We start from the raw sequence: 41,963 nt of genomic DNA on the forward strand, positions 1-41,963 counted from the left end.
GTTGTCAGATGGAGGGGCTATAGGGCCGCTGGGTTGTTTGGTCAATTTTACCGGGGGGTTGTCGTCGGTGGCCCTGACCTCAATTGGTTTGGCGGAATTGCCGACGATTAATTCAGGGACTATAGGGACGGTTTTTACCGGATCGGCAGCGGCGAGCATCACACGCTCGACGTAACTCGTTGACCCTGGCTTGTCTGGCTTAAAGCCGCGGCTGAAATTGCCCGAGTAGTAGCAGGAAATAGCAGCCTGTAAGGCCACTTGAGGATCAGGGCGGGTTTTTGAGGCCCTGACATAGCAGTCCTCAAGGATTTTCGAGCCGACGCGCAGACTGGTGCACGGATCGAACGCCTGATCGTAGGTCACATTGTATTTTGGGAGGTTGTAGCGGTTGACTTGTGCAGCACCGAGGGAGAAATTCCACCCGGCATTCGCAAGCGCTTGCGCAGTGGCTACAGCTTCTTCGCGGTTAGTCGGTTGACGGACAAGGTATCCGTCAACCACGCCAATTCCATAAGGGTTAGCCAGCGACTCGACAGTGACGACTGACGCCATCGTCTGCGGTGCTACGGTTGGCGCGCATTGCTGCGCCAAGGTCAAGAAATCCAGCATGGTTAGGTCTCCTTGTCTTATTTAGACGGAAACCATAATACCATATCTTGGTTATCTCCTAACCCCTTATTTGGTAGTCCGCTTCCGTGCGTTTTCTTGCGTTTCTGGCTGTTCTTGCTCGACCCCAAATTGTCGATCTGTAGGCGCTTTGTGATCACCTGGAGCGGGTACTTCTTGGTTCCTATGAAGCTCGAAACTGTCCGTGGGATACGCTTCTTTCAAATGATCGTTCAGCCTTTTCAGATCTTTGAACAGTTTCGGCTGTGTACGTTCGCGCCGAGTGGTCAAATACCACTCCTTACTTCCCGCCCATTTGAGCTGGGCGATGACAAAAAATCCTTCCGGCGTCTCCATGACCTTGAGTTTCTTCAAGGTCTGTTGCTGCACAGCTAGATCCAAGTCACCTTCCAAAATGCTGTTGGCGGGACTACATGGGGATAGCTTCATGTGAGTCCTGTCGGGTGCGGTCATGATCGTCCTATTTTATAGCCAAAACGCTATATTTTGGTAGGCGTTAATTAGTTAATTAGGCAAAACCTTTTAACTCATGTCCCTATTCGTACTCTGGCGTACCAAAAGTGGATATTTTGGATCCATGTTGAGGTGCGTCAGCGACCTTCAATCCAGTCGCCAAAGAGTAGCAAATTGGCGACTGTATTTCGACGTTAAATTGACACTCTGTCGCCATATCAAAATCGACAATATCCATCCAAAAACAGCGTTAACTCGGTAGTACGCTTACTTTTTTTTACAAAATTGACCCAAAGTTGGCGACAGCAAAGAGAGATGGCCACCGTCCAAATGTCGCCAATTTCAAACCGTGCTTATGGCGACAAAAACCCCGGCGCCGGCGCCGAGATTTGTCGCCATGGATTGGCGACTGAAATTGCCGATCGATCTTCCCGGGTTGTCACCAAAGACAGGCCAGCAAAGCCAACCACAGCAGATCCAGAGCAACAGCCTAAAAGCGGGCGTTCGTTCCTCACTATCAAGCCGGGCTACGCCCGTCTGCGCAGCGTGCCGCTGCAATAGGCCTGTGTTCATGTCCGTGTCCGACTTGAGGCCGTATGCCTCGCAGAGTCCCTTGCACCTGCCCTTGAAGGTAGATCAACCGGGGCACGTCACAAGGGTTCGGCTACGCCCGGAAACTTCCCCCGTTCAGACTCGCTGCGCTCCCTTAGCTGCGGCCTCAGCTTCCGCCCTTGCAACGCACTTTTCCCGGCCGATCCACCTACGGGCTACGGCGCAAGGCACTCAGCGAAGCAAGGTTCACAACCAAAGGCGGAAACCGACATGAATCACCCACAAACAAATCAAAATCCGGCGAAAGCATCTAGCAAAGCAATGGTAAAGCGACCAGCAAAGCAACGCTTTATTCCTGCCAATGCCGAGGCGCGGGAATTTCCAGCGGCGGCGGTCGTTGCCTACTGCTACCAAAATGCGCAGGGATTCGTTTATCTGGCCTACAAGGGGCGACAGTCGAAGGCGGCGCGGCATGAGGGGTATCAGACAGAGGCGGCGCGGGATGAATACTTGGCGCAGTACGTCAGCCAGCAGCTCAGCAACGAAGACTACAAGCGCAGCCGTCAGACGGCCTTGCATGGTCTGGTGCCCGGCGACATCGTGTGCAGCACCTGGGGCTGTGAGCAAACCAACGTGACGTTCTTCCAAGTTCTACGGGTGCCATCCGCTCGTTCTGCCGTCGTGCGACAGATCGAAGCCGAGTTGGTCGAGGGCGATCCGCATAGCATGACCGGCAAGAAAACCCCCATGCCGGGTATTTTTGCGGCCCGCTCCGAAGAGCTGACACGCCGGGCAATCGAGTTGCACGCGCTGACTGGTTTCCAAAGCTGGCACGGCAGTATGCGCAAATGGGACGGCAAGCCCTGCGCCGTCACGTCCTACGCCTGATCGACAGACACCCCCCCCGGCCGCGTGCCGGGTTTTTTGCGTCTGGTGACTGGCGGTGCAGATCCTGGGCGAATGTGTGTCACCAGTTAGACATGCGCTTAAACAACAAACCTAACCCTAGCCCTATGCAATACAAGGCCGCTACGACTGGAACGCAAAGAAGCAGATAGGCCGCAGGCCAAGAGAGCCCGTGGAGGCTTTCACGAAAGCCCATGGTATCCAAAGCCGAAATTTGCAGTGCGATAGGCAGCTGCAAAAGCACAAACCGCGACTTTGAATCGCCGCTGGATAAGGCCATTGCTACGCATGCGATGGCAGGCAGCAGATACATCAGGCAGAAAACAGTCCCTAAACGGCTTAGTCGCATGGCTTTTCCTTAGTCAGCGGATTGGAGCGCGGACAGTACAGGGTCGGCCAGATAGACGGCCAGCCCTGCCAAATGGCGGCCAAAGTGTTTTTACAAAGAAATTACCAAATTTTGTAGAAAACGCTTACCAAGATGATATACTTTGGTCACGCCAAACGAATGCTTTGGTAATCCAAAGGAGTCAGCAGCATGAACCAGAACACCGCAGCAGCAAAGGCCCCGCGCAAATCGAACGTCGAAATCATCACCGACTTGATGGAGTTTTCCAAATTCGGCGCGCTGGCACAGGTTTTCGTCATGGATGCCTTGAGCAAGCAGGCCCACCACGTCGTCAACGCATCGCCCGAAGAGCTGGCCGCAATGGGCGGCGGGATCATCCCTCCGAACGTTTGGCTGGGCGTGGCTAAAGAGATATCCGAAAAGCTGGAAGCTAACTCGGCCTTTTAAGGTTGCGGGGCTTGGCGACGTTAAGCGCTGCCAGGCCCTGACCTTTTGTCACCATTACCGGAGTTAACCGCCATGGATACCTACAAACAGATTCACGACTTCACGGCCGTAGGTGCGGCCCGTTTCACGGAATTTCTCAGCATTCAGGCCCGGCCAGATGTTAGCCCGGCGGTCTGCCGTCTGGAGTGCTTGGGCGTCATTGAAGACAACTTGAACAGCAACGCGGGCGGTCCGCTAGCTTGGGAGTTGGGCGCACTGGAGAGCAGCGACGGGAAGCGTCACACCTTTGCGGCCGTGGAAGACGACCTGATTATTGAAGTGGTGCGCCCTGATGAGTAAGCCCATGCGAACCATGACCCTCGAAGAAATACGCACCACGTTTCACAGCGGAGGCCTCACCGCCGCGCAGATAGTTGCCCATGGTCGCCGTTTCCACCTGACCGCCGATACCCGGACAGGCGAGCGCGTCATTTTGGTGAAGTACACCGGCCGCACTCCCCGGCCCATTGCTGACCCGACCACCGCTATCAAAATGCTTTACGACATCGGTTTTAAAGTTGTGACTGTTGAAATGACCGACTGGCAGCCGGAACAGTCCGAACTTAAGTTGAGCGAACAATAATAGGGAGTCAACAAAATGAAATATCAACACTTGATAGGCTGTTTGTTGGTAGTGCTGTTGTCCGGTTGTGCAAATGGCCCTTATTACTACGGCGGCACCGGATACCGGGCTTATAACATCGGCGGCTTGCCGGTTAACGGTTCAATGGGTGTAAACCTCAGCAAAACCGGCTTGATGTTCAATCCCAATGTGATGTTCCGCCCGATCTTCCGCGACTGGCGTTAACAATAAGTAAGTGTAAGATGTCATCCGCTGCCATCGGCATAACCATTTTTATCGTCACAAACAGGAAAACGTCATGCGGTTTATCAAGATTGCAAACGTCATAGCCCTAGCGGCTGGCTTGGTTTTGGGCGATTTAGTGTTGGCTGGATTTGGTGCTGTCGGGTTGGCTTTTTGCTTTCTGAACGCAGTAATCGAAACTGACAACAACCCAACTTTTCAAGCGTAACCAGCTGTATCAGAACCCGGCCGCGTGCCGGGTTTTTTGCGTCTGGTGACTGGCGGTGCAGATCCTGGGCGAATGTGTGTCGCCAGTGTGGCCGTTCCCCTGCCCGGCTCTGAGCCGTTTTCCCTGCGCACGTTCCCCATGGCTACCCGTGCCGGTCGGAAGCCGCGTCAGGTGCGCTACCGGAGGCCGCAGCTAAGGGAGCGTAGCGAGTCTGAACGGGTGAGGATAGCGGCGCAGCGGACACTTGATGCGGGTGTAGGCCACTTACCTTCCGCAAGGGTTTGTAGGGTGCGCTCTTCACCCTGCAAACCTGCTGCCGGTCGAGGCTGGGCGTCCAGAGGGCAAAGCCCTTTGGGGCAAGCCGGAGGCGCGCAGTAACCGAGCTAAGTACCTGACGCGCGTTGCTTGTCCCCCACAAACAAAAGCCCCGACAAGTCGAGGCGTTTTTTGCGGGTTGCCTACAAAAAATAGTTTCGGACGGCCTGCAAGTGTTCGGGCGCGACAGCAAAGGGTGCCGACTGCATCCCCATTAGTTTCATCATTGCGACGATTCTATGCCGACCATCCATCAGCACAGGGCTACCCTCTTTGTTTAGCGTCATTTCCGGGTATTCAATCCGACCAGCGCTCAGCATCTTTTTAACGCGGTGCCATCTAAGCGGGTTGAGTTCAAACCTCATTTCGTCATCGAGCGTGGAAAGTGCCTCATTTAATGGCAGTTCGATAAACTCAAAATCCACGTTGGCCGGTGCCGGATAAAACTCTAATTCCGTTGCAGGAGGAAAGTCGAATAAACCACAAGGCGGGATGTTCTCGATATTCTTCCAGTCGTACCAATCATTCCCCTCGGACAAATCAGTATTTGCCCAGAATCGGCGGAAAAAAAACAGCGACACGTTGTCCGGCTTTGGGGGCATAGGCATTTTCATATTCAATCCTTGGACTTGGCGAATTTGTAGTAGGTGCTACGGCTGATCTTTAATGCCGCGCAAATTTGTGACGGTGATTGATCCGTCATCGACAGTGTTTTAATGGCATTGATGATTTCGGGTGTTGCACCTGGGCGACCGCCCGTTCTCCCTCGCGCGCGGGCTGATGAAAGTCCGGCCTGAGTCCGTTCAATCATCAAGCGTCGTTCAAACTGTGCAATAGAGCCGAAGACGTGGAATATCAATTCCCCGGCCGCGCTGCTGGTATCGATCCGCTCTGTCAAACTCTCGAAACCGATGCCGAGGGCTTCAAGTTCGCTGACGAGCTTCACCAGCTCGTGCAGCGAGCGGCCGAGGCGGTCAAGTCGCCAGACCACAAGTAGATCCCCCGGCCGGGCGAACGCCAAAGCTTCCTTTAGTCCCGGTCTGTCCACTTTGGCCCCGCTCATGACATCAGTGAACAGGCGTTCACACCCGGCCGCAGTCAGGGCGTCTTTTTGCAAGTCTAGGTTCTGATCGTCCGTCGAAATTCTGGCATAGCCAATTTTCATTCGATGTTGTCCGTTAACTCGTTGGTGCGGAGAGTATACAGACTCTGTTTTGCGGACGAGTAAAAGAACAATTACCATTGGGCAATGGAGCTTTTCTTGCGAAAGGTTGACAGCATCCGTAAATCGTTCGTTTTACGAACACAGCAAGGAGAAAAAACGCGATGGCTAAGCAAACACCGATAATCCAGCCTCGGCTGGCAGTCGATTGCCTTATGTCGGGGCTACTGATCCTGAAAGCCTATAAGCCGGACATGGAAATTTACCCTTGTCATCGTTCTGGACGAGCCGTTCAAATTCAAGAGGTCGAATTTGAAAAACTTGCTAGTGCTGACCGGTCGCAATTGCTTGAGTTGGGTTGGTGGAACAACGATGCGTTGGTCTGGTGTTTTTAATCCGTGACGCCGCGCTTGCGGCGCTTATAGGGCGCTACCTTGTCGCGTCTGCGCCGTTTCAATACAGCCCCCGGCGTCACCCCTGCCCTATCGGCAATTTCAGCATCACTGAGTTTGCCCAGCACCGCCGCGAAGCTATCGAGCGGCGACGTTATTTTGCTCTTCCAAGAAGATACGCCCAAGTCTGTACGGCGTGAGGTGATAGCGTTTTTCGACACCCCAGCCAAATCCGCCACGGCTTGGTCAGGGATCGTGCCCAACAGATGATCGAAGTCAGCAATACACGACGTTGTAGCAAAGGCTGGAATTTCCAGCTTCACCCGGCGCTTGCGGATCGTGGAAACCGCCACATCTGCAAACTCTGCGATAACCTTATCTGACATTTTGCCCAGCAGGACGTCGTATCCACCCCACCCGGCCACTGTCCTTTTCTGCATTAATCGTCCCTCGATGGTGACAGCCGGTGCCGATGGCCACCTGATTTTTGTCGCCATTTAGTGCTTACATACATTGCACATACAATGTATGTGCGCGTAAAATGGTGCCCATGGAGCGTTACCACTCCAATCAGACAGAGGGCATGATTATGTCGAAAGAAATTCAATACACAATCCGCGTCGAACCAGCTCTTAAAGACGATTTCTTGCAAGCCGCTAACCGCCATCACACGAAAGGCGCTCAGGTACTGCGTGAGTTCATGCGTGGCTATGTTGCCAATGCTACCCCGGAGGCTTTGCCTCAGATCAGCGAAGACGAGCAGCGGGCCCGCCAAAAAGCGGTCGGCTTTGCCACGGCATCCGTGGGGCTGGAGGGCTTCGTATTATCCGAGAACGACCGAGAATTGGCGGATCGCTATGTTAGCGGCGAGTTGGACATTGAAGCGTTCATAGCGAGCGCAATCGAACAATCGACAGAGCATTAATCGTATGGCTCAGGACGGGCGCGAAGAACTGGAAGGCCGGATTACGTGGGCGCGTATCGTTGAACTGGAAGCAAAGCCAGTTCAGGGAAAATTCGACCTCGACCACCTCAAGGAAGTTAACCGGCGTATTTTTCAAGACATGCCAAAGGCTGGCTTTGACAAGTACACGCCGGGCGAATTTCGCCCCCCTGCCCGGCCGGGCGGAGATTGGGTGAAAAATCGGCCAATCGATCTAGAAGGCGTCAAAGGGACGATTTATGTCCGTTACTCAGACATGGACGAAAAAAGCCGTGAAGAGCTAGCTAGCACGCTGGAAAACGTCGATCCCGAAAAACTCAAAGGCATGAAGACCGAAGAGTTTACTAAGCACCTGGGCGAACTCTATACGAAGTTGGATTACATCCATCCGTTCATCGATGGCAACAGCCGCACCTTGCGCACGTTCACCAAACAACTTGCAGAGGCTTCGGGTTACGACGTTGATTGGAAACGCTTCAACGAGTCCACCAAGACCCGCAACGAACTGTATGTTGCTCGGGATATGGGCGTTAACGGAATCGCCCTAGAGCGGGGTATCAACAACCCCAAAGCCGCTGAGAATATCGCCAAGGTTCAAGAAATTTTGACGAGTCGTTTTCAGCCTTTACCCGAATTACTGAAAAGCGCAGTACGACCAAGCAGGGCCGTAGCCTTTGAACAGTTGCCGCAAGACAAGGCATTGGAAAAATTCCCTGAGCTTTCCACCGCTTTTAAGGCGATGGATTCTGCGCGGCTGTTCGCGGCCGAGAAGATGCCCGGCGATGCCGAAAAACAGCAACGGGCACTTGGCCTGGTCACTCAGCATTTACAGAAAAAGTTGGACGCAGGCGAGACGCGCCAGTTAGGGCAGTACGCGAGCCACAGGGAGCAGGGCCAAAGCAAGGCAGCGCCTGTTGTGGAGAAAGCCCGACCGGAAATCACCAAGCCGATAGACCGAGGCACTGACTACGAGCGTTAAATCGCGGGCAAAAAAAACCGCCAGATGGGCAAATCTGACGGTTTCGCCATCTAACCACTTAAGGGACGGGTTTCGATGACTGATCTACAGAATACCACAACAGGGGCAGCCGCTAAAAAAGCGCCCATTTTTACGTTCGATGAATCAGCCTACGTGGCCGAGTTGATCGAGGCCGGGGTTAGTCCAATGATGGCCGTCGAGGTTGCGGCCAACACTGCCAGAATCAGGCGTGAAGTGTTTGAGGCTGCGCAGATCGAGCAGCCGCGCGAGGCTGTAGAAACGATTCCACCTCGACCCCAACAGCCCAAGCCTCACCCCCTATCCGACGGCAATGGCACAACAAGCGCAAACGTAGTGCCAGCCAAGCCAGTGACGGACCCGGTATCCGCCGCGCGTGCTGCGGCACTGGCCGTTGAGAATGCGAAAAAGGAACAAGAAGAACGCGAGCTGGAAAACGACATCTTCAATACCTGTTTCTTTAAGGCGGAAGCCCCGGTACCCAAAAAATCCAAGGCCGCGAAAGACACACCCGTAACCCGGCCGATTGCCGTCTACGACTACCGCACTGGTGAACTCCCACAGCGGGTGCGTGAGCTGATTGAAACCCACCTTACGATTGAGGCAGAAGACGCCAAGAGCGCGGGCACGCTTGGCTTTATGACGCGATCCCTCGCTATTGCCACCCTGCCCCATCGCCGGATAGACGACTTCCGGTTTGTGCGCAAAAACGGCGACTTCACGCTAACCATGATGACCGCACATCCCGAGGGCCTGCCCTTCGGCACGATCCCGCGATTGCTCCTTACGTGGGTTTGCACCGAGATTGCCCAAAAGAAAGAGCGCGTATTGCACCTGGGCGACAACCTCGCCGCTTACCTTCAAGAGCTGGGCCTTAACAACTCTGGCGGCAAGCGCGGTGACATCACCCGACTGAAACACGCCATGACCACCTTGTTCAGCTCCATTATTTCTTGCCATTACGACGGCCGCGAAAATTTCGCCCTGAATAACGTGATGCTGGCCGATGACATTAATTGCTGGTGGACACCGCAGACCGAAGATGACGCCGGTAAATGGCAATCTACCGTCTCGCTCTCCGAGAAGTTTTTTAACGAGTGCGTCGAGCATAAATTGCCGTTCGACATGCGCGCCATTAAACCGCTGCGTTCGTCGCCGCTGGCTCTTGATATTTACATGTGGCTAACGCATCGCATGAGCTACTTGTCGCGGCGCACAACCATTCCGTGGATTGCATTAGCTGGGCAGTTTGGAGCGGGCTACGCCTCCAATGAGCAGGGCCTACGAGATTTTAAGCGGGCATTCTTGCGCGAGCTCAAGCATGTCCTGATCGTTTACCCAGCCGCGCGGTGTTCAGACAGCAAAAACGGGCTTGTACTTTACCCAAGCCCGACACATATCGCTCCGGCCGCCACGCCGAAGCAACCACAACTGCCATTTTAAGGTTTACGCATGGACGCTACTTTCAAGCTATCCCGCCGAGAAAAAATCACCTACAGCCTTATCGCTGTCTTTTTGATTGGCGGCTGGCTTCAACAGAAATACGAGAAACATCGGATGCAGACCGACTACGAAAATCACTGCGCAGAAATTGCCAAAAATCCGAACCAGATGCCGTGTATTACTCCGACCCCGCCAGACATCCCTATGCCTGCCAATGGCTAGGGTTCCGGCCGCTATGCACTGGTGACAATCACGCGCACCAGGTCACGCGCATTTGTCGCCATTCGCCAGACATGACAAGGCCCGCTTGCACGGGCCTTGTTTGATGTTTCGCGTCGGTCGGTGGACTAGGGCCTGACCTCGGCGGGATTTCCAACCCCCACGCCCTTTTTTAAAGCTGAATGGCTCAAGTCCACATCCATTCCAGCTCTAGACGGCTCGCATAGTGTCCGCCTGCTTTAGTGGCATATTTACGATAGCCCACCCCTGAAAAATCGCCACATGCTCTCAGTCCAGCGAAGGCATGGTGACAGTGATCCGTCCTGCAGGACGTTTCTCTGTCACCACCCCGGCCAATTGGTGACGGCTTGCAGACTTGGCCATGTCTTGGCCGTCACCACTTATAGCGCTCATTGGTGACTGAAACCCCGGCGCCGGCGCCGTGAATTGTCGCCATGGATTGGCGACTGAAATTGCCGATCGATCTTCCCAGGTTGTCACCATAGACAGGCCCAGCCAAAGCACAAGCCAGCAGATCCAGAGCAACAGCCTAAAAGCGGGCGTTCGTTCCTCACTATCAAGCCGGGCTGCGCCCGTCTGCGCAGCGTGCCGCTGCAATAGGCCTGTGTTCATGTCCGTGTCCGACTTGAGGCCGTATGCCTCGCAGAGTCCCTTGCACCTGCCCTTGAAGGTAGATCAACCGGGGCACGTCACAAGGGTTCGGCTACGCCCGGAAACTTCCCCCGTTCAGACTCGCTGCGCTCCCTTAGCTGCGGCCTCAGCTTCCGCCCTTGCAACGCACTTTTCCCGGCCGATCCACCTACGGGCTACGGCGCAAGGCACTCAGCGAAGCAAGGTTCACAACCAAAGGCGGAAACCGACATGAATCACCCACAAACAAATCAAAATCCGGCGAAAGCATCTAGCAAAGCATGGTTGAACAGCGAAAAGCTCAGCAAAGAAGAGCTGCAACAAAAGGCGCTGACTAATGCTTTGACCAGTGAGAGCGTGGCGAACTTTCAGGCGATTTATGACGGTTTCGAAGCTAAAGGCATTGAGGCTAAAGACATCTTGCCGCGAGTAAACGTGTTCACCTTTAAAGCGTGGAAAGCACTAGGCCGGGTTGTGATGCGCGGCGAGCAAGGCGTAAAGATTGTGACCGTTATCCCGTGCGAGAAAAAAGACCCGGAAACAGGCGAAAAAAAGCCGGTAAAAAAGATCAAAACTACAACGGTTTTTCACCTCTCGCAGACTCAGCCGCTGGACGCCGAGCCAGTCGAGCCGAACGAACAAGCGGACGCCGTGACCGTCGAGCCTGCCGCCGAGGAAGTCGCCGCACCAGAAGCCGAGGCCACCCAGGCACCGCGTGAGCTGAACGCATACGAAGCCAAACAAGCCGCACGGCGTGAGCGTTACGAGGATCGGGCGGCCAGCGCGCAATCACTCAGCCAAACCACCTACAAGCGCGCGCGTGACATGGCGTCGGTGATTCCTTTCGGCCAACCGATCCTAGTCGGCCATCACAGCGAACGCCGCGACCGTAACTATCGGGGCAAAATTGAAAACACGTTTGGCAAGTCATTCGCGTTGATGGATAAAGCCGACCATTACGCAAAAAAAGCGGAGTCCGTAGGGACTGGCGGAATTTCCAGCGATGACCCGGACGCCGTGGCGAAGCTGCGCGTTCAACTGGACAACGCAGAGCGCACGCAGGAAGCAATGAAAGCAGCGAACAAGGCCATTCGCAGCAATAAGACCCCGGATAGTCAGAAAGCCGCTCTAGTGGCCTTGGGGTTCTCCGAAGTACGCGCGGCCCAGGTACTGGAAAAAGACTTCGCCGGGCGTGTTGGTTTTGCCAGCTATTCGCTGACCAACAACAACGCGAACATAAAACGGATTCAAGGCCGCATTGCCGAGCTGGAGAAGCAGAAACAGCGGGTTGATGTCGAGCAGGCGGGGAACGGGTTCACCTATCGCGAAGACACCGCAGAGAATCGCGTGATGTTCTTGTTCGACGGGAAGCCGGACGAGGCCACCCGCAAGCTGCTGAAAGGCCACAGTTTCAACTGGAGCCCGAGCCGCGACGGTAAGCCGTGGGTTCGTAAGCTAACCGCCGAAGGAATTTGGCACGCACAGCAGGTAATGGCCGCATTAAGTCTTACCAATATTGGTGACTAGCTAGTACCAAGATGGTATACTTTGGTCATGTCGCTGGACCAAGCGCTAGCCGGATTTTCCGGTTAGTGCCCCGACTAGGAGTAACCCGCTATGAAGTTTTTCGATGACCTCATTGTGACCCTTGCAAAGAAGATTAATCGCGGCGTTATGGCCGCAGGGGCGGGCCTTGCATATGTCCAATTTGTAGCACTTGTGTTCTTGCTTGTGATCTTTGGGAGTGTCGCTCTTTCGGCACTTCTTGCGCAGGTATGAAACCCCGTTTGGAGTCGTAGTGATGGCTAAAAAGGCAAAGCATACGGGCGAACTCGCTGCACTCACGGCGAACATGCCTCAGCTCATTGACGAGCTGGAAAGCAAGATGGCCGCGGTTGACGCTCAAATGGCCGAACTTGAAAAGGCCGGGGTGATTTATGCGACCGAGCATTGGCGCAAGGATGCAGACGGCGAGCCGAAATATTTTTATCTGCTGTATCCGAAGAAGCCCGACGAAGCCCGCCGCCGCGATTACATCGGCAGCGACGCGGCGAAGATCGAGGATGCCCGCGCCGGTATGCGCAGGGCGCAAGAGTTCGACGGACTGGCTGCGAAGCTAGCGACCATGCGTAACCAGGTCTATCAGGCGACACAGGCCCTACGAGACGCGACCCGCTTTCTCAGTCGCTAAACCCCTGCCTACGTCACGAATGGAGTCGTTATGTTCACGCCAGAAACTACAGATACTTTTGCCCCCCGTGCGCTTAGCGCGGCCGTGGCGGCGCTCGATGCGATCACCGCAGGCCAAGGGCAGCACGAATCGTTGACCGACGATTTGTTGGCCGGGGCTTTGGCCCTTGAGTGGCTGGCCCGCAGAGGCTTGAACAACGCCTATGCCGTCGAGGCCGTCAAAGGTTTACGCCGCATGGTTTGCAGCCCGGCAACGGCCGAAAGCATAGAGGCCAGTCATTTAGCTGAGATCGTCCGCGACGTTCTCGGCAGGGGCTAACAGCTCCGCAACAGGCAAAAAAATGCCGGTGCGCTCTTCGACCTTCGCACCGGCCCAACACAACGAAACCCGCAAAGGATGCTCGCTATGTCTGATGTCCAGTATACCGCTGTCAGGAACACCCCGCTTATGAACGTGCGTAGCCTCACCCCGTATCTGTTACACCAGTTCCTTGATACCTGCACGGCACGTACAAAGCAGGCGATTTTGTCCAGCATTGCGGCATAGGAAAACATCCGAAAACCCTCTACCTGAAACCAATCAACCCGGCCGCGTGCCGGGTTTTTTGCGTCTGGTGACTGGCGGTGCAGATCCTGGGCGAATGTGTGTCGCCAGTGTGGCCGCTCCCCTGCCCGGCTCTGAGCCGTTTTCCCTGCGCACGTTCCCCATGGCTACCCGTGCCGGTCGGAAGCCGCGTCAGGTGCGCTACCGGAGGCCGCAGCTAAGGGAGCGTAGCGAGTCTGAACGGGTGAGGATGGCGGCGCAGCGGACACTTGATGCGGGTGTAGGCCACTTACCTTCCGCAAGGGTTTGTAGGGTGCGCTCTTCACCCTGCAAACCTGCTGCCGGTCGAGGCTGGGCGTCCAGAGGGCAAAGCCCTTTGGGGCAAGCCGGAGGCGCGCAGGCTGTGTGTATAACCCTGTGAACAGCCGAAGTTATCCACGCTGAAATTGTCTTGCGTTGTATCTCGTTGATTTATAAGGGCTATCGGCTGATTCGAAAAGTTATCCACGCTGAAATTGTCTTGCGGCTTCACGCTGAAATTGTCGTGCGGTCGCGCTGAAACGGTCTTATGTACAGCACCGACAAATCGGCTGAAACCCCCGTGGAACGGGGCTTCCAGAGGGGCCGTCGATGCGCCCCCCTGTAGGCCTTTGCTTTTAGTTTTTAAAAGAAAACCTAATAAAAAAAAGATCTTCCTAGTAGCTAAGGGCCAAAAGCAGTGGAAAACCGCAAAAACGACGGTGGCCGCAACGCCGCCGAAGCAAAAAGCGCCTGCCCTCCGGTCGTCCCTCCCTGCGCCCCGCCGCTACGCGCCGGCCTACGGCGGGCAAGCCCGCCTAATGATGCTGGCCGCACGCGGCCGTTTCTTACCTTGAGTGGTGTCCTCCAGATCTAAACCGACACAACGACGCCAGAAAAGGCCAGAGCAAAACCAAAGCAGAGCAAAACATTATTGCTGCACTACGTGCGGGCTTTTTTTGAAGAGCGCGAACGCTCGAGTTCTGCGTAAGTGTTGGTCTAAGTGGCCCAGCCGACAAGTCGGCTGCCCTCGCGCCAAGGCGCGACCCTACGGGCACTAAGACCCGGACAAATCGTCCCCGGACGGCAAGCCGCCCGCCGACTCAGCCGGGATCGCTTGCGATCCAACCCGAGACAATTCCGGTGCCTGGCAATCCGCAAATAGTAATCAAAGTAAGGGGTGGGCTGACTTCCTTATTCGTTCAGGAAGGCCCTCAGGAGGCCCGTGGCGGGCTTATTTGGAAAAAGGTAAGGGTAGGCCCTACCTAAAGGACCTGCGCGCGCACTGTGCGTGTTTCTGGCAACTTCTGGATAACAACACGTTTGCCGTTATTAGTAATGTTGGTTAACGGCCTGTAAGTCCATTAAATCATGGGTCTAATCGGTTTTTTAAAGCTTTTTGTTTGTTGTCATTTGTTGTCAGCGGTTATTTTCGTGGTATAGTTCATCTGCGGTCGGCTTCCCGGTCGCGCAAACTCAAGGAGAGTGAACATGCAAGCGAACGTCTTCGGCGGCAAGCTCGCCAAAGCTGCAACCGTCAGCGGCACCGGTAACAAGGCAGTCACCCGGTTTACCCTTATCACGAACGAGTACGCCGGTAAGGACAGTGAGACACAGGAAGCGCGGGAGCGCGTTGTGTCCCTCCAGTTCACCGCTTTTGGCGCTAAAGGCGAAACCATTGCCCGTACTTGCTGCAAGGGCGATCAGTTGTTTATCAACTATCGCGTGGAGAACAACAACTATGAGAAGGCAGGCGAAACGATCTACTCCTACAACTTCGTTGTGGAGTCTTTCGAGTACGGGGCACCTGGGCGCGAAAAACGCGAACAGCTCGCAAGCCGGGAAGGTCAGTAACCAATGACCTCCCCCATCCAGAAACTGGACGCCGCGCAATTTGACAAAGTGGCGTCAAAATGCCGGTGGTCGGCGCCTTCGTTGGGGGTTGCTCGCGCTTTGTTGGTTGATGGAAAGTCGCTGCCCGAGGCGGCAGCGGCTTTCAACATGAAAACCAAACAAGCGAGCGTCTACCGGGCGCGATTCATCGCAAAAGCCGAAGCCTACAGCTTGGAAGAGTTCATGCAGCGCGAAACTCCCAAGCTTGCCAGTTCGGTACTAGAGCCCTTTTCCTCTCAATTGCAGACCCTTCGGGACGGGGGTTACACGATTGAACAAATCGTCGGCTATTTGAAGGAAAAAGGCGTTAACACCTCCGCGACTACGGTTCGCAATTTCTTGAAGGACAACAGGGCATGAAAACATATGTACTTGCTAACCAGAAAGGCGGCGTCGGGAAATCCGCAATCGCGGTACAGCTCGCCTTCTTTCTCACGTTACTGAAAGGTCTGCGCGTGCTGTTCCTCGACCTCGATCATCAGCGCAACAGCTCAAAGGCTATTCGTACCAGTGGCCTTGCCACCATTTCGCAGATCCCCGCAAGCCGTGTGCTGACCCAGCGTGTCAGTGGCGTGGAAGAAGAAAAATTCGTGTTGCTTGCTGCTGACAATATCGAATTACTGCGCATGGAGCGGCAGGAGACTATGCACAACACGTTCGCGAACAACCTGCACTCGTTCCTCCAGGCCGTGGACGGTGATTTCGATATCTGCATCATCGACACCAACCCGAACCCGGATATTCGTCAACTTTCCGCGCTGGTCGTTTCTGACTTCGTGTTGTCACCGATCCAGCTCAACCAAGAAGCAATCGACGGCATTGGCGACCTGCTGAACCACGAAAATATCGGGATCAAGAAGATTCAAGCCACTCTGAATCCGAAGCTTCAACTCATCGGCATTCTGCCGAATCTCGTTGAACCTACACCTTTTCAGCGCGAAAACTTTCGCGATCTTTCGGCCGCTTATGCCAAATTGCTGATCCCGATGGAAACCGGGTTTGCTGCAATCAAAAAATCAACCGCAGTGCCGGAAGCACAAGCGGCGGGCTTGCCTATCTGGAAGCTGGGCAAGACCAGCGGGCGCGATGCTTGGACACAGATCAAACCCGTATTCGAAAAAATCGCATCGTTTGCAGGAGTTTAAATAATGGCGCTCGACCTTTCAGCACTTGAGGAAAAACCTGTAGTTCCGATGGCTACCGCAGCCATGGAAGCAGCACCAAGCGGTAAGCCGCTGATGCTCGATCAAGACGACGTGATCGAAGATCCGAACCAGCCGCGAACCGAATTTCCGAAAGAAAAAATGGACGAAATGACGGACGCGATAAAGCGGCGTGGGGTTCGTCAACCGCTGTCTGTCCGTCGCCATCCGACGTTGCCGGGCAAATGGATTATTAACGATGGCGCATGTCGCAAGCGTTGTTCCTTGGCTGCTGGACTGAAACAAATCCCAGCGTTTGAGGACGAAACCTTTGATGATTACGATCAGGTAAACGCGAACGAAGTTCAGAACCACCTGAAACCGATGGAACTCGCCATGTTCGTTCAGCGGAAGCTGACCGAAGGGGAAAAGAAGGCTGATATTGCCCGCAAACTTTCCAAGCGTCCGGAAGCTATCACCGAGCTGCTGGCATTGATCGAGGCCCCGGCGTGCATCGAGGCGGCATATCGGTCGGGTCGTTGCGTTTCGCCTAAAACGCTCTACGAGCTGCGCAAACTACACAACAACTGGCCCGAGCAAGTCGAAGCATGGTGCGAGTTGCAGACTGAGGAAGTGACCCGGAAAGGGGTCGCAGAATTGAGCGACGAATTGAAGGGCGTCAAGAAAACTAACGCGTTCACGAAACCTACGGATCAGCCGGGCGGCGATGATAAGACCCCCCCTACCCCACCCAATGGCGGTGAAGGTGGCGACGATGATTCCTTTGTTCATGAACAAGGAAATGGCAAATCGGGCGGCGGTGCAGGCGATGGCGCTGGAGGCGGTGAAAACGACAAAGACGGTAAGCAACCCAAGACCCCCGAAGTTGACCTGGGCGAGTTGACGAGCTGGCCGCGTGGTAAAGCTGTCTCCGATCCTGACAGCATGAAAAAGCCGCTGCTGCTGATTGAATTTGAAGGGCGAACCGGTGCCGTGCTGCTAAATCGTCGTCCAACCACCCCCGGCCTGATTCGTGTCCGCTGGGAAGACGGCGGCGGCGATGCCGAAGTAGACGCCACCCAATGCAAAATTCACATGCTTACTGAACAGGAGAAGTAAGGTGCGCCCGGTGATGAAATCCCGCGCGACGGCTGGTGTAGCCGCCGCGCTATTTCTCGCAGCTGTCGGCGTGGGCCGGGCGCACGCTGAAACATGCGACCTGACATTCAGTAATGGCGTGCGGCTGGCGGGTATCCCGGTAGCCGCAACCGTGGAGCAACAGAGCAAGGGCCTATCCGATATTGACGACATCGGGAGTGGCCTTTTTTTCGTCTGGCCCAATTCCGAGCCGCGCGCGTTCTGGATGCAAAACACACGGGTTCCGCTGACCGTTGGTTTTATCGCGGAGGACGGCACTTTGTTTGGCATTGAAGACATGGCAGTCAAACGAAACTCATATCACCTTTCCATGCGTCCGGCTAAAGCCGCGCTGGAAGTTGGACGAGGTAAATTTGCCGAGCTGGGATTACCCGAAGGCGTTCGGCTTTTGAAGCAAGAATGCCAGCCATCCCTATAACGGGACGATAAACCTACCGACACGGAACCCGGCCAAGCGCCGGGTTTTTTGTGACTGGTGACTGGCGGTGCAGATCCTGGGCGAACGCGTGTCACCACCAATTTTCCAACCGCGTTATGTCCGTGTATGCGTGCCGGTCGGAAGCCGCGTCAGGTGCGCTACCGGAGGCCGCAGCTAAGGGAGCGCAGCGAGTCTGAACGGGCGAGGATAGCGGCGCAGCGGACACTTGATGCGGGTGTAGGCCATTTACCTTCCGCAAGGGTTTGTAGGGTGCGCTCTTCACCCTGCAAACCTGCTGCCGGTCGAGGCTGGGAGTCCAGAGGGCAAAGCCCTTTGGGGCAAGCCAAAGGCGCGCAGCATCCCCCAAAAAAGCGAAAAATCCTCAACCGTGTACAAATTCCATTTGTGCAATTTTCAAAACCGCGTTCTATCCCCCCAAAGCTCAAAAATCCTTGTTCATGAACAAGAGTTGAAGCGAATGAAGATCTAGTGCAGGATAGGCTAACCGCCGGGTAAATAGGCGCCTATTTGGCTTCTATTGGCTGACGCTATGTGTTGTTGTGGGGTTTGTGGAGGTTGTATGGAAAAGAAGAACACGCACCTGAACATCTATCTCGGTTCGCTTCGCGAGCCGTGGTTGGCGTATTGCGAATCCCTAGGAAAAAAGCCGGGTGCGGCTGTAAAGGAAGCGATTGAGGCCCAGCTTGCAAAGGCCAACACTCCCAAATTAAAAACCTACAGCCAGCAACTGGAGTCACCGACAAAGGAGCCGAAAAAACGATTTGAAATTCTTCTGACCGAATCTGAACGGCAGGCGATTCGCGAGCGAGCAGACGCCGAGCGTTGTTCAATGCGTCGATGGATCATCGACGCTTGCCGTGCGGGGTTAACTGGCGAGCCACAATTCGGCATGAGTGAAATCGACGCATTAGGTGAATCGAACTATCAGCTTTTGGCCTTGGGCCGAAACTTGAATCAGATAGCCCGACGTTTGAACGAAGGCAATTACGAACCCGTGACGGTCGAAAGGATCGCAGCTTTAAGCGCCTTGGTTGATAAGCACACCGACAAGGTGAATACCGCAATTCGTGCCAGCCTTGAACGGTGGAACATCGAATGAGTAAGTCACCGGACGGCGTTATCAAGGACTGGGGCGAGCGCGCGTTTTATCCAACGCTTAAGGGCAAGAAGGGTAAAAACGTGCGTAGCGGGGGAAGTACCAAAGTGGCGACGAAAGCCAGCGGACCAGCTACCCGAGAGAAGGTAGCTTTGACCGTGAAGAAGACGCCCGAAGTGATGGTTAAGGTGTCGGGCGGTGGCAAGAACATGCAACACATCAAAGCCCACATGGACTACATATCTCGCAATGGAGACGTAGATATTGAGGACGAAAACGGCGACGTTCACTTAGGGAAGGATGCGGTGCGAGATATTGCCGACTCTTGGGAGAAAGGCAAAATCGGAATACCCCGCGAAGGCGAGAAACGTAAAGAGGCTTTCAACATCATTTTGTCCATGCCTCCAGGCACCGACCGACAGGCAGTGAAAGATGCCGCGCGGGATTTTGCCAAAGACCAATTTGGCAACCATCAGTACATTTTTGCCGCGCACGATGACGAGAAACACCCCCATGTTCACCTTGCAGTCAAGGCGGTTGACCATGACGGCGTTAGGCTAAATCCGCGAAAAGGTGACTTGCAGCATTGGCGAGAGATTTTCGCGGAAAAGCTAAGGACGCACGGAATAGAGGCCAACGCCACACCCCGGAAAGCCCGTGGGGTTGTGCGTAAGGCCGAGCATCAGGCGATAAAGCATATCGACAAGGGCTATAGCGCTGGAAAGCGCAAAGCCCCGGCGCGCGTCACAGAGGCTCAAAAGGCCGAGGCGGCACAGGAGATTTCTACCGGGAAGAAGCGTGCCAACCCGGCGCAAGACAATATCAGCGTGGTGCGGAAAACTGTTCAAAAAAGCTATGGTGACGTTGCCCGCGTCTTGGCTGCTGGTGACGTTGAAGACAAACAACTGGCGCTCGAAATCGTCCAGTTCGTAAAACAGATGCCGCCAGTGGTCACAAAGCATCAGCAGCTTGTCGCCAGCTTGCGCGACCGCCCGGCTCAAGAGCTGGTGAATGAAAAACCGAAAGGCAAAGAGCCTGACGTGTCCAAAGATCGTTAACGCACCTAAGCGAAATCAAGCCCAAAAAAAAGCCCGGTATAAGCCGGGCTTTTTCGTCAGAACACTTTCATTCTTCGGCGTTATCGTCGTCTTCTGGTGCCATGCCGATGGCTTCCAGCGCTTTATCCATTTGTTCAGGCGTGGCTTGAACATCGCCTTGCGGGCACATCTCTAAAAACTCTTTACGTTTCGCAGTTGTTTTCCAAGCCTTCTTAAATTTGATGCTCAAATATTTTTTGACTGAGGGCGAGCATTCATCTGGTCGTTTACCGGTTGAAAGGCACATGACGGCCTCACAAGCTAGTTTCTTGTCTCCGGTAAACATCGTCTCTTCCGCATGTACTTGCGCGGAGGCAAGGAATGTCAGGCCGAGAAGGGCAGCTATAGCGCGCGTTTTCATGGCTGGATGCTCTCCACAGCTCGCTCTAGTCGTACTTCGCCGTCGCTTGGGACTTTCATCAGGTGGCGCAGTCTGCGACCCAATTCGCGGTTGTAAGCGGCTGTAAATACAGAAGGCGTGAAGAACGACCGGATAACCATCAGACCGGCACTCAACATCACCGAGTAAATCAGCGCGAGCATAAGGCCATGGCGGAATTTCTCCGGTTGGGTGGCTGCAAGTTCCATCACCTGGGCGAACGTGCTCGGGTCTGCTAGTGCCGCGAAGATCATCCCCCAAACAATCAAAAGTGGCGGGACGGTAAACACAGCCGAAAGCTGGCGCATAGGACGCAAAAAGTCGAGGGCAGTTGCAACCCACACACGCGGATCGCGACGTACAAAACGTTTCATCATTTCGAATGTATTGTCGGGAATTTCCCCGACCTCAACATCAGAAACAAAAATCTTCCATGTATTCATATGCCACCCCGGAACACTTCGATGTCTACCCGGCGATTGAGTGCCCGGCCGATATTGGTTTCGTTGTCGCTAACGTAGTCACCGGCCGAAACGTAGTTGATGGAAATCATCGACGCGGGTACGCCCTGCGAAATCAGAAAGCGTTGAGCGGACAATGCGCGCTGCATGGCGATTTTGGCGTCTGCATCACTCGGGGTTCTGGCATCAGTCCGGCCGCGAATCTCAACCCGGCCAGCTTTGCCAAGAAGAGGCATCAGCTCCGCTATTTGGTAGCCAGACGGCCGAAAGTGGGTGTCGTTATAAGGGAAATTAACCGTGACAGTGCGGGACGATGGGGCAGGGGGGACGACCTTTAATGCGACTGGCGCGACTGGTCGCTGTTTCAGTTTTTGTTGGGCTTGTTCCAACTCCAAACGCAGAGCAAGGTTTTCTGCTGTTTGTGGCGAGTTGATGCCTTCGCGGTTCGATCCGTCAACAGTCGGGGGTTTGGGTGGCGATGAACATGCAGCCAAAGCCGCAAGGCTCGCCATAACTACCAATCTGCGCATTTTGTAGCTCCGTAATAGAAAACTTTGGTGAACCAAGAGTATATATCTTGGCTGCGCGCCTGCAATTCATTTGTAAGCGCTGAAATTGTCTTGAAATCCCTTAGAACCCTTATGCACTGGTGACTAGCCGTCCGTGGCCAGGTCGTAAGCCTGTCACCAATTTGACTGACAAACCAAATTGGTGACAGGTTGCGTGTTCCTGGGCGTCGATCTGGTCGCCAGTCGGGGTAGGGCAGGGCGACGGCGCGCATGGTGACAGATCTTTGCGCCGGCAGACTACGCGCAGTCCGCCAATTTGCTTTGGTGACTGCGAACTGTCCTCGATCGCCCCGGGTTGTCACCAACCGGGGCACAGCCTGCGCGCCTCCGGCTTGCCCCAAAGGGCTTTGCCCTCTGGACGCCCAGCCTCGACCGGCAGCAGGTTTGCAGGGGGAAGAGCAACCCCCTACAAACCCTCGCGGAAGGTAAGTGGCCTACACCCGCATCAAGTGTCCGCTACGCCGCCATTCTCCCCCGTTCGCACTCGCTGCGCTCCCTTGCGCTGCGGCCTCGCATGGCGCACCTGACACGGCTTCCGACCGGCGAAACCTCGACCAAAACCACGCGGTAAGACGCCGGGCGACGAGCGGGCGGAGTGGGATATTCACAGTTAGTAATAGTAGTAGTAAGATAACTACTACTATTACTACAGATTGAAGCGGAGTCAGGGAAATGGCCTTATCTCAAGACATCAAAGAACGGATTTTCGCGGCTGCTGATGCCCTGCACGCCGATAGCTCTACCGGCGAATTCCCCAGCGTCGAGGCCGTCAGGCAAGCGAGCCGGTCGGGCATGAACAACGTCGTCGAGGCGATGAAGGAGTGGCGCCAGAACCAACGCAAGCAGGTTCAGGCCGTGCGTGAGCCGCTGCCCGTCGAGCTGCATAGCGTTGTTCAGGCCATGGGCCAGAGTCTTTGGGAGACGGCGCAGCAACTGGCGAACGAATCGCTTGATGCGGCCAAGGTTGCCTTTGAAACCGAAAAAAGCGACCTGATCCAACTGTCAGCCGAACAGTCAGAATCGTTTGAAGCGCAGGGCCGGGAACTGGAATCAGCCAACGAGCGAATCGACGCATTGAATCAGCAGCTCATGGAAGCTGCCGCCGATGCCCGGCAGATGACGCAGAAGCTGGAAGAACTGCGCAATGCCTTGACGGCCTCCGAGCAGAAAGCAGCCCTTGCCGAGCAACGGGCCGAAGATGTCGAGCGCCGCGCTACCGATCTACGCGCCGAACTCGACCACGCACACACCGAGGCCGATGCCGTCGCAGTGGCTGCTAAAGCTTTGGCTCAGCAAGTGGCTCAGCAACTGGACGAGGCCCGTACAGCTCGCGCAGACGCTGAGCAGAAAACAGCCCTTGCCCAGCAAAAAGCCGAAGAATCCGAGCGCCGGGCTACCGATCTGCGCACCGAACTCGACCACGCACACACCGTGCGCGACAAGGCCCAGGCACTGCGCGATCAGGCAACCGTCGAAAACACGAAGTTGGCCGACCGCTTGAGCGAAAGTCAAAAACAGGTTGTAGAGTTGCAAGCAGCGTTGGCCGGAGAAAAGGCCAAGGCCGAAGCGGCGGAACAGTCCTTTGGGGATCAGCGTAAGCGTGCGGCCGATGAAGTCCACCACAGCGCGGAGCGTATGACCAAGGCAGAGACGGCGCGCGATAAAGCCCGTGAAGAGGCAGCAACAGCCAGAGAGGACGCGGCAACATTGCGTGGCGAGCTGGAGGCGACGAAGACGCAAAACGCCGGTTTACTTGCCGCTTTGAAGCCGACCGCGAAGCAGCCAACCGCGAAGCAGCCGAAGCCCGGCAAGGACTAATGGCGACAGATCCGCAACCTGGCTCAGCTGCTCCCGTCACCAAATCCGAACGCCAGAAACGCGAAACGCCTTGTAGGACAAGGCGTTTCTTTCAGTTCAAGACAGTTTCAGCGTGACTTTACCGTTCTTGGGTTTGCTCCCGGCCGGTGACAGTGCCAGCCCCTCGGACGTAATCAACTTTGGTCATAGAGCCGACTGGCGGCGGCTCTTTGTACAGCGACTTGTCGTGACGTACCAAGGTTGGCTTTCCCTTCGCTACTGCTGCGGCTTGGAGCTGGTAGACGTGTTTGTCGGTAACGTGCATCACGTTGCCTTCAAACGTCTTAGTCGCGGCTGTTCTGGCTGGCCGTTCTGCACCTGTCAAATCGTACAGACCTTTAGGCAGGCCGTTACGCGATCCCGCGTGACTGGAAATCCACTCCCCATTGGTGAACTTGTCATGCAGGCGTGATTCATTGGCGACAAGCAACATTTCGTGGCCTTCGGGCTTCGCGGCACGATGCGAGTTGTTGTCCACGTTGGTTTTCATTACGTCAGCCATTAGCTTGATTCCCTATCAGTTTTAGCGAGTACGTTCGGAGTTGCGTTCAACGACTGGCCCTGTCCGGTCTTGCTGCGGGCCCTGAGCGTCTTTGTCATAGACCTTGACCGTTGGGATTTTGCCCTGTTGCGCTCGTTCAACCAGCCGCGCGTCAATCGCTTTACGGAGTTGTTCGCGCTGGACTGGATCTTTGACCTTGGCGTCAATGACCTTGGCCGCTACAGCCTCAACGATTTTGTGTTTATCGGATTTCTCGACTTTCCACTCATTGCGTGGGGTGTCGATCATTTCCCGGCCGATGATTTTCCCGCTGTCATCACGCTTTAACGCCTCGACCTCGACAATTTTATTGCCCTTGTATTCGACGTTGATTTCGTCACCGACCTTGGGTTTGCCTTCTGCCATGGCCCGCTTTAGGTCGATGCCCCATACGGTTTTTTCACCTTCATTGGTGTTGAGCTTGACGTAGTAATTCATTTTTTCGTCAGGGTCGTGGTTGTACTTGGCCGGGCCGTGCTCCAGCAACTGGCCGCTGTAAGCACGCAGCGCGCCCGAGGCGGTTTGTTCTGGTGTTGGCTTGCCATTACCGGCGTTTTGCTCTGGCGCGGGCGTAGTGGATTCTTTGGCCGGGCTTGTTGCTGCGCGTTCAGCCGCAAGCGGGGCTTGCTCCTGGGCGCGGGTCTGCGGTTTACGTGGTGCAGCTCGTTCACGGTCTACGTCGCGCTCTACGGTGTTGTTAAGCGTGCGATCCCGGCGAGACTCAAGCAATTTCAGATCTTGTTCAGACGGCTTGAAGCCGCGAACCTCAAGGCCGCGCAGACTCGCTTCCATCCAGACTTCTTTTTGAAAGTCGGGATGTCCTGACACCTTGATCGTCTTCCAGCCCTTGGCTTCTGCCATCGTTGCCATAGCTTTGGCGACACGTTCGTCATTGGAGGCCGACACCATCCGTTCGCCTTTGTCCTTGAACGCAAGCTTGCCCGGCTGATCCTTGAAATGGAATTTCGGGCCGGATACGCGGAACTGGTGGTGAACCTGTTCCATCAGCTCAATCTGGCGGTTTTTCTCCCGTTCGGTTGATTGCTGGCTGTCGTAGTCCGTGGTCGCGCCTGTACGCTCGCCCAGCGCGTTGTCGTCCTTCTGTTCAAGGGCTTGTTCCGACAGGTTTTCAACGTCGATGCGCTTACCTTCTGCCCGCTGACCAAGTTTTTCTTGATCGAGCGCCAGTTGATCCCGGTCGCGCTGACGGTTGAACGCTGCACGGGCTAAAGCCTCCTGAACGTTTACCTGTTCAAGCTCGGGCACATGCTCGATGGTGTTTTGCTCTTCTGGCAAATCAATTTCACGGTCGGCGCTATTCAGAGCCGCTTCGTCATGTTCCAAATTTACCGTTTCAAGCACCGAATTTCTGTCAGCTTCGTAATTGAACGCTTCAATCTCCGACTCTTTTAAGCGCCGGTCTTTTTCTTCGGGCGTCAATCCGTATTCGTTCTGGAGCGATTCGCCTTTCAGCGACCCTTTGACCTCTTCGTTTTCCGAAATGGCCTTGGCGTTCTTTTCCCCGACCACATCACCCAGGGCGGCGGCGTCCAGATCCTTGATGCGCGCGACTGACTTTGTGCCCATATGGAACGAGACGTTGTAGCTAACCTCACCCTCGCGGGCTACACGTTCGTATCGCAACGAGGTAGCGGGTTTATCGTCAATCTGCATGATGCCAAACGCTGGGCCACGCGCGGCCGCGTCTGGGGCTTGCAGGTCGTCTCTGCCGGTGTTTTGAGTTGTTTCCGTAGCCATGATAAACCCCTTACCTTTCGATGCTGTTATCAGCTTTGGCCTGTTGCGGCTGCGGCTGTTTGGTAGTTTGTTTGGCTTCCGGCTGCTGGAAAGCCTCCTGCGTGACGTTGCCTAAATGCTTTAGAAACGCCTCGCGCTGATTGGCATTTTTGATGTTCTGTTTTGCGTACTCAGCAGCCTTAGCCATGATGGACTCGGGGTTCATCGCGTCTTTTGCCGGTGCCGATTCCTTGGCGGGAGTGTCGAGGGGTTTTTCCTGCGCAGTACGGGACTTGTCGGCCCAAGGAAAGACTTTGGCTTTGCCGCCGTTGTAGTGAACCTGCACGCTGAATCCGCCCATGTTCTTTTTTGCGTCCAGCATCGACAACGTAGAGCCTTGCAGCTCGACGTTATCTTTCGTGTGGACGACGGCGTACAACCGATCTTTACCGACCGCTTGCACAAGGTATTTATCATTGTTCAGAACTACAGGGCCGTAGTAGCTGCCGTTTTCTTTGGCAGTGGATACAGACGCCGTGACTTGCCGACCGGAACTGTCCATTAGACGGTTTCCTTCGGCATCAGTAGGGTTTAGGCGGTTAATAGCATATTCCCGAACTTCCTTCGGGACATCTTCTATCTTAGTGAGGTATTGGCCTACAACTTTATTGCGGCTTCCTGTTTTTGGAGAGGCCGGATTACCGGCGCTTGTCTCGTTCATCGTAAAACTCCCTTTACGTTAAATATGCGACTCTCGGTAAAGTCGCTCTTGGGCATCACCCGCATTAATCGCCAGTCGTTAAACTGGCGATTAAATATTAAATCAAACTGTATTTTTCGCGTTATTAAGTGGCTTGTCAAGAACACTTAAATCAATAAGGTGCTTTTCGTCTGAATCTTCGGGGTTAATGAAAGTTGGAACTTCCATTTCTTCCGTTGCGATCATATCGGCATAGTCGCTCATTTGATCCATGTCTATTTCATCTGGCAACTCGAAACTTTCAGCCATGGCTGCAAGTTGTTCATCAGATAATTCGTCGGCGGCTTCAAAAGCTTTTTCAAAGTCTTGTTCAAAGTCTTGTTCATGAACAAGACTTTGAACGTCATCGGCGGAAACTTCTTCGACTGGCGGCTGTGTTTTAATTTCTACCGCTTCGCTGACAACTACAACTTGTTCAACAACCGTCACGGCTTGTTCATCACCGCCATACAAACCCGTCTCTCTAGCAGCCTCAGCCTCAAGCTGGGCCATTTCTTCGGCGCTTGGCGGCATACTGCTACCGTCTGCGTCGATGTCGTCGCCTTCGTCCTGCTGCTCGCCTTCGTCACCATCGCTCCCGGCGTCCAGCGCGTCGAAAAAGTCATTTACAAAATCTTCGATTTGGTCAGGTTCAAGTGCAGTTCCGGCCGCTGCTACAGGCACCGCAATTTTTGATGTATCTACCGCAAGGGCGCGCAGGTCGATACCTTTAACTATGTCTTCGACTGTAGCGGTACGCACCTTGGCGCGAACGATAGCGTCGTGCAGATCCAAATCAATCAACGGTACATAGGACGAGAGTTCACCGCCGCCCCAGGTCGCTTCCAGTAGCTTGCGGGAAGGTTTCGCCTTACCCGAGAAACCCCATTTCCGCAGCCGTTGACGCATTGGTGTTTGGTCGATAGCCGCGAGGGTAGGGGAAACACTTTTAAGGCGATCAAGGAAAACGTGGTCGCTGTGATAGGCAATCTTTTCGCACATAATCGGTTTGGTGTTTTCCAAACTAACGATTTGCCGACGCTGGCTCATTTCCTTGAGTTCTTGCGGCCACATTAGCGGTCTTTTTTGATCCGATTCCGACTCACTGTGCCCACCAGTATTTTTGCCACCACGTTGACGGCTAATACCTTTGCCCTTGAATGTGTAGTGACCCAGCATTTCCGAGTATTCGTTAGCGTCACTTTGTTTGCGTGGCGTATAAAGAATCTGGCAAGCGTGGTTAGTTATCAATGTTGCAGCACCGGCTTTGCCGTAACCTTTTCGCGGCTCTTCTTCAAGTTGTGAGGGTGACTGAATAATCGAAACCAAACGCAAGCCGTAACCGGCCATAAACGAGTTCGATTTGTCGATAATGCCGATTCGGCCCGGCGCGACAAATTCGTCCATCATCAACATGACCTGAAATTGTATTTCAGGTGTGGCGTGCAGTAGTTCATCAGTGTTCAGATTGATAAGTTGGGAGAAAAACAAGTTAATAATCAGTTCGGCTTCTGCAAGTTTGTTTGCTGGAATACCGACATAAATAGTCATGCGTTTTTTTCGGATGTTCCGAAGGTCAAAATCGTTCTCACTGGTTGCCGCGTCAATCAGCGGACTTACCCAAAGCGTCAAAGGGGTATTAAACGAAGCAAGGATACTCGACAGCGTGTTGTCGGATGTCGATGTAAAGCGGTTCAGGGCGTCTACACATTCCATCGACAGCGGCGGCAGGCCGGTGCCGTCCCACTCAGTGATGGGCACCAGTACGGCGGTCGGCTCGCCTTCATCGTCCATTTCTTCTTCGACCCGATAATTACGCTCAGTAATCAGGCCCTGAATGTATTCCTTGATGGGACGGCCCTTGCCGGAGGACTGACGCAGCATTTCCCCGAAGGTTCTCGGCAGGCTAGGGGTTTCGCACAGGTACAGGACGAGGCCGAGGAAGAGGTTTCGGGCCGCGTCATCGAAAAACGTGTCTTTGCCACCACCCGGATAAAGGACATAGCCGATAGCCAGAATGTCAGTGACCCGCAACCGCGGATTGTCGCTGACATAGCCCAGCGGGTTATACCGGTGCGAATGCCCGGTAGTCGAAAAGGGGTTGAACAGAAAGACTTCTTGCCCGTGTGCGGCCCTGAATTTCGACGTGATCTTGAAGTTTTCAAGTTTCACGTCCAGGCACACGGCCGAGTCACTGAAATTGAGCATGTTGGGCACAACATTACCAACCCCTTTACCTGAACGGGTCGGTGCTGCCAGCAATACAAACTGCATCCCCGGAAACATCAGAAAGCGCTTTTTCCACTTACCAATGATGATGCCGGTGTTACCGAAAAGCCCGGCCTCTGCGACTTCGGCGTCATTGGCAAAACGTGCCTCACCGTAGAGCGTGATGGCGTTGCGCATCGCTCCGATGATTGCGGCAATGACGATCCCATACGACACGACGGCCGCGACGATTGCCGACACCTTGAGGCGTTTGGCAATTACCGGGTCATCTTGATACGACTGCCAGTATGTCCACCACGTCATAAAATCGGTCTTGCCGATGGGGTTTGCCTTGCTGAAAACGAAAAACAAGGCCCCGGACAACCACACAAGCCCAACCGTTGCGATGGCAAAGGCAATGAGCGCGAGCAGCCATTTAGCCCACTTAGGCATATTCATTGTTCAGTCCCTTTTGATGGTTGGTGACAACAAACGTCACCAGGTCGCGTGGATTTGTCGCCAGTAGCGACCCTAGAGGTTTGGTGACACTGAATCGTTCTGCAGAAGGTTTTGCTGTCACCACGTATGCCGTGGAATGGCGACCGAAGCCGTCGATGGCCATGTCCTCGATGTCACCAGTCGAAGCACTACACGAATCGGTCGGAAGCCGTGTCAGGTGCGCCATGCGAGGCCGCAGCGCAAGGGAGCGCAGCGAGTGCGAACGGGGGAGAATGGCGGCGTAGCGGACACTTGATGCGGGTGTAGGCCACTTACCTTCCGCGAGGGTTTGTAGGGGGTTGCTCTTCCCCCTGCAAACCTGCTGCCGGTCGAGGCTGGGCGTCCAGAGGGCAAAGCCCTTTGGGGCAAGCCGGAGGCGCGCAGGCTGTGCCCGGTTGGTGACAACCCGGGCCGATCGAGGACAGTCCATTGTCGCCATTTGCTCATGCCTCCACTTGCTGCAAACGCTCTTCCAGCGAATCTATTTTGTTCTGCATGCGAATGAGCATTTGCGCAATTTCCGCACTGTCTACGCCGCCTTGTGAGCTGCGTTCGCGCTTTTTCATTGGGTCATACCACATCTCGGTAATGTGGCGACCGTGGAAGCCGTCAGTGTCGTTGTGGACATGCACGACGACATCGACCACCAGATACAACAGCTTGCGAATCACTTCGTAAGGAAGCATTCGGCCCTGACGGTTTTGCAGGATCATCAGAGCCATACGCTCAAAGGTCAGCTCTGCCGAACCAGCGTGCACGCTGGTGATACCACCGCCATGACCAGAGGCCCCGACGTTAATAAAATCGAAGGTTTCCCCGCCGCGCAGCTCGGCAAGCAGAATCCGCTTCGGCTTCATCCGCAGGCAACTTTTGAGCAACGACGCCGGGGTAACAATCGCGTTCTCTTCTTCCTTCGCTTCGCTTGGGTAGAACAGATGGACGTGGTTCGGATGGTTGGGCAGGAACAGCTCGGCCACGTCTTCAATCGTAATGATGCGGTCGGTTGATGGGATTTCTTCCATCAGCCCTTTCATGAACGTCGTTTTGCCGCTGCCGGTTTCACCAGCAATAACGATGATTTTTTCCTGCTTTACTGCCGTGCGCAAAAACTCAAGGTACTTACCATCATCCTTGAGCTGCATCAGCATTTTTTCCCCGCTACTCAGACCCTGAGTAATCGGCCGGATATTCTCGAAAAAGCCCTGCTTTTCGTAGTCTTCCAGCTTGCGGATTTCAAAGCTCGGCTTACGGATGGTGACCGAGATAGTCCCATGCTCACAGGCAGGCGGCATAACGATTTGAACCCGTTCACCGCCCGGCAAAATGGCCGATAGAATCGGCCGCGTGCTGGAAATTTCATTTTTGCAAAACTTGGCGACAGCAGTTGCCAATGACTCTAGATGTTTGTACGTCAGCGCCTCGACGACATGCCGTTCGATTACTTGGCCGCGTTCAAACCAAACCTCTCCTGGCCGATTGATGTAAATCTCGAGAATCCCCGGATCGTCCATCCACGGCTTGACCAACGCAAGCAAATGCAGGACGGATGTTGCGCGGGAAAGGACGGCAGCGCCGCCCAAATAATCATTCGGCTGTAACATCGTAGACACCCGAAAAATCCAGATCCCGAGCAATGTAAATGCCCACTTGCTCACCCTGATTTTTGTAGAGGGTAGGCGGGATGTTGATTGTGTTTTTCAGCGCCTCGGTAGCCATGTTTTGCGAGGCGTCACCGGTGCTGTTGAAGTTGAATTGCGAGTCGCCGCTGCCGCTGGTGCTTTGAGTGAGGCCGCGCGCCACGTCGTCAACCAAACTCAACGCGAAGGCACCGCCGAAACGCTGCCAGAAGTGGTTATCAACGTAACCCGGAAGACCTGCACCACCCAGCGGATCAGTGCCCGGCGATCCAAGGTTGATGACGACACCGTTCGGCGTTTTGATGCGATCCCATAGAACGAAAATGCGGGCCATACCTTGGCGCATGTTCGCCTTGTATTCACCCGTTACCTCAGATCCGCGTTCGACCAACAGCAAATGGCCGTTATCGCTGTAAATGTCGCGGGTGACGGTACACGCAGTCATACCGGCAACGGTCGAATCCAAACGGGTTTTAAGTGCGCAGTCGATAAATGCGCCTTTGGCAATCAGGAAATTACGGTCGCCCAGCATGGACGCCGAACTACCGGGCGTGCTGGTCGCGGTCAACATCGACCCCAAGCTACCTTTGCCGCCTTCTTCGCTGCCGCCACCGTTGGTACCGGCGTTTTCATTGCCTCGGGTAACGGGTGAAGCCGCGCCAGTACCTCGGCTTTTGCTACCGGAGCGATCAACCATTAGGTCAGACCCTGCCTTGTCCAGCACTTGCGGCGGTTTATCGTTAGCCGATCCATTACCGCGACCACCGCCCGGCAGTGCTGGTCTTTGCCCCTCAGCCACATACGGGCCATTAGGCGCAGGAACTGTTGGTTGTGTTTGTCCTGGGAGAACAGGAGCAACTGGCGCGCTCGGCGCTGGAGGCGCAACGAACGTGCGAGCCGGAACGCTGCTACCCATGATGTCGCGCTGAACTGGCGCAGCATCTTCGGCTTTGTTTTTGTTCCATTTCCAGTACACAAGACCACCACCGACGGCGGCGAGAAGAAGCAACGCAAGGACGATAACTCCCCGACCCATCGTAGACGGGCCATGTTCATTAACGCTTGGCATACCCCGTTCGCCGTTCAGCGAATTCAATTGTTCATCCGGTGCGTTTGGTTGATTAATTTGATTGTTCATTTGCCATGCTCCGACGAAAGAAGTACCCGTCTAACACCGGGCACGGTGCTGCCATCTACTGCCGGAATGCCGTCGCGGTCGTAGCTGTCGTTGTAGACACCGACAACAGCATTCCCAAGGCGTAGAACGACCTCTTTCGAGACTCGTTGAATGACCAGCGTGTCAGGCTTGGCTGGGTCGATATGGCTGTTTACGATGCTTTCTGTTTTGTCTGCCGCAACCAGAAACGCGGTCGGGAAATCCCGATTATTCGGGAAGGTCAGATAGGTGAAGCGACCGTCATCGTAGGCGGTAGTCGGTGCGATACCTTCGGAGTTATCGCCAATCTGCATCGAGTAGTTCCAGTTACGCGGCGCTGGCTTAGCATCGAATTTCGCTTGGGCTTTCTGTTTATCCGCGAGCTTCATTGCCCGTGCGGCTTCATCGGCCGGATAGCGATATTCAACCCTGTAGGCGACCCCTTTGGCTTTGGGTTCCCGCAAAAACAAGTCAATGTCATACATTCGAAGGTTGGTTTTAACCATCAGGTTCGTGTCCCATGTAACCGGAGCCGGGATCATATTAGGCTGACCACTTTCACCCTTGATGGACTTAGCCTTGATGTACAGCATGTTTCCGCTGTCCGTAAACTCCCAACCTTGGGTAAAACCCGATCCCACATCGATAATCGTTTCATTTGGAGCGAAGACTACTCGGGAACCCCGACCGACAACTGTTTGAACGGTTACAACGTCTCCGGGGTTGTAGTTGACGTATTGGATACGGTTGTCGAAGCGCGACGCTTGCGGTACGTCGGCTGCGAACACAGATGCGCTGGACAGTGCCAGGGCGACGGCAAGAGCGAGATTTTTCATCGTGAAATCCCCATTTCAGGGTCAGCCCGCCAGCTAAGAACTTGGAAGCCGTTCGGGTTAATCAGTCGTTCGCTCTCTTTCATACGGCTTGCGCCGCGATACTCGTAACCAATCGTCGCAACAAAACGTTCGACGACAGCTTGCGAGGCGTCTTGATCTACCCGTTTCGTTGTCTTCACATAACGCACGGTGCCGCTGCCGTTTCCGCTGGGGATAACGCTCAAGATTTTTACAGTCGCTTCAACCGACTTGCCGTATGTCTTTTCGAGTGAATCATTGCCAGCGAAAAGCGCGGCATAAGCAGCACCGACAGTAGGAGACGACAACAGACCTACCTTGTCGTAATCACTCTGTAAGACGTTCCACTGGTAGGTTTCCCGAGCGATGACAAATTGGGCAAGCCAATACTTGTCCATCACGTCTTCGCCGGTAACTTTTTTGTCAGTCATGACCGTAACGATGTCGGGAACACCGGTCGCGTTGTCTACCCGGACGACGTAAGGGACAACGGTTTTGAGGGGCAACATTAGCGCGATGCCAACACCTTGCAATGCGGCAATCCCGACAGCAATCCCGGCAATGATCCAAGCGACTTTTTTGGATTTCTCATTTTCGACCGTGCGGCCTGATTCCCAGTCGTTGTTTTCATCGTGAAGCGCTTGCGACTTCGATCTCTGTTCCCCGCGCATGGTTACTCTCCTTGAACTGCGTTGACTGGTGCTGCAAGCACAGGCTTTTCCTGAGATTGCTTGTTAATTTGGATGCGCGGTTTGCCTTCCAGTGAAGGCACGACGGCTTTGTGGCTCGCGCAACCACAGAGGGTTGCGAGCAATAGAAATGCGAGTGCGCGTTTCATGCTTGATGTCCTGTGTTGGTCTGAAATTGAGGGTTGCCAGATTATACAACTGTTGACGCCAAAATACCCTATTTTGGTATTGCGAAAACGAAAAAAAACCGCCCTGTTTTCCCCAAAACAGAGCGGTCGAACGGTACGGTTATTCCTTAACGCTACCGCCTTTGGCCGAACCCCAATTTTTCCCCATGTTCTGCATGACGTGCTGCCGGTACGCCGGGTTCCACGCTGTGTTACCCGCTGCAAGGTGATTCAATCGGCCAGCAGTGACCATTTGACCCGATTGCATGTCGCGGCGCGTGGATTGACGGTTAAGACCTTTGGTGAACGGCGTAGCCGCGCCTTGGGCAATCTGCCTCAAGGTGATACCGGCGCTCGATATGCCCCCGGCCAAGGCGCCCCCGGCTTGATACGCCTGCTGCATCATGTAGAGGATTACCAATGCCAGCACGACGATTTCCAACATCGTCGCAATGGGGTAGTCATCAGGATTGCCCAATACGTCTTGAACCAGCACGCCGAACATCTTCACGCCGAAGGTCAGTACCGTACTCAGCAAGGCAACTTGCATGATGTACGTCATCACCTGGGCGAACCAGCGGTCAAACCATTGCGAGGTGAACTGTCCAAACAGCAACATCAGAATGAAGATAGGCCCAATACCAAGCATGATTGAAAGCATCGCCTTGGAGACGATAATCATGGCCCCGGCCGGAACGGCAATCACTAATGTCGCGAGATAAATTAGAAGGGCATTAAGCAAATCCCAAAACATCATCCCGATTTCGTAGAACTCGCGTTTGCCCATCTTTTCCATCATGTCGGCACCGATGGAAAAACCATCAGACATCGCGTTATCCACGACTTGAAAAACAGACGTGGGTTCTGTCGCGCTGTTGCTTGGCGAGAACGCCGAAGCCATGCCAGTTTCCAACCCGCGAAGCGCATCGACTACCCAGCTCATATAGGTTCCGGCTGACATTGCAAGACCGGAAATAATGATGAACTTGGCACACGTTTTTAAGAAGTGCGGCCCCGATTGTTCGATGCTGCCCATAATCATCATGTAACCGACCATGACGAGATAGAGCGTACCAAAGGCGACAACTACAATCGCGAACGAGTCGATAACGTTGGATGAAACAACACTGACAAACGTATCTAGCGTTTTGTCAATGCTCCCCCCGAGCCATTCAAATATCGTCGTTTTGGTTGCCATGTCATTTGTCCTTGAAATCCATTGGGGCACGCTCTCTGTAACCGCCGCGCTTCCCTAAGATGATTTCGTTGTCCGCTTTTTTGGCATTGATGCAGTTGGCCGAGGTCAGTTTCTCACCGACCTTGTCGCTGCATTCTGAAATCATCTTGCCGCGTTCTGCGGTGTGTTCCTTGTACCACTCGACTGTTTGCACGGGCGTATCTTCTTTGCAGCCAGCTAGGGCAACCACAAACAGACAGATAGCCAATTTCGGGACACAGGTTTTTAAAGTCATAACAGCACCCCTCATTGGGAAAGAAAGTCAGTTGGTTGACGTGCCTTGTACTCGCGCTTGGTAAGCACCTGGGCGTTCAGCTCGCGTTGCCGCTGGTGCTGCACTTTCTCTTCGGCTTCTGCAACCATTGAGTACATTTGCAATTTGGTCTGTTCGTTCTGCACGTTGGCCTGTTCGGCTGCCATTCGTGCCTGTAGCTCCGCAATGGCTTTCGGATCTTGGGTTTGGTCGATTTGAGCCATCAGGCCGTCGAGCTGGTTAATCCGGCTCTTGGCGGCCGTGTAGGCATCCATGGCAAACCCTTTGTCCTGTGACGCTTTGACGGCCTGAGCCTCACAGGACAGACGTTGCTGATCGTCGATGTAGCTTGCGCAGGCGTCGTAAATCCGGTTCTGTTCGTAAACGGTTTTGCCGCTACCACTCAAGCCCGAATAACCCCCGGTCTTCGTGCTGTCGTAAACCTTCTGCCAATCGCCCGGCAGGTAATCACGCAACGACGGATCGTTCATGATTTGGCCCATGTTACGAGTGCCGGTAGTCGAGGTATAGGTACGCACCATTTGCTGATAATCCGTCTGCATCTGGTCGTATTGCCGTTTCATTTCGGAAATCTGCTGTGCCCATTGAGCCATTGTTTGGACTTGGTTCAACGTGGCCGGAACGTCACTGGTGACAGTGACGGGAATTTGAGCGTATGCAGAGGTTGCGATAAGCGCAGTCAGTGCAAATCCTACGAGAGTCCGTTTCATAGTTACCTCAATGGCTATTTGCTGTTTGCAGCTTGGAGTTTTTGACACGGGCTTTACGACGTTCTTGGAACACCGGAAGCCACACTTCAGGATCATCGCCAAGTTCGGCAATGATGCTATCGGCAAGCTCGTTGTTATCGAGGCTACCCGACAAAATCGCCAGTTCATCGTCGAAGCCGTCAAGGTCAAGACGACCGAGCATTGACGTATGACCCTGTTTGACCAAGAACATGCGACTTTCTTCGCCCATGTTTCGGATAATGTCCCATTCGGCCACCGAACATTTGAAACCTTCGGTGTATTCGTGGAAGTCTGCTTTTGGGTTTGGCAGATAAATTTCGGTTGCCACCTGTTGAACCAAGGAGGCCGCAATTTTTGACTTCAAAAGGCTGCTTGGCATTTGTGTCGCAAACACCCCGAACCCGTTTTGTTTACGAATCGTCAATTGCTTGTTACCGGCGAACTCAGCAAACGCCTCATCATCGACCCACTTCCACGCCTCATCCATCCAGTAGATAAAGCGGCGACCGTCGATAATCGAATCCATGCGATGCAACAAGTACATGGAAATAGGCGTGCGAACATCGGCGTTATCGAGGAAGTCTGTTCCATCGAAACCGTAGTTGTTATGTGTGGTGAAGTCGATCATATCGGTTGGGCAGTCAAGCACCCAAGCCAAAGCCCCCTCGCGACCGTCGCCGTCGTCATAACACCAACGCGACAGACGTTTGGCAACGCTATTGTCTTGGTCTGCTTTGTCCGCGCCTTCCGTAATGTTCTGCAATACCGTTGAAAGGCGGCGCAATGACAGGTCCATTTCCATTACGGTACGAATGGCCTTGCTGATTCGCAATTCATCGGTTGTGGTTATGGTCTGGCCGTTGACCGAAACCAGATTTTTAATCAAGCGCTCCAGGAACAGAATGTTGCTTTCGGACTTTTCAATCTGCATTGGATTGAAGCCGGTAGGTCGGCCATTTTTAACGGACAGGTACTTACCGCCGAGTGCCTTAATGCAGAGCTTCGCGCCTTCGTCTTTATCAAAGAATACCGAGGCAAAACCACTTGGCGCACCAGCCACAAACTTTTGGGCCTGCATTTGCAGCCAGTTCATAAGCACAGTTTTACCCGAACCGGCTTGCCCGATAATCCGTGTGTTCGCCAAGACCTTTTTATCGAAAGCGTCTTCGTCGCCTTTTGAGTAATGGAAATTGAAATACAGCGGCTGGCCCGATGGGGTTTTCATCAGCGTGACAGCCTGGCCCCAAGGATTGCCGTCGCGCTTACCAGCGGTGAAGTTGTGGAAGCACGACAAGGACGCGAAATTCTTACTGGTCAAGCCAGCAACTCGGGGGCGGAAACTCCAGTTACAAGGCAACTGCGCATAAAATGCCGCGTCGGTCGCTGTAACAACCAAGGCAGCCAGAAAACCCGCATCCTGAATAATGGTCATGGCCGAGGTAGTGTTACGGCGCACTTTTTCAACGGATTCACCAAATACCAGAAGCGAATAATGATATTCACCCATGGTAAATTCGCCTTGAATCAGAGCGTCGATAGCGTCGGTGATTTGCTCAATTTGCGTAGCGCTTCCATCTTCAGTGTTCAGAAGTTGTTTGCGTTGACGCTCCAGAAACTCTTTACCTTTGCTTTTCGACATGAAGCTGTACGATTGAGTAATAACAAATTCGTAGTCTTCGTACATTAGGCCATTAAGAACACCAGGCTCTGTATGGGCCGCGTAATCTTTGAAGTCAATTCCCTGCGCAAAACGCGTTTTTGTAGGGGAACGAATTTCAATAGTCTCCGTGCCTACATGAACCCAGGCCGTGCCGAGGTATTCGTTAAGCGGTGCTTTGGGCACGCGCACTTTCTGCCACTCGCCTGTGATCAGAAAATTAAGGAATGACAAAGCATGTGAATAAACTACAGGCTCTTGATCGAACTCGCCTTGCTCTTCAAAGCAGGTAAGTTCTTCAAGGTCGTAGCGGCGCATGCTCGACTCGACTTGATAGCAAACATCATCGAGTTTCCGCAGGGCGTTTTTGCGCTGGGATAAAAGCTCAGCCCGGCTACGGCGAGCCGATTTCAGGAACATTTTATCCATGCGCGAAGGCGCCGGGCGGTAGATAACAGTCAAATACAGCTCGTTGGACATCATCCGATACCCGGACAACGAGTCGTAATACTTTTTGTTCATGTCATGGCAGAACTTGTTCTTGAATGTAGCGACCAGTCTGTCAGAGGTTTTGCGACGTACCGTGTGAGTCCACAATGCAACATGCTGCGAACCAATCGATTTAAGCAACGTATTCAGTTGCTCTTTACGCAACAGAATGTCTGCGCCGTCTACGGTTTCAAAGCTGATGCCAGACAGCTTGTAAATACGCACATAGTCACCTTCTTTGGTGACTAGGGAGTTATCAGAAACGTGATTGCTGTACGGAATGAATGGCGCTACATCCCGTTCGCGTGAAAGCTGCTGATGATATTTAGCTTGAGCGGTCATATCGCCTCACTTACGTTTTTTGAAGGAAAGCGGGCTATATGTTGAAGCTTTGTTCCAAAAGCGCCCGTTATGGTTGAAGTTGACCAGACGAAAAAGCATTTTCAGGCCGAGTAGCCGGAACTGCTGATCGTCCTTCTTGGCGATAAGCCGCATCACCATGACGATTGGAACGAGCAGCACAGCAACGAGAATTTTTGTCCAGATTGCCAACAGAATAAAAACGCCAGAGACGACGGCAAGCGGCACAACTGGCACGCCAAACATCATCGCTGGCCGGGTGCAGCCCTTAAACAGCGGGTCGCGGGGATCTTGTGGTTCCAGTTGTGCCGACATTGTTTGTTGCTCCGATTACGTCAACAGGTAGGCGGCCAACTCGGCAGCACCACCAATCAGAAGGCCACCGGCCAGGATCTTGCCGCATTCTGCGATGTCAGCGTGTTTGAACAGGAATTTGTAACCAGCCCACATAATCGCGATGGTCACTACGGTGATCGACACACCACGGAGAACGGACAGCAGGTTCTCAGCGAAGGTATCCACCTTGTCCAGCCCACCGGCCGCGAAGGCAGGCTCTACAGCGAGTAAAGCCAAGCAAGCCACTACGGCCATCAGCGGAAGGGCTTTCCCCTTGGTCAGTTTTTGCGTCATGTCATGAACTCCAATGTTTTGATAAAGGCTTGACGGGTATCCCGGCCCGTCACCGGCTACAGCTTTGCTCGGTCAAGACATCCTTATTTACCCCGCAAATCCGTACCCAGCATTATACGCCAGTAACGGCCAAAATATACTAATTTGGTTACTGAAATATCATTTCTTGGTCTGCTTAAGAACGAGCTTTTTCGGCATGGAAGGCTTGAGCGTCGGGGCTCCCGCAACCTTGGGCTTTTTCGGCACGGGTTTACCGTCCTTATCGTCCATAACGGTCTTGCATCCAGCCTGATAGGCGCTGCAACCCCACCAAAAACCGAACTCGCCTTTTTTGCGATGCAGCAAGCTGCCGCAGCTCGGGCACGGTGCTGTTTTGCCAGGCTTGCCCCGGTCGTCATCGAGGAAGGTCTTGCAATCTTCGCCAGTGCAGAACCAGCCATAACCTTTGGCCTTGCCTGTTTCTTTGTCCTTGCGCTGATAGCGACGTAACGGCGACTTCCTGCACGCTGGGCAGGTATGGACGGCCGGTTCAACCGGCTTGCCGTTCAGGTCGTCCATGAAGTGTTTGCACTCTTCGGTAGAGCAAGCCCAAATAAAGCCACCACCAGACTTGCGCTTAAATTTGCGCATAGTCCCTTCGTTACAAGTGGTGCAAGCGTAAACTTTCCGCTCCACTGGCTGAAAGTTCACATCATCCATAACGTGTTTGCATTCTTGACTACTGCAAAACCAGAACGGAACCTTGCCTACGGCTGCATATCGGCGTAGACCGCTTTCACACTTAGGGCATGGAAAACGGGGCTTCAAAGCCTTGTCGCTGCCCGCAGCTTCCATTTCTGAAATCAATTGCGCGTATGCTTGGCCTACTACTTCTTCGTAGGTCATTTCGCTATTCGCGATAAGGTCTAACTGCTCTTCCAGTTCCCGCGTATAGGCAATCTCAACAAAGGTAAACTTAGCCTCGACCAGTTTATCAATGATGTGATAACCAATTTCTTGCGGCACAAGGTAGCGTTTTTCCTCAACTACATAACCTTTACCGGTTATGTTCTGAATGATACTTGAGTAAGTCGCAGGCCTACCGATGCCTTCGGCTTCCATCTTTTTCACCAATGTAGCTTCGGTAAAACGAGTGGGAGGCGTTGTTTCTTTGTTAAGTACCTTGCCGTTATCCGCAACTTTTGAACTGCTGACTTCCAATGTTGGAACTTTACCCTGTTCTGGTTCTTTCTCTTCGTCGTCTGACTCGGTGGCGTCTTTAGCTGTCAAGGCCAACCACCCAGGGCTAACCAGCGTCCGGCCTTTGGCCTTGAACTGGAACGGCATGTTGTCCACAACAGCTTCCAGCTCTACCGTATTGACTGAGTACACCGCGTCAGCCAGTTGTGACGCTACAGAGCGTTGCCAGATCAGGCGATACAAGGCGCGCTGATTGTCATCTTCCCCGGCATCCTCAACTGAAAAATCAGTAGGGCGAATGCCTTCGTGCGCCCCTTGTGCATCACCCTTCGCGGTGAATTTACGAGGGCTATCGGGAATTGCCAGACCTTTTGCGGTTGCCAGCTCGCGAATGTCGCTTATTGCGTCCTCGCTGAGATTAACCCCATCGGTACGAATATAAGTAATGACACCTTGCTCAAACAGCTTTTGTGCAAGCTTCGATGTTACAGGCGGCGAAAGTTTCAAACTGGTGCTTGCCGCTTGCAACAACAACGACGTAGAAAACGCCGAAGGGGGCGAGCGTTTAGCTTTGGTCGTTTCCGAGTGAGTGACTGTGAAGTTACGGCAACTGGCGGCACGCTGAGCTATTGTCTGATCCAATATATAAGCTGAATCAGGCGTCAGGTAATTTTTTGTATTCCACTCCGCTTGCCATGAACCACCATCGAACGAGACGACAGCGCCGAAGTGCTTCGTTTTCCGAAACGCTTTAATTCTACGCTCAAGCTCAACTACCAATCGCAAAGCAACGCTTTGAACTCGACCAGCAGTTACAGACAGGCCGAGAACTTCTGTCAGCCACGGGGAAACTAGGTATCCATAAAGCCGATCTAGTGCGCGGCGGGCTTCCTGCGCTAGAACATAGTCATAGTCAATCATGCGCGGATTGTCTAAGCTCTTTTCCAACGCTTTCTTGGTAATTTCATCGAATGTAATTCGGGAAAAATCAGCATCACCCAGACCCAGAGTTTCTTTCAAATGCCAAGCAATCGCTTCACCTTCACGGTCCAAGTCCGTCGCAAGGTATATCTCAGTTGCCTTGTGCAATTGGCGGCTGATTCGCTCTAAACGCTCTTCACCGCCTGGGAATGTCTGTGTGCCCACTTTAGCCGCTGGGATAAACACATATTCCAGCGCAAAGCCGGGAATGGTGATACCCAACTCGTTGCGTGGCAAGTCACGAATATGGCCCACACTTGCGGCAAAACTCCAACTATCATCCAAGCAGGCTTTAAGTTTCTTAATCTTGTTTGGACTCTCGACTACCATAAGTTTCATTTGTTCTTCCCTTCATGTAGGCCGTACCAAAGTACGACTTGCGAGGTAAAGCCAACTACAAACATTAGGAGGCCGATACTGACAGGCCATCCCGAAGAGAAGACGAGTCCAATCACCGCAACTAAAACGCCAATAACTGCGATCAAAACCGGAATTCGGCGTACCCAACGTGTTTGATGTTTCACATTCGCATCGATCAAGCCGATTAACTCACGGCTGGCCTTATCCTTTTCCGGGGGCTGTTTGCCGTCTTCCTTTTTAAGTCCCATAAAATTCCACCCCCTTTAAAAGAGGACGACGGAGCGTCGTGTTTCAGATTGATTGGGTGCCGGGGGAGTTGGAGTTTCCGGCTGGGCGGTTTGCAAGCGCACTGGCTCGCTTGGATCAGTTACCGGTGCTGCCGAGGGAGCGGCCGTAGCGGCTGGTTTGGCTTCTATAAGTTCCGGTGGAACGAAAGCAACGCCTTGGCGACGGACCAGAACGGGCGC

Annotated in this window: 52 protein-coding genes; 24 read left to right on the plus strand and 28 right to left on the minus strand. The window is 53.9% G+C overall.

What is annotated here, in order from left to right:
* Together ACYZTZ_RS31125 and ACYZTZ_RS31130 are read right to left on the minus strand one after the other, a co-directional pair.
* Positions 1 to 609, minus strand: a 609-nt coding sequence (locus ACYZTZ_RS31125) for a lytic transglycosylase domain-containing protein (RefSeq protein ID WP_462000753.1), incomplete at its 3' end; no start/stop codon positions are given.
* A gap of 66 nt (positions 610 to 675) precedes the next feature.
* On the minus strand, positions 676 to 1,080 hold the full coding sequence (locus ACYZTZ_RS31130) for a hypothetical protein (protein WP_462000754.1): 405 nt from the start codon (positions 1,078 to 1,080) through the stop codon (positions 676 to 678).
* Positions 1,081 to 1,395: 315 nt separating this feature from the next.
* Here ACYZTZ_RS31130 and ACYZTZ_RS31135 point away from each other — a divergent pair, with 315 nt between their 5' ends.
* A complete protein-coding gene (locus ACYZTZ_RS31135; RefSeq protein ID WP_462000755.1) occupies positions 1,396 to 1,641 on the plus strand; it encodes a hypothetical protein in 246 nt (81 codons plus the stop codon).
* 261 nt (positions 1,642 to 1,902) lie between these two features.
* Positions 1,903 to 2,520, plus strand: coding sequence for a hypothetical protein (locus ACYZTZ_RS31140; RefSeq protein ID WP_462000756.1), 618 nt, complete (start codon positions 1,903 to 1,905; stop codon positions 2,518 to 2,520).
* 79 nt (positions 2,521 to 2,599) lie between these two features.
* On the opposite strand, the gene ACYZTZ_RS31145 is transcribed toward ACYZTZ_RS31140, so the two are convergent.
* Positions 2,600 to 2,887, minus strand: coding sequence for a hypothetical protein (locus ACYZTZ_RS31145; protein WP_462000757.1), 288 nt, complete (start codon positions 2,885 to 2,887; stop codon positions 2,600 to 2,602).
* A 189-nt stretch (positions 2,888 to 3,076) separates the two neighbouring features.
* Here ACYZTZ_RS31145 and ACYZTZ_RS31150 point away from each other — a divergent pair, with 189 nt between their 5' ends.
* The 5 genes from ACYZTZ_RS31150 to ACYZTZ_RS31170 all read left to right on the plus strand — a co-directional run bounded on the left by ACYZTZ_RS31150 (position 3,077) and on the right by ACYZTZ_RS31170 (position 4,407).
* Positions 3,077 to 3,334 (plus strand): hypothetical protein, encoded by a 258-nt coding sequence (locus ACYZTZ_RS31150; protein ID WP_462000758.1) that lies wholly within the window; start codon positions 3,077 to 3,079, stop codon positions 3,332 to 3,334.
* Positions 3,335 to 3,406: 72 nt separating this feature from the next.
* Positions 3,407 to 3,673 carry a hypothetical protein gene (locus tag ACYZTZ_RS31155; RefSeq protein ID WP_462000759.1) on the plus strand — a complete coding sequence of 89 codons (267 nt, stop codon included), beginning with the start codon at positions 3,407 to 3,409 and terminating at the stop codon, positions 3,671 to 3,673.
* Positions 3,666 to 3,956 carry a hypothetical protein gene (locus tag ACYZTZ_RS31160; protein ID WP_462000760.1) on the plus strand — a complete coding sequence of 97 codons (291 nt, stop codon included), beginning with the start codon at positions 3,666 to 3,668 and terminating at the stop codon, positions 3,954 to 3,956. The genes ACYZTZ_RS31155 and ACYZTZ_RS31160 overlap by 8 nt, the downstream gene beginning before the upstream one ends.
* A gap of 15 nt (positions 3,957 to 3,971) precedes the next feature.
* Positions 3,972 to 4,181, plus strand: coding sequence for a hypothetical protein (locus tag ACYZTZ_RS31165; RefSeq protein WP_462000761.1), 210 nt, complete (start codon positions 3,972 to 3,974; stop codon positions 4,179 to 4,181).
* A gap of 73 nt (positions 4,182 to 4,254) precedes the next feature.
* Positions 4,255 to 4,407, plus strand: coding sequence for a hypothetical protein (locus ACYZTZ_RS31170; protein WP_462000762.1), 153 nt, complete (start codon positions 4,255 to 4,257; stop codon positions 4,405 to 4,407).
* A gap of 458 nt (positions 4,408 to 4,865) precedes the next feature.
* Here ACYZTZ_RS31170 and ACYZTZ_RS31175 read toward each other — a convergent pair whose 3' ends face one another.
* Positions 4,866 to 5,336: a hypothetical protein gene (locus ACYZTZ_RS31175; protein WP_462000763.1), complete on the minus strand. Its 471-nt coding sequence runs from the start codon at positions 5,334 to 5,336 to the stop codon at positions 4,866 to 4,868.
* 2 nt (positions 5,337 to 5,338) lie between these two features.
* On the minus strand, positions 5,339 to 5,887 hold the full coding sequence (locus ACYZTZ_RS31180; RefSeq protein WP_462000764.1) for a recombinase family protein: 549 nt from the start codon (positions 5,885 to 5,887) through the stop codon (positions 5,339 to 5,341).
* A 161-nt stretch (positions 5,888 to 6,048) separates the two neighbouring features.
* Here ACYZTZ_RS31180 and ACYZTZ_RS31185 point away from each other — a divergent pair, with 161 nt between their 5' ends.
* The gene (locus ACYZTZ_RS31185; RefSeq protein WP_462000765.1) at positions 6,049 to 6,279 is read left to right on the plus strand and encodes a hypothetical protein; all 231 of its coding nucleotides are present in this window, start codon (positions 6,049 to 6,051) and stop codon (positions 6,277 to 6,279) included.
* Here ACYZTZ_RS31185 and ACYZTZ_RS31190 read toward each other — a convergent pair.
* Positions 6,276 to 6,716, minus strand: coding sequence for a hypothetical protein (locus tag ACYZTZ_RS31190; protein WP_462000766.1), 441 nt, complete (start codon positions 6,714 to 6,716; stop codon positions 6,276 to 6,278). The two genes, ACYZTZ_RS31185 and ACYZTZ_RS31190, sit on opposite strands and share 4 nt — an antisense overlap.
* A 110-nt stretch (positions 6,717 to 6,826) precedes the next feature.
* On the opposite strand from ACYZTZ_RS31190, the gene ACYZTZ_RS31195 reads away from it, so the two are divergent.
* The 4 genes from ACYZTZ_RS31195 to ACYZTZ_RS31210 all read left to right on the plus strand — a co-directional run bounded on the left by ACYZTZ_RS31195 (position 6,827) and on the right by ACYZTZ_RS31210 (position 9,881).
* A complete protein-coding gene (locus ACYZTZ_RS31195; protein ID WP_462000767.1) occupies positions 6,827 to 7,201 on the plus strand; it encodes an antitoxin VbhA family protein in 375 nt (124 codons plus the stop codon).
* Positions 7,202 to 7,205: 4 nt separating this feature from the next.
* A complete protein-coding gene (locus tag ACYZTZ_RS31200) occupies positions 7,206 to 8,198 on the plus strand; it encodes a Fic family protein (RefSeq protein ID WP_462000768.1) in 993 nt (330 codons plus the stop codon).
* A 75-nt stretch (positions 8,199 to 8,273) separates the two neighbouring features.
* Positions 8,274 to 9,659, plus strand: coding sequence for a replication protein RepA (locus ACYZTZ_RS31205; protein WP_462000769.1), 1,386 nt, complete (start codon positions 8,274 to 8,276; stop codon positions 9,657 to 9,659).
* Between the two features lie 9 nt (positions 9,660 to 9,668).
* The gene (locus tag ACYZTZ_RS31210; protein ID WP_462000770.1) at positions 9,669 to 9,881 is read left to right on the plus strand and encodes a hypothetical protein; all 213 of its coding nucleotides are present in this window, start codon (positions 9,669 to 9,671) and stop codon (positions 9,879 to 9,881) included.
* Between the two features lie 285 nt (positions 9,882 to 10,166).
* Here ACYZTZ_RS31210 and ACYZTZ_RS31215 read toward each other — a convergent pair whose 3' ends face one another.
* Positions 10,167 to 10,292: a hypothetical protein gene (locus ACYZTZ_RS31215; protein ID WP_462000771.1), complete on the minus strand. Its 126-nt coding sequence runs from the start codon at positions 10,290 to 10,292 to the stop codon at positions 10,167 to 10,169.
* Positions 10,293 to 10,760: 468 nt separating this feature from the next.
* Here ACYZTZ_RS31215 and ACYZTZ_RS31220 point away from each other — a divergent pair, with 468 nt between their 5' ends.
* The 11 genes from ACYZTZ_RS31220 (at position 10,761) to ACYZTZ_RS31270 (ending at position 20,067) form a co-directional block, all read left to right on the plus strand.
* Positions 10,761 to 12,056 (plus strand): DUF3560 domain-containing protein, encoded by a 1,296-nt coding sequence (locus ACYZTZ_RS31220; protein ID WP_462000772.1) that lies wholly within the window; start codon positions 10,761 to 10,763, stop codon positions 12,054 to 12,056.
* 90 nt (positions 12,057 to 12,146) lie between these two features.
* Positions 12,147 to 12,308: a hypothetical protein gene (locus tag ACYZTZ_RS31225; RefSeq protein ID WP_462000773.1), complete on the plus strand. Its 162-nt coding sequence runs from the start codon at positions 12,147 to 12,149 to the stop codon at positions 12,306 to 12,308.
* Between the two features lie 22 nt (positions 12,309 to 12,330).
* A complete protein-coding gene (locus tag ACYZTZ_RS31230; protein WP_462000774.1) occupies positions 12,331 to 12,720 on the plus strand; it encodes a hypothetical protein in 390 nt (129 codons plus the stop codon).
* A gap of 30 nt (positions 12,721 to 12,750) precedes the next feature.
* Positions 12,751 to 13,038: a hypothetical protein gene (locus ACYZTZ_RS31235; RefSeq protein ID WP_462000775.1), complete on the plus strand. Its 288-nt coding sequence runs from the start codon at positions 12,751 to 12,753 to the stop codon at positions 13,036 to 13,038.
* A gap of 1,734 nt (positions 13,039 to 14,772) precedes the next feature.
* The gene (locus tag ACYZTZ_RS31240) at positions 14,773 to 15,135 is read left to right on the plus strand and encodes a single-stranded DNA-binding protein (protein ID WP_462000776.1); all 363 of its coding nucleotides are present in this window, start codon (positions 14,773 to 14,775) and stop codon (positions 15,133 to 15,135) included.
* A gap of 3 nt (positions 15,136 to 15,138) precedes the next feature.
* Positions 15,139 to 15,534, plus strand: a complete 396-nt coding sequence (locus ACYZTZ_RS31245) for a hypothetical protein (protein WP_462000777.1) — start codon at positions 15,139 to 15,141, stop codon at positions 15,532 to 15,534.
* Positions 15,531 to 16,319: a ParA family protein gene (locus tag ACYZTZ_RS31250; RefSeq protein ID WP_462000778.1), complete on the plus strand. Its 789-nt coding sequence runs from the start codon at positions 15,531 to 15,533 to the stop codon at positions 16,317 to 16,319. The genes ACYZTZ_RS31245 and ACYZTZ_RS31250 overlap by 4 nt, the downstream gene beginning before the upstream one ends.
* A 3-nt stretch (positions 16,320 to 16,322) precedes the next feature.
* Positions 16,323 to 17,435, plus strand: a complete 1,113-nt coding sequence (locus tag ACYZTZ_RS31255; RefSeq protein ID WP_462000779.1) for a ParB/RepB/Spo0J family partition protein — start codon at positions 16,323 to 16,325, stop codon at positions 17,433 to 17,435.
* Between the two features lies 1 nt (position 17,436).
* The gene (locus tag ACYZTZ_RS31260) at positions 17,437 to 17,892 is read left to right on the plus strand and encodes a DUF192 domain-containing protein (protein WP_462000780.1); all 456 of its coding nucleotides are present in this window, start codon (positions 17,437 to 17,439) and stop codon (positions 17,890 to 17,892) included.
* A gap of 580 nt (positions 17,893 to 18,472) precedes the next feature.
* Entirely contained in the window at positions 18,473 to 19,012 is a 540-nt protein-coding gene (gene mobC / locus ACYZTZ_RS31265; RefSeq protein ID WP_462000781.1) for a plasmid mobilization relaxosome protein MobC, read from the plus strand.
* Positions 19,009 to 20,067 (plus strand): relaxase/mobilization nuclease domain-containing protein, encoded by a 1,059-nt coding sequence (locus ACYZTZ_RS31270; protein WP_462000782.1) that lies wholly within the window; start codon positions 19,009 to 19,011, stop codon positions 20,065 to 20,067. Before mobC ends, ACYZTZ_RS31270 begins: the two co-directional genes overlap by 4 nt.
* Positions 20,068 to 20,134: 67 nt before the next feature.
* On the opposite strand, the gene ACYZTZ_RS31275 is transcribed toward ACYZTZ_RS31270, so the two are convergent.
* From ACYZTZ_RS31275 to ACYZTZ_RS31285, 3 genes are read right to left on the minus strand one after another with little or no spacing between them, the layout of a single operon-like run.
* Positions 20,135 to 20,467, minus strand: coding sequence for a TrbM/KikA/MpfK family conjugal transfer protein (locus ACYZTZ_RS31275; protein WP_462000783.1), 333 nt, complete (start codon positions 20,465 to 20,467; stop codon positions 20,135 to 20,137).
* Positions 20,464 to 20,928, minus strand: coding sequence for a hypothetical protein (locus ACYZTZ_RS31280; RefSeq protein WP_462000784.1), 465 nt, complete (start codon positions 20,926 to 20,928; stop codon positions 20,464 to 20,466). Before ACYZTZ_RS31280 ends, ACYZTZ_RS31275 begins: the two co-directional genes overlap by 4 nt.
* Entirely contained in the window at positions 20,925 to 21,476 is a 552-nt protein-coding gene (locus tag ACYZTZ_RS31285; RefSeq protein WP_462000785.1) for an OmpA family protein, read from the minus strand. The genes ACYZTZ_RS31280 and ACYZTZ_RS31285 overlap by 4 nt, the downstream gene beginning before the upstream one ends.
* 711 nt (positions 21,477 to 22,187) lie before the next feature.
* Here ACYZTZ_RS31285 and ACYZTZ_RS31290 point away from each other — a divergent pair.
* Positions 22,188 to 23,333, plus strand: coding sequence for a DNA-binding protein (locus ACYZTZ_RS31290; RefSeq protein ID WP_462000786.1), 1,146 nt, complete (start codon positions 22,188 to 22,190; stop codon positions 23,331 to 23,333).
* Between the two features lie 118 nt (positions 23,334 to 23,451).
* Here ACYZTZ_RS31290 and ACYZTZ_RS31295 read toward each other — a convergent pair whose 3' ends face one another.
* From ACYZTZ_RS31295 to ACYZTZ_RS31380, 18 genes are all read right to left on the minus strand, one after another.
* Entirely contained in the window at positions 23,452 to 23,874 is a 423-nt protein-coding gene (locus ACYZTZ_RS31295; protein ID WP_462000787.1) for a KfrB domain-containing protein, read from the minus strand.
* Between the two features lie 21 nt (positions 23,875 to 23,895).
* The gene (locus ACYZTZ_RS31300) at positions 23,896 to 25,671 is read right to left on the minus strand and encodes an LPD7 domain-containing protein (RefSeq protein ID WP_462000788.1); all 1,776 of its coding nucleotides are present in this window, start codon (positions 25,669 to 25,671) and stop codon (positions 23,896 to 23,898) included.
* 10 nt (positions 25,672 to 25,681) lie between these two features.
* Positions 25,682 to 26,371 (minus strand): KfrB domain-containing protein, encoded by a 690-nt coding sequence (locus tag ACYZTZ_RS31305; protein ID WP_462000789.1) that lies wholly within the window; start codon positions 26,369 to 26,371, stop codon positions 25,682 to 25,684.
* 102 nt (positions 26,372 to 26,473) lie between these two features.
* On the minus strand, positions 26,474 to 29,056 hold the full coding sequence (locus ACYZTZ_RS31310) for a type IV secretory system conjugative DNA transfer family protein (protein WP_462000790.1): 2,583 nt from the start codon (positions 29,054 to 29,056) through the stop codon (positions 26,474 to 26,476).
* Entirely contained in the window at positions 29,043 to 29,219 is a 177-nt protein-coding gene (locus ACYZTZ_RS31315) for a hypothetical protein (RefSeq protein WP_462000791.1), read from the minus strand. Before ACYZTZ_RS31315 ends, ACYZTZ_RS31310 begins: the two co-directional genes overlap by 14 nt.
* A gap of 319 nt (positions 29,220 to 29,538) precedes the next feature.
* Entirely contained in the window at positions 29,539 to 30,696 is a 1,158-nt protein-coding gene (virB11, locus tag ACYZTZ_RS31320; protein WP_462000792.1) for a P-type DNA transfer ATPase VirB11, read from the minus strand.
* Positions 30,680 to 31,870 (minus strand): type IV secretion system protein VirB10, encoded by a 1,191-nt coding sequence (gene virB10, locus ACYZTZ_RS31325; protein WP_462000793.1) that lies wholly within the window; start codon positions 31,868 to 31,870, stop codon positions 30,680 to 30,682. The genes virB11 and virB10 overlap by 17 nt, the downstream gene beginning before the upstream one ends.
* Positions 31,867 to 32,724, minus strand: coding sequence for a P-type conjugative transfer protein VirB9 (gene virB9 / locus ACYZTZ_RS31330; RefSeq protein ID WP_462000794.1), 858 nt, complete (start codon positions 32,722 to 32,724; stop codon positions 31,867 to 31,869). Before virB9 ends, virB10 begins: the two co-directional genes overlap by 4 nt.
* Positions 32,721 to 33,413, minus strand: a complete 693-nt coding sequence (locus ACYZTZ_RS31335) for a VirB8 family type IV secretion system protein (protein WP_462000795.1) — start codon at positions 33,411 to 33,413, stop codon at positions 32,721 to 32,723. Before ACYZTZ_RS31335 ends, virB9 begins: the two co-directional genes overlap by 4 nt.
* 2 nt (positions 33,414 to 33,415) lie before the next feature.
* Positions 33,416 to 33,580: a hypothetical protein gene (locus tag ACYZTZ_RS31340; protein WP_462000796.1), complete on the minus strand. Its 165-nt coding sequence runs from the start codon at positions 33,578 to 33,580 to the stop codon at positions 33,416 to 33,418.
* Positions 33,581 to 33,719: 139 nt separating this feature from the next.
* A complete protein-coding gene (locus tag ACYZTZ_RS31345; RefSeq protein WP_462000797.1) occupies positions 33,720 to 34,796 on the minus strand; it encodes a TrbL/VirB6 family protein in 1,077 nt (358 codons plus the stop codon).
* 1 nt (position 34,797) lies between these two features.
* Entirely contained in the window at positions 34,798 to 35,070 is a 273-nt protein-coding gene (locus ACYZTZ_RS31350; protein WP_462000798.1) for an EexN family lipoprotein, read from the minus strand.
* Between the two features lie 11 nt (positions 35,071 to 35,081).
* The gene (virB5, locus tag ACYZTZ_RS31355; RefSeq protein WP_462000799.1) at positions 35,082 to 35,819 is read right to left on the minus strand and encodes a P-type DNA transfer protein VirB5; all 738 of its coding nucleotides are present in this window, start codon (positions 35,817 to 35,819) and stop codon (positions 35,082 to 35,084) included.
* A 7-nt stretch (positions 35,820 to 35,826) separates the two neighbouring features.
* Complete coding sequence (locus ACYZTZ_RS31360) at positions 35,827 to 38,328, minus strand: VirB4 family type IV secretion/conjugal transfer ATPase (protein ID WP_462000800.1); 2,502 nt, start codon at positions 38,326 to 38,328, stop codon at positions 35,827 to 35,829.
* Positions 38,329 to 38,334: 6 nt separating this feature from the next.
* Positions 38,335 to 38,661: a VirB3 family type IV secretion system protein gene (locus ACYZTZ_RS31365; protein WP_462000801.1), complete on the minus strand. Its 327-nt coding sequence runs from the start codon at positions 38,659 to 38,661 to the stop codon at positions 38,335 to 38,337.
* A 15-nt stretch (positions 38,662 to 38,676) separates the two neighbouring features.
* Entirely contained in the window at positions 38,677 to 38,976 is a 300-nt protein-coding gene (locus ACYZTZ_RS31370; protein ID WP_462000802.1) for a TrbC/VirB2 family protein, read from the minus strand.
* Between the two features lie 159 nt (positions 38,977 to 39,135).
* Positions 39,136 to 41,475 (minus strand): type I DNA topoisomerase, encoded by a 2,340-nt coding sequence (gene topA, locus ACYZTZ_RS31375; protein ID WP_462000803.1) that lies wholly within the window; start codon positions 41,473 to 41,475, stop codon positions 39,136 to 39,138.
* A complete protein-coding gene (locus ACYZTZ_RS31380; RefSeq protein ID WP_462000804.1) occupies positions 41,472 to 41,744 on the minus strand; it encodes a hypothetical protein in 273 nt (90 codons plus the stop codon). The genes topA and ACYZTZ_RS31380 overlap by 4 nt, the downstream gene beginning before the upstream one ends.
* Positions 41,745 to 41,963: the final 219 nt, after the last annotated feature.

The sequence above is a fragment of the Pseudomonas sp. LB3P58 genome (assembly GCF_054897895.1).

What these genes read in the sequence shown, in the direction of transcription:
- ACYZTZ_RS31350 (WP_462000798.1), bottom strand. Translation starts at nt 35,070, where the DNA reads ATGACTTTAAAAACCTGTGTCCCGAAATTGGCTATCTGTCTGTTTGTG.
- ACYZTZ_RS31150 (WP_462000758.1), top strand. Translation starts at nt 3,077, where the DNA reads ATGAACCAGAACACCGCAGCAGCAAAGGCCCCGCGCAAATCGAACGTC.
- ACYZTZ_RS31335 (WP_462000795.1), bottom strand. Translation starts at nt 33,413, where the DNA reads ATGCGCGGGGAACAGAGATCGAAGTCGCAAGCGCTTCACGATGAAAAC.
- ACYZTZ_RS31190 (WP_462000766.1), bottom strand. Translation starts at nt 6,716, where the DNA reads ATGCAGAAAAGGACAGTGGCCGGGTGGGGTGGATACGACGTCCTGCTG.
- ACYZTZ_RS31170 (WP_462000762.1), top strand. Translation starts at nt 4,255, where the DNA reads ATGCGGTTTATCAAGATTGCAAACGTCATAGCCCTAGCGGCTGGCTTG.
- ACYZTZ_RS31280 (WP_462000784.1), bottom strand. Translation starts at nt 20,928, where the DNA reads ATGAATACATGGAAGATTTTTGTTTCTGATGTTGAGGTCGGGGAAATT.
- virB9 (WP_462000794.1), bottom strand. Translation starts at nt 32,724, where the DNA reads ATGAAAAATCTCGCTCTTGCCGTCGCCCTGGCACTGTCCAGCGCATCT.
- virB10 (WP_462000793.1), bottom strand. Translation starts at nt 31,870, where the DNA reads ATGAACAATCAAATTAATCAACCAAACGCACCGGATGAACAATTGAAT.
- ACYZTZ_RS31370 (WP_462000802.1), bottom strand. Translation starts at nt 38,976, where the DNA reads ATGACGCAAAAACTGACCAAGGGGAAAGCCCTTCCGCTGATGGCCGTA.
- ACYZTZ_RS31155 (WP_462000759.1), top strand. Translation starts at nt 3,407, where the DNA reads ATGGATACCTACAAACAGATTCACGACTTCACGGCCGTAGGTGCGGCC.
- ACYZTZ_RS31300 (WP_462000788.1), bottom strand. Translation starts at nt 25,671, where the DNA reads ATGGCTACGGAAACAACTCAAAACACCGGCAGAGACGACCTGCAAGCC.
- ACYZTZ_RS31215 (WP_462000771.1), bottom strand. Translation starts at nt 10,292, where the DNA reads ATGAGCGCTATAAGTGGTGACGGCCAAGACATGGCCAAGTCTGCAAGC.
- ACYZTZ_RS31250 (WP_462000778.1), top strand. Translation starts at nt 15,531, where the DNA reads ATGAAAACATATGTACTTGCTAACCAGAAAGGCGGCGTCGGGAAATCC.
- ACYZTZ_RS31185 (WP_462000765.1), top strand. Translation starts at nt 6,049, where the DNA reads ATGGCTAAGCAAACACCGATAATCCAGCCTCGGCTGGCAGTCGATTGC.
- ACYZTZ_RS31145 (WP_462000757.1), bottom strand. Translation starts at nt 2,887, where the DNA reads ATGCGACTAAGCCGTTTAGGGACTGTTTTCTGCCTGATGTATCTGCTG.
- ACYZTZ_RS31165 (WP_462000761.1), top strand. Translation starts at nt 3,972, where the DNA reads ATGAAATATCAACACTTGATAGGCTGTTTGTTGGTAGTGCTGTTGTCC.
- ACYZTZ_RS31230 (WP_462000774.1), top strand. Translation starts at nt 12,331, where the DNA reads ATGGCTAAAAAGGCAAAGCATACGGGCGAACTCGCTGCACTCACGGCG.
- virB5 (WP_462000799.1), bottom strand. Translation starts at nt 35,819, where the DNA reads ATGAAACGGACTCTCGTAGGATTTGCACTGACTGCGCTTATCGCAACC.
- ACYZTZ_RS31270 (WP_462000782.1), top strand. Translation starts at nt 19,009, where the DNA reads ATGAGTAAGTCACCGGACGGCGTTATCAAGGACTGGGGCGAGCGCGCG.
- ACYZTZ_RS31180 (WP_462000764.1), bottom strand. Translation starts at nt 5,887, where the DNA reads ATGAAAATTGGCTATGCCAGAATTTCGACGGACGATCAGAACCTAGAC.
- ACYZTZ_RS31240 (WP_462000776.1), top strand. Translation starts at nt 14,773, where the DNA reads ATGCAAGCGAACGTCTTCGGCGGCAAGCTCGCCAAAGCTGCAACCGTC.
- ACYZTZ_RS31210 (WP_462000770.1), top strand. Translation starts at nt 9,669, where the DNA reads ATGGACGCTACTTTCAAGCTATCCCGCCGAGAAAAAATCACCTACAGC.
- ACYZTZ_RS31285 (WP_462000785.1), bottom strand. Translation starts at nt 21,476, where the DNA reads ATGCGCAGATTGGTAGTTATGGCGAGCCTTGCGGCTTTGGCTGCATGT.
- ACYZTZ_RS31380 (WP_462000804.1), bottom strand. Translation starts at nt 41,744, where the DNA reads ATGGGACTTAAAAAGGAAGACGGCAAACAGCCCCCGGAAAAGGATAAG.
- mobC (WP_462000781.1), top strand. Translation starts at nt 18,473, where the DNA reads ATGGAAAAGAAGAACACGCACCTGAACATCTATCTCGGTTCGCTTCGC.
- ACYZTZ_RS31305 (WP_462000789.1), bottom strand. Translation starts at nt 26,371, where the DNA reads ATGAACGAGACAAGCGCCGGTAATCCGGCCTCTCCAAAAACAGGAAGC.
- topA (WP_462000803.1), bottom strand. Translation starts at nt 41,475, where the DNA reads ATGAAACTTATGGTAGTCGAGAGTCCAAACAAGATTAAGAAACTTAAA.
- ACYZTZ_RS31290 (WP_462000786.1), top strand. Translation starts at nt 22,188, where the DNA reads ATGGCCTTATCTCAAGACATCAAAGAACGGATTTTCGCGGCTGCTGAT.
- ACYZTZ_RS31225 (WP_462000773.1), top strand. Translation starts at nt 12,147, where the DNA reads ATGAAGTTTTTCGATGACCTCATTGTGACCCTTGCAAAGAAGATTAAT.
- virB11 (WP_462000792.1), bottom strand. Translation starts at nt 30,696, where the DNA reads ATGTTACAGCCGAATGATTATTTGGGCGGCGCTGCCGTCCTTTCCCGC.
- ACYZTZ_RS31275 (WP_462000783.1), bottom strand. Translation starts at nt 20,467, where the DNA reads ATGAAAACGCGCGCTATAGCTGCCCTTCTCGGCCTGACATTCCTTGCC.
- ACYZTZ_RS31255 (WP_462000779.1), top strand. Translation starts at nt 16,323, where the DNA reads ATGGCGCTCGACCTTTCAGCACTTGAGGAAAAACCTGTAGTTCCGATG.
- ACYZTZ_RS31365 (WP_462000801.1), bottom strand. Translation starts at nt 38,661, where the DNA reads ATGTCGGCACAACTGGAACCACAAGATCCCCGCGACCCGCTGTTTAAG.
- ACYZTZ_RS31245 (WP_462000777.1), top strand. Translation starts at nt 15,139, where the DNA reads ATGACCTCCCCCATCCAGAAACTGGACGCCGCGCAATTTGACAAAGTG.
- ACYZTZ_RS31310 (WP_462000790.1), bottom strand. Translation starts at nt 29,056, where the DNA reads ATGAATATGCCTAAGTGGGCTAAATGGCTGCTCGCGCTCATTGCCTTT.
- ACYZTZ_RS31140 (WP_462000756.1), top strand. Translation starts at nt 1,903, where the DNA reads ATGAATCACCCACAAACAAATCAAAATCCGGCGAAAGCATCTAGCAAA.
- ACYZTZ_RS31205 (WP_462000769.1), top strand. Translation starts at nt 8,274, where the DNA reads ATGACTGATCTACAGAATACCACAACAGGGGCAGCCGCTAAAAAAGCG.
- ACYZTZ_RS31340 (WP_462000796.1), bottom strand. Translation starts at nt 33,580, where the DNA reads ATGAAACGCGCACTCGCATTTCTATTGCTCGCAACCCTCTGTGGTTGC.
- ACYZTZ_RS31160 (WP_462000760.1), top strand. Translation starts at nt 3,666, where the DNA reads ATGAGTAAGCCCATGCGAACCATGACCCTCGAAGAAATACGCACCACG.
- ACYZTZ_RS31135 (WP_462000755.1), top strand. Translation starts at nt 1,396, where the DNA reads ATGGCCACCGTCCAAATGTCGCCAATTTCAAACCGTGCTTATGGCGAC.
- ACYZTZ_RS31195 (WP_462000767.1), top strand. Translation starts at nt 6,827, where the DNA reads ATGGAGCGTTACCACTCCAATCAGACAGAGGGCATGATTATGTCGAAA.
- ACYZTZ_RS31360 (WP_462000800.1), bottom strand. Translation starts at nt 38,328, where the DNA reads ATGACCGCTCAAGCTAAATATCATCAGCAGCTTTCACGCGAACGGGAT.
- ACYZTZ_RS31345 (WP_462000797.1), bottom strand. Translation starts at nt 34,796, where the DNA reads ATGGCAACCAAAACGACGATATTTGAATGGCTCGGGGGGAGCATTGAC.
- ACYZTZ_RS31130 (WP_462000754.1), bottom strand. Translation starts at nt 1,080, where the DNA reads ATGACCGCACCCGACAGGACTCACATGAAGCTATCCCCATGTAGTCCC.
- ACYZTZ_RS31200 (WP_462000768.1), top strand. Translation starts at nt 7,206, where the DNA reads ATGGCTCAGGACGGGCGCGAAGAACTGGAAGGCCGGATTACGTGGGCG.
- ACYZTZ_RS31175 (WP_462000763.1), bottom strand. Translation starts at nt 5,336, where the DNA reads ATGAAAATGCCTATGCCCCCAAAGCCGGACAACGTGTCGCTGTTTTTT.
- ACYZTZ_RS31220 (WP_462000772.1), top strand. Translation starts at nt 10,761, where the DNA reads ATGAATCACCCACAAACAAATCAAAATCCGGCGAAAGCATCTAGCAAA.
- ACYZTZ_RS31315 (WP_462000791.1), bottom strand. Translation starts at nt 29,219, where the DNA reads ATGGCCATCGACGGCTTCGGTCGCCATTCCACGGCATACGTGGTGACA.
- ACYZTZ_RS31295 (WP_462000787.1), bottom strand. Translation starts at nt 23,874, where the DNA reads ATGGCTGACGTAATGAAAACCAACGTGGACAACAACTCGCATCGTGCC.
- ACYZTZ_RS31235 (WP_462000775.1), top strand. Translation starts at nt 12,751, where the DNA reads ATGTTCACGCCAGAAACTACAGATACTTTTGCCCCCCGTGCGCTTAGC.